General features: G+C 64.4%; 57 protein-coding genes (1 of these 57 running past the window's edge). 34 read left to right on the top strand and 23 right to left on the bottom strand.

Annotated features, from left to right (window positions below):
• The 8 genes from NCS28_RS18700 to NCS28_RS18665 all read left to right on the top strand — a co-directional run.
• Window positions 1-767, top strand: the 3' portion of a protein-coding gene (locus NCS28_RS18700; protein ID WP_250515250.1) for a calcium:cation antiporter. The gene continues 328 nt to the left of window position 1, outside the view; the window shows 767 of its 1,095 coding nt (coding positions 329-1,095); its start codon lies beyond the left edge, outside the window; its stop codon occupies window positions 765-767.
• Between the two features lie 115 nt (window positions 768-882).
• Complete coding sequence (locus tag NCS28_RS18695) at window positions 883-1,671, top strand: ABC transporter substrate-binding protein (RefSeq protein WP_250515249.1); 789 nt, start codon at window positions 883-885, stop codon at window positions 1,669-1,671.
• A 72-nt stretch (window positions 1,672-1,743) separates the two neighbouring features.
• Window positions 1,744-2,865: a succinylglutamate desuccinylase/aspartoacylase family protein gene (locus NCS28_RS18690; protein WP_250515248.1), complete on the top strand. Its 1,122-nt coding sequence runs from the start codon at window positions 1,744-1,746 to the stop codon at window positions 2,863-2,865.
• A gap of 54 nt (window positions 2,866-2,919) precedes the next feature.
• Entirely contained in the window at window positions 2,920-3,387 is a 468-nt protein-coding gene (locus tag NCS28_RS18685; RefSeq protein WP_250515247.1) for an RbsD/FucU family protein, read from the top strand.
• Between the two features lie 108 nt (window positions 3,388-3,495).
• Window positions 3,496-3,645: a hypothetical protein gene (locus tag NCS28_RS18680; RefSeq protein ID WP_160147434.1), complete on the top strand. Its 150-nt coding sequence runs from the start codon at window positions 3,496-3,498 to the stop codon at window positions 3,643-3,645.
• Window positions 3,646-3,785: 140 nt separating this feature from the next.
• The gene (locus NCS28_RS18675) at window positions 3,786-4,109 is read left to right on the top strand and encodes an ArsR/SmtB family transcription factor (protein ID WP_250515246.1); all 324 of its coding nucleotides are present in this window, start codon (window positions 3,786-3,788) and stop codon (window positions 4,107-4,109) included.
• The gene (locus NCS28_RS18670) at window positions 4,102-4,539 is read left to right on the top strand and encodes an SRPBCC family protein (RefSeq protein WP_250515245.1); all 438 of its coding nucleotides are present in this window, start codon (window positions 4,102-4,104) and stop codon (window positions 4,537-4,539) included. The genes NCS28_RS18675 and NCS28_RS18670 overlap by 8 nt, the downstream gene beginning before the upstream one ends.
• 273 nt (window positions 4,540-4,812) lie before the next feature.
• Window positions 4,813-5,457, top strand: a complete 645-nt coding sequence (locus NCS28_RS18665; protein ID WP_250515244.1) for a hypothetical protein — start codon at window positions 4,813-4,815, stop codon at window positions 5,455-5,457.
• An 84-nt stretch (window positions 5,458-5,541) separates the two neighbouring features.
• On the opposite strand, the gene NCS28_RS18660 is transcribed toward NCS28_RS18665, so the two are convergent.
• The 3 genes from NCS28_RS18660 to NCS28_RS18650 all read right to left on the bottom strand — a co-directional run bounded on the left by NCS28_RS18660 (window position 5,542) and on the right by NCS28_RS18650 (window position 9,850).
• On the bottom strand, window positions 5,542-6,948 hold the full coding sequence (locus NCS28_RS18660) for an NCS2 family permease (RefSeq protein WP_250515243.1): 1,407 nt from the start codon (window positions 6,946-6,948) through the stop codon (window positions 5,542-5,544).
• 332 nt (window positions 6,949-7,280) lie between these two features.
• Window positions 7,281-8,948, bottom strand: coding sequence for a gamma-glutamyltransferase (gene ggt / locus NCS28_RS18655; protein ID WP_502801220.1), 1,668 nt, complete (start codon window positions 8,946-8,948; stop codon window positions 7,281-7,283).
• A 140-nt stretch (window positions 8,949-9,088) separates the two neighbouring features.
• Complete coding sequence (locus tag NCS28_RS18650; RefSeq protein ID WP_250515241.1) at window positions 9,089-9,850, bottom strand: SDR family NAD(P)-dependent oxidoreductase; 762 nt, start codon at window positions 9,848-9,850, stop codon at window positions 9,089-9,091.
• Window positions 9,851-10,052: 202 nt separating this feature from the next.
• Here NCS28_RS18650 and NCS28_RS18645 point away from each other — a divergent pair, with 202 nt between their 5' ends.
• Window positions 10,053-10,520, top strand: a complete 468-nt coding sequence (locus NCS28_RS18645; RefSeq protein WP_250515240.1) for a VOC family protein — start codon at window positions 10,053-10,055, stop codon at window positions 10,518-10,520.
• Between the two features lie 15 nt (window positions 10,521-10,535).
• Here the strand turns inward: NCS28_RS18645 and NCS28_RS18640 are convergent, their stop codons facing one another.
• Window positions 10,536-11,477 carry a LysR substrate-binding domain-containing protein gene (locus NCS28_RS18640; protein ID WP_250515239.1) on the bottom strand — a complete coding sequence of 314 codons (942 nt, stop codon included), beginning with the start codon at window positions 11,475-11,477 and terminating at the stop codon, window positions 10,536-10,538.
• A gap of 433 nt (window positions 11,478-11,910) precedes the next feature.
• On the opposite strand from NCS28_RS18640, the gene NCS28_RS18635 reads away from it, so the two are divergent.
• The 7 genes from NCS28_RS18635 to oxlT all read left to right on the top strand — a co-directional run bounded on the left by NCS28_RS18635 (window position 11,911) and on the right by oxlT (window position 20,664).
• On the top strand, window positions 11,911-13,557 hold the full coding sequence (locus NCS28_RS18635) for a peptide ABC transporter substrate-binding protein (RefSeq protein ID WP_250515238.1): 1,647 nt from the start codon (window positions 11,911-11,913) through the stop codon (window positions 13,555-13,557).
• A gap of 40 nt (window positions 13,558-13,597) precedes the next feature.
• On the top strand, window positions 13,598-14,518 hold the full coding sequence (gene oppB, locus NCS28_RS18630) for an oligopeptide ABC transporter permease OppB (protein ID WP_250515237.1): 921 nt from the start codon (window positions 13,598-13,600) through the stop codon (window positions 14,516-14,518).
• A gap of 10 nt (window positions 14,519-14,528) precedes the next feature.
• Entirely contained in the window at window positions 14,529-15,419 is an 891-nt protein-coding gene (locus NCS28_RS18625) for an ABC transporter permease subunit (protein WP_502801210.1), read from the top strand.
• A 3-nt stretch (window positions 15,420-15,422) separates the two neighbouring features.
• Window positions 15,423-16,409 (top strand): ABC transporter ATP-binding protein, encoded by a 987-nt coding sequence (locus tag NCS28_RS18620; RefSeq protein WP_250515236.1) that lies wholly within the window; start codon window positions 15,423-15,425, stop codon window positions 16,407-16,409.
• On the top strand, window positions 16,402-17,385 hold the full coding sequence (gene oppF / locus NCS28_RS18615; RefSeq protein ID WP_250515235.1) for a murein tripeptide/oligopeptide ABC transporter ATP binding protein OppF: 984 nt from the start codon (window positions 16,402-16,404) through the stop codon (window positions 17,383-17,385). Before NCS28_RS18620 ends, oppF begins: the two co-directional genes overlap by 8 nt.
• 219 nt (window positions 17,386-17,604) lie before the next feature.
• A complete protein-coding gene (locus NCS28_RS18610; RefSeq protein ID WP_250515234.1) occupies window positions 17,605-19,005 on the top strand; it encodes an OprD family outer membrane porin in 1,401 nt (466 codons plus the stop codon).
• A gap of 345 nt (window positions 19,006-19,350) precedes the next feature.
• Entirely contained in the window at window positions 19,351-20,664 is a 1,314-nt protein-coding gene (gene oxlT, locus NCS28_RS18605; RefSeq protein ID WP_250515233.1) for an oxalate/formate MFS antiporter, read from the top strand.
• 556 nt (window positions 20,665-21,220) lie between these two features.
• On the opposite strand, the gene NCS28_RS18600 is transcribed toward oxlT, so the two are convergent.
• The 6 genes from NCS28_RS18600 to hmpA all read right to left on the bottom strand — a co-directional run bounded on the left by NCS28_RS18600 (window position 21,221) and on the right by hmpA (window position 25,320).
• The gene (locus tag NCS28_RS18600; RefSeq protein WP_250515232.1) at window positions 21,221-21,364 is read right to left on the bottom strand and encodes a hypothetical protein; all 144 of its coding nucleotides are present in this window, start codon (window positions 21,362-21,364) and stop codon (window positions 21,221-21,223) included.
• A gap of 74 nt (window positions 21,365-21,438) precedes the next feature.
• Complete coding sequence (locus tag NCS28_RS18595; RefSeq protein ID WP_250515231.1) at window positions 21,439-22,668, bottom strand: NnrS family protein; 1,230 nt, start codon at window positions 22,666-22,668, stop codon at window positions 21,439-21,441.
• Window positions 22,665-23,060, bottom strand: coding sequence for a hypothetical protein (locus tag NCS28_RS18590; protein WP_250515230.1), 396 nt, complete (start codon window positions 23,058-23,060; stop codon window positions 22,665-22,667). The genes NCS28_RS18595 and NCS28_RS18590 overlap by 4 nt, the downstream gene beginning before the upstream one ends.
• Window positions 23,061-23,075: 15 nt before the next feature.
• A complete protein-coding gene (locus NCS28_RS18585; protein WP_250515229.1) occupies window positions 23,076-23,486 on the bottom strand; it encodes a cupin domain-containing protein in 411 nt (136 codons plus the stop codon).
• Between the two features lie 10 nt (window positions 23,487-23,496).
• Window positions 23,497-23,934, bottom strand: coding sequence for a carboxymuconolactone decarboxylase family protein (locus tag NCS28_RS18580; RefSeq protein ID WP_250515228.1), 438 nt, complete (start codon window positions 23,932-23,934; stop codon window positions 23,497-23,499).
• 204 nt (window positions 23,935-24,138) lie between these two features.
• The gene (hmpA, locus tag NCS28_RS18575) at window positions 24,139-25,320 is read right to left on the bottom strand and encodes an NO-inducible flavohemoprotein (protein WP_250515227.1); all 1,182 of its coding nucleotides are present in this window, start codon (window positions 25,318-25,320) and stop codon (window positions 24,139-24,141) included.
• A gap of 123 nt (window positions 25,321-25,443) precedes the next feature.
• On the opposite strand from hmpA, the gene norR reads away from it, so the two are divergent.
• From norR to NCS28_RS18530, 9 genes are all read left to right on the top strand, one after another.
• Window positions 25,444-27,045: a nitric oxide reductase transcriptional regulator NorR gene (norR, locus tag NCS28_RS18570; RefSeq protein ID WP_250515226.1), complete on the top strand. Its 1,602-nt coding sequence runs from the start codon at window positions 25,444-25,446 to the stop codon at window positions 27,043-27,045.
• Window positions 27,046-27,380: 335 nt separating this feature from the next.
• Window positions 27,381-28,118 carry a c-type cytochrome gene (locus NCS28_RS18565; RefSeq protein ID WP_502801209.1) on the top strand — a complete coding sequence of 246 codons (738 nt, stop codon included), beginning with the start codon at window positions 27,381-27,383 and terminating at the stop codon, window positions 28,116-28,118.
• 58 nt (window positions 28,119-28,176) lie between these two features.
• The gene (locus NCS28_RS18560; protein ID WP_250515535.1) at window positions 28,177-29,394 is read left to right on the top strand and encodes a c-type cytochrome; all 1,218 of its coding nucleotides are present in this window, start codon (window positions 28,177-28,179) and stop codon (window positions 29,392-29,394) included.
• A gap of 14 nt (window positions 29,395-29,408) precedes the next feature.
• Window positions 29,409-29,579 (top strand): hypothetical protein, encoded by a 171-nt coding sequence (locus tag NCS28_RS18555; RefSeq protein ID WP_250515225.1) that lies wholly within the window; start codon window positions 29,409-29,411, stop codon window positions 29,577-29,579.
• A gap of 36 nt (window positions 29,580-29,615) precedes the next feature.
• Window positions 29,616-30,182 carry a cupredoxin domain-containing protein gene (locus NCS28_RS18550; protein ID WP_250515224.1) on the top strand — a complete coding sequence of 189 codons (567 nt, stop codon included), beginning with the start codon at window positions 29,616-29,618 and terminating at the stop codon, window positions 30,180-30,182.
• Entirely contained in the window at window positions 30,172-31,797 is a 1,626-nt protein-coding gene (locus tag NCS28_RS18545) for a b(o/a)3-type cytochrome-c oxidase subunit 1 (RefSeq protein ID WP_250515223.1), read from the top strand. Before NCS28_RS18550 ends, NCS28_RS18545 begins: the two co-directional genes overlap by 11 nt.
• Window positions 31,794-32,603, top strand: coding sequence for a c-type cytochrome (locus tag NCS28_RS18540; protein ID WP_250515222.1), 810 nt, complete (start codon window positions 31,794-31,796; stop codon window positions 32,601-32,603). The genes NCS28_RS18545 and NCS28_RS18540 overlap by 4 nt, the downstream gene beginning before the upstream one ends.
• 232 nt (window positions 32,604-32,835) lie before the next feature.
• Entirely contained in the window at window positions 32,836-33,891 is a 1,056-nt protein-coding gene (locus NCS28_RS18535) for an NAD(P)/FAD-dependent oxidoreductase (RefSeq protein WP_250515221.1), read from the top strand.
• Window positions 33,888-34,598 carry an extensin-like domain-containing protein gene (locus NCS28_RS18530; RefSeq protein WP_250515220.1) on the top strand — a complete coding sequence of 237 codons (711 nt, stop codon included), beginning with the start codon at window positions 33,888-33,890 and terminating at the stop codon, window positions 34,596-34,598. The genes NCS28_RS18535 and NCS28_RS18530 overlap by 4 nt, the downstream gene beginning before the upstream one ends.
• 1 nt (window position 34,599) lies before the next feature.
• Here the strand turns inward: NCS28_RS18530 and NCS28_RS18525 are convergent, their stop codons facing one another.
• Entirely contained in the window at window positions 34,600-35,289 is a 690-nt protein-coding gene (locus NCS28_RS18525; protein ID WP_250515219.1) for an HD domain-containing protein, read from the bottom strand.
• A 186-nt stretch (window positions 35,290-35,475) separates the two neighbouring features.
• Here NCS28_RS18525 and NCS28_RS18520 point away from each other — a divergent pair, with 186 nt between their 5' ends.
• Both NCS28_RS18520 and NCS28_RS18515 read left to right on the top strand, forming a co-directional pair.
• Window positions 35,476-36,435 carry a GlxA family transcriptional regulator gene (locus tag NCS28_RS18520; RefSeq protein ID WP_250515218.1) on the top strand — a complete coding sequence of 320 codons (960 nt, stop codon included), beginning with the start codon at window positions 35,476-35,478 and terminating at the stop codon, window positions 36,433-36,435.
• A gap of 124 nt (window positions 36,436-36,559) precedes the next feature.
• A complete protein-coding gene (locus NCS28_RS18515; protein WP_250515217.1) occupies window positions 36,560-37,063 on the top strand; it encodes a hypothetical protein in 504 nt (167 codons plus the stop codon).
• A 7-nt stretch (window positions 37,064-37,070) separates the two neighbouring features.
• On the opposite strand, the gene NCS28_RS18510 is transcribed toward NCS28_RS18515, so the two are convergent.
• Window positions 37,071-37,364 carry a hypothetical protein gene (locus NCS28_RS18510; RefSeq protein WP_250515216.1) on the bottom strand — a complete coding sequence of 98 codons (294 nt, stop codon included), beginning with the start codon at window positions 37,362-37,364 and terminating at the stop codon, window positions 37,071-37,073.
• 231 nt (window positions 37,365-37,595) lie between these two features.
• Here NCS28_RS18510 and NCS28_RS18505 point away from each other — a divergent pair, with 231 nt between their 5' ends.
• The 3 genes from NCS28_RS18505 to NCS28_RS18495 all read left to right on the top strand — a co-directional run bounded on the left by NCS28_RS18505 (window position 37,596) and on the right by NCS28_RS18495 (window position 39,393).
• Window positions 37,596-38,213, top strand: coding sequence for an OmpW/AlkL family protein (locus tag NCS28_RS18505; RefSeq protein ID WP_250515534.1), 618 nt, complete (start codon window positions 37,596-37,598; stop codon window positions 38,211-38,213).
• Window positions 38,214-38,420: 207 nt separating this feature from the next.
• Complete coding sequence (locus NCS28_RS18500) at window positions 38,421-38,981, top strand: hypothetical protein (protein WP_250515215.1); 561 nt, start codon at window positions 38,421-38,423, stop codon at window positions 38,979-38,981.
• Window positions 38,982-38,994: 13 nt separating this feature from the next.
• Window positions 38,995-39,393, top strand: a complete 399-nt coding sequence (locus tag NCS28_RS18495; protein ID WP_250515214.1) for a GFA family protein — start codon at window positions 38,995-38,997, stop codon at window positions 39,391-39,393.
• 16 nt (window positions 39,394-39,409) lie between these two features.
• Here NCS28_RS18495 and NCS28_RS18490 read toward each other — a convergent pair whose 3' ends face one another.
• Window positions 39,410-40,420, bottom strand: coding sequence for a zinc-binding alcohol dehydrogenase family protein (locus tag NCS28_RS18490; RefSeq protein WP_250515213.1), 1,011 nt, complete (start codon window positions 40,418-40,420; stop codon window positions 39,410-39,412).
• Window positions 40,421-40,593: 173 nt separating this feature from the next.
• Between NCS28_RS18490 and NCS28_RS18485 the strand changes: the two genes are divergently transcribed.
• Entirely contained in the window at window positions 40,594-41,424 is an 831-nt protein-coding gene (locus tag NCS28_RS18485) for an NAD-dependent protein deacetylase (protein ID WP_250515212.1), read from the top strand.
• Between the two features lie 8 nt (window positions 41,425-41,432).
• Here the strand turns inward: NCS28_RS18485 and NCS28_RS18480 are convergent, their stop codons facing one another.
• Window positions 41,433-42,692 (bottom strand): aminotransferase class V-fold PLP-dependent enzyme, encoded by a 1,260-nt coding sequence (locus tag NCS28_RS18480; RefSeq protein WP_250515211.1) that lies wholly within the window; start codon window positions 42,690-42,692, stop codon window positions 41,433-41,435.
• A gap of 258 nt (window positions 42,693-42,950) precedes the next feature.
• Between NCS28_RS18480 and NCS28_RS18475 the strand changes: the two genes are divergently transcribed.
• Complete coding sequence (locus NCS28_RS18475) at window positions 42,951-44,618, top strand: methyl-accepting chemotaxis protein (protein WP_250515210.1); 1,668 nt, start codon at window positions 42,951-42,953, stop codon at window positions 44,616-44,618.
• Window positions 44,619-44,625: 7 nt separating this feature from the next.
• Here NCS28_RS18475 and acuI read toward each other — a convergent pair whose 3' ends face one another.
• The 5 genes from acuI to NCS28_RS18450 all read right to left on the bottom strand — a co-directional run bounded on the left by acuI (window position 44,626) and on the right by NCS28_RS18450 (window position 47,904).
• Entirely contained in the window at window positions 44,626-45,624 is a 999-nt protein-coding gene (gene acuI / locus NCS28_RS18470) for an acrylyl-CoA reductase (NADPH) (protein WP_250515209.1), read from the bottom strand.
• Window positions 45,625-45,683: 59 nt separating this feature from the next.
• Window positions 45,684-46,121 (bottom strand): PRC-barrel domain-containing protein, encoded by a 438-nt coding sequence (locus NCS28_RS18465; protein WP_250515208.1) that lies wholly within the window; start codon window positions 46,119-46,121, stop codon window positions 45,684-45,686.
• A 169-nt stretch (window positions 46,122-46,290) separates the two neighbouring features.
• Window positions 46,291-46,506, bottom strand: coding sequence for a hypervirulence associated TUDOR domain-containing protein (locus NCS28_RS18460; protein ID WP_250515207.1), 216 nt, complete (start codon window positions 46,504-46,506; stop codon window positions 46,291-46,293).
• 56 nt (window positions 46,507-46,562) lie between these two features.
• Window positions 46,563-46,985: a DUF1810 domain-containing protein gene (locus tag NCS28_RS18455; protein WP_250515206.1), complete on the bottom strand. Its 423-nt coding sequence runs from the start codon at window positions 46,983-46,985 to the stop codon at window positions 46,563-46,565.
• Window positions 46,986-46,995: 10 nt separating this feature from the next.
• Window positions 46,996-47,904 carry an aldo/keto reductase gene (locus tag NCS28_RS18450; protein WP_250515205.1) on the bottom strand — a complete coding sequence of 303 codons (909 nt, stop codon included), beginning with the start codon at window positions 47,902-47,904 and terminating at the stop codon, window positions 46,996-46,998.
• Between the two features lie 230 nt (window positions 47,905-48,134).
• Between NCS28_RS18450 and NCS28_RS18445 the strand changes: the two genes are divergently transcribed.
• Window positions 48,135-49,391, top strand: coding sequence for a glycosyltransferase family 9 protein (locus NCS28_RS18445; protein ID WP_250515204.1), 1,257 nt, complete (start codon window positions 48,135-48,137; stop codon window positions 49,389-49,391).
• Here the strand turns inward: NCS28_RS18445 and NCS28_RS18440 are convergent.
• From NCS28_RS18440 to NCS28_RS18430, 3 genes are read right to left on the bottom strand one after another with little or no spacing between them, the layout of a single operon-like run.
• Window positions 49,351-51,120: a chloride channel protein gene (locus NCS28_RS18440; protein ID WP_250515533.1), complete on the bottom strand. Its 1,770-nt coding sequence runs from the start codon at window positions 51,118-51,120 to the stop codon at window positions 49,351-49,353. The two genes, NCS28_RS18445 and NCS28_RS18440, sit on opposite strands and share 41 nt — an antisense overlap.
• Before the next feature lie 13 nt (window positions 51,121-51,133).
• Window positions 51,134-51,544: a MarR family winged helix-turn-helix transcriptional regulator gene (locus tag NCS28_RS18435; protein ID WP_250515532.1), complete on the bottom strand. Its 411-nt coding sequence runs from the start codon at window positions 51,542-51,544 to the stop codon at window positions 51,134-51,136.
• 23 nt (window positions 51,545-51,567) lie between these two features.
• A complete protein-coding gene (locus NCS28_RS18430; RefSeq protein WP_250515203.1) occupies window positions 51,568-52,722 on the bottom strand; it encodes an HPP family protein in 1,155 nt (384 codons plus the stop codon).
• 199 nt (window positions 52,723-52,921) lie between these two features.
• Here NCS28_RS18430 and NCS28_RS18425 point away from each other — a divergent pair, with 199 nt between their 5' ends.
• Entirely contained in the window at window positions 52,922-54,793 is a 1,872-nt protein-coding gene (locus NCS28_RS18425; RefSeq protein WP_250515202.1) for a DUF3857 domain-containing transglutaminase family protein, read from the top strand.
• Window positions 54,794-54,796: 3 nt separating this feature from the next.
• On the opposite strand, the gene NCS28_RS18420 is transcribed toward NCS28_RS18425, so the two are convergent.
• Window positions 54,797-55,643, bottom strand: an 847-nt coding sequence (locus NCS28_RS18420; protein WP_250515201.1) for a formylglycine-generating enzyme family protein, incomplete at its 5' end; no start/stop codon positions are given.

Raw genomic sequence — 55,643 nt, 5'->3', positions numbered from 1 at the left:
TGTGTCTGTTGATCGGCGGCTTGCGGCATCACGTGCAGGACTTTCAGTTGCAAGGCGCGGCCGCCGCGCTCGCGATTCTCTGCGCGCTGTCCGTGCTCACGCTCGTTCTGCCGAATTTCACGAGCACGGTCGTCGGTCCGGCGCTTTCTACATCGCAACTGATTTTCGTCGGCGTGATCTCGCTCGTGCTGTACGTGACGTTCGTGTTCGTGCAGACGATTCGTCATCGCGATTACTTCCTGCCTTTCACGCCGCCCGTCGTCGCCGGGGCGCACGACGAAGACGACGCGCCGCACGCGCCGCCGCCGAGCAACGGCGAGGCGTGGCTTGCGCTCGGGTTCCTGATGTTGTCGCTCGTGTCGGTGGTCGGGCTTGCGAAGCTTTTGTCGCCGGCGGTCGAGGCGGGCGTCGCGGCGGCGGGCGCGCCCGAAGCCGTGGTCGGCGTCGTGATCGCCGCGCTCGTGCTCCTGCCCGAAGGCCTGGCCGCCGTGCGCGCCGCGCGCCTGAACCGGTTGCAGACGAGCCTGAATCTCGCGCTCGGCTCGGCGCTCGCGAGCATCGGCCTGACGATTCCTACGGTCGCGGTGGTGTCGATCTTCATCGGCCAGCCGATATCGCTCGGGCTCGCGCCCAAGGAAATCGTGATGCTGGCGCTCACGCTGATCGTGTCCGTCATCACCCTCGGCACGGGGCGCTCGACGGTCCTGCAAGGCGTCGTGCATCTCGTGATCTTCGCGGCTTTCCTGTTTCTTTCGGTCGTGCCTTGACGGGCGTCGTGCGGCGAATCGTGTGCTTTTGTTACCATTCACGGTTTTTCGCGCGATGTTTTGCACATGCTCGCGCGATGGTTCGCCGTCTCATCGAAAGTCCCGAAGGAAAAGCATGTCATTCAAGAAGTCCGCATCATTGGCCGTGCTGGCCGCACTCGCCGCCGTTTCGTTCTCCGCGCACGCCAAGGAGATCGCGCAAATCCGCTTCGCCGTCGATCCGTCCTATCCGCCGTTCGAATCCAAGCAGGCCGACGGCAAGCTCGCCGGTTTCGACATCGACCTCGGCAATGCGCTTTGCGCGCAGATGAAGGTCAAGTGCGTGTGGGTCGAAAACAATTTCGACGGCATGATTCCGGGCCTGAAGGCCCGCAAGTTCGACGCCGTGCTGTCCGACATGGGCATCACCGAAGAGCGCCTGAAGCAGATCGATTTCACCGAACCGCTCTACGACACCCACGCGCAACTCGTCGCGCGTGCGGGCTCGGGCATCCTGCCGACGCCTCAGTCGCTCAAGGGCAAGCGCGTCGGCGTGGAGCAGGGCACGGTGCAGGAGCGTTACGCGAAGGTGAAGTGGGAGCCGCAGGGCGTCACGGTCGTGCCTTACGCCGATGAGGAACAGGTCGAGGCGGACCTCGTCGCGGGCCGCGTCGACGCGATGTTCACCGACGCCGCGCAAGCCGCCATCGGCTTTCTGAAGAAGCCGCAGGGCAAGCCGTTCGCGCTCGTCGGCCCGATCGTGGAAGACAAGGCGATCATCGGTCCGGGCACGGCCATCGGCCTGCGCAAAGGCGACGCCGATCTGAAGAACGGCCTGAACAACGCGTTCGTCGAAATCAAGAAGAACGGCACGTTCAAGCGCATCATGGCGAAGTACTTCGAGACCGATATCTCGATCCAGTAATCGCCGTTCGGCGCATCCGACCGGAAAGGCATCGCTCGCGGTGCCTTTTCTTTTCGACGAGAGATTTCGAAGATGCAGGTTCATCACCATCCGCTCGTCGGCGCGTCGCTCGGCACCGGGCGCGCGATCACGAGCTATCGGTTCGGTCCGCGGGACGGCAATTCGCCCAAGGTGTACATCCAGGCCTCGCTGCATGCGGACGAATTGCCCGGCATGGTCGTCGCATGGCATCTGAAACGGCACTTCGCCGAATTGGAAGCGGCGGGGCGTCTCGCCGCGCGCGTCGTGCTCGTGCCGGTCGCGAATCCGGCGGGCCTGAATCAGCACTGGTTCGGCACGCAGATGGGCCGCTTCGAGATGCGCTCCGGGCAGGACTTCAACCGGCGCTTTCCCGAGATCGGTCCCGAACTGGCGCTGCAACTGAAAGACCGTCTCGGCGATGACGAAGCGCACAACGCGCGCCTCATCCGCGCGGCGCTTTCCGATACGCTCGCCGCGCGCCGGCCCGCGACCGAACTGGAGTCGCAACGGCTCGAACTGATGAAGCTCGCATGCGATGCCGATCTCGTCGTCGACCTTCATTGCGATTGGGAAGCCGTCGCGCATCTTTACACGACGCCCGGCGCCTGGCCCGCGATGGAGCCGCTCGCGCGCTATCTCGGCAGCGACGCGCAATTGCTCTCGGACGTGTCGGGCGGCGAGCCGTTCGACGAGGCGTGCACCTCGGCGTGGCGCTATCTGCGCGGCGCGTTCGAGGATCGCTATCCGATTCCGCTGGCCGCGCGCTCCGTCACGCTCGAACTGCGCGGCGTGCGCGACGTGTCGCACGACATGGCTGCGCGCGATGCTCAGGCGATCGTCGACTATCTGACGCTTATCGGCATGATCGCGGGCGAGGCGCCGGAACCGCCGCCGCTGCGCCATCCCGCGACGCCGCTCGCCGGATGCGAATACGTGCACGCGCCGGTGTCGGGCGTGATTCTGCATCGGCGGGAGATCGGCGAGACGGTGCGTGCGGGCGAAGTCATCGCCGACGTGCTCGATCCGCTCGATGACCGGCTCGTGCCGCTCGTGGCGCAGACGGACGGCGTGCTGTACGCGCGGCACTGGACGCGATTCGCGACGGCGGGAATGCTGGTCGTGCGCATCGCGGGCGAAGACGCGGCGCGGCAGGGCGACTTGCTCGTGCCCTAGCGGCGCCGCGGCAGTACCATGAATCTCGCGTTACATCATGGAGAACAAGAAAACATGCTGAAGAACATCGATCCGCTGCTCAACGCCGACATCCTGCACGCACTCTGCGCGATGGGCCATGGCGACGAAGTCGTGATCTGCGACGCCAACTTTCCCGCCGTTTCCGTCGCGCGTCAGACTGTGCTCGGCCGCGTGCTGCGGCTCGACGGCGTCGGCGCGCCGCGCGCGGTGCAGGCGGTGTTGTCGGTGCTGCCGCTCGATACGTTCGTCGATCACCCCGCCGAGCGCATGGAAGTCGTCGGCGACGCGGCCGCGCTGCCCGCCGTGCAACGCGAGGCCCAGCGCGAGATCGAGGCGGCCGAAGGCCGCGCCGTGCCGTTCGCATCGGTCGAGCGTTTCGCATTCTACGAGCGTGCGAAGAAGGCGTACTGCGTGATCGCGACCGGCGAGACGCGCGGCTACGGCTGCTTCATTTTCAAGAAAGGCGTGCAGTTGGCACCGGACGCGCCGCAGCAAGCGTGACCGGCTAGGTAGGGAATACCCTGTTTCAAATTTGAAAATTTGTTGCAATGCAGCGTAAACGGCGTATACTTAGGGTTATTCCCTAGCTACTTACCCTGAGAGCCGCTCATGAAAACCACTGCTCAACAATCCCTGCTCGTTTCGTTCGGTTCCTGGCTGCGCGCGTCGAAGGCTGCGGTGCGTCGCGAGTGGAATCGTGCGCTGCAACTGCATCTGCAAAACTGCGAGATTCTCGTCGAATCGTATCGCCGCAAGTAAGCCGCGCTCGACAGCATCCCGGTCAGGGCATCGAACAACGCCCCGGAAGCGCAAGGCTTCCGGGGCGTTGTTGCATTCGGGCCGCTGCTTTATCGAACGAAGCCGCTTGACATGCAACCATATGGTTGCATAATGCGCTCATGGATGACGATTCGGTTTTTCGCGCGCTCGCGGATGCGAGCCGCAGGCAACTGCTCGACCGGCTTCGTGAAGCGAACGGGCAGACGCTCGGCGAACTATGCGACGGCCTTCGCATGACGCGTCAGGCCGTGTCGAAACATCTGGCGATACTCGAGGCCGCGAATCTCGTGTCGACGCAGCGTCACGGCCGCGAGAAACGTCATTTCCTCAATCCGGTGCCGATCCACGGGATCGCGCAACGCTGGATCGGCAAGTTCGAGCGTCCGCGCCTGGACGCTTTGTCCGACTTGAAACGCACGCTTGAAGGAGACGATCATGAGTAGCGACACGTTTGTCTATGTCACGTACATTCGCACGACGCCCGAGAAGCTATGGGAAGCGTTGACGACGCCGGAATTTATTAAAAGTTATTGGTTCGGCATGCATCAGGAGTCCGACTGGACGGCGGGCTCGTCGTGGAAGATGCTGTTTCCGGACGGGCGCGTCGCGGACGCGGGCGAAGTGCTCGAAGCCGAGCCGGGCAAACGCCTCGTGCTCAAATGGCGCAACGAGTTTCGCGAGGATCTGAAGGACGCAGGATATTCCCGCTGCGCTTACGAACTGGAGCAGCAGGGCGATGCGGTCAAACTCACCATTACGCACGTGAGCGACAGCAAACCGTTCATCGAGGCCGTGTCGGGCGGGTGGCCGAAGATTCTGTCGAATCTCAAGTCGTTGCTGGAGACGGGGCAAGTGGCGCTCGTCGACAAGTAGAAGCGCCCGAGCAACGCGTGCTGGCGGCCCGTGTCGCCAGCGCGCAGGTAATTCGAAAATTTACAGAAAGCCTGGATCGTGAGGATTCCTCTCAGAGATAATCGTACCGGTTCGCGCGAGCGGACGGTCTCGACTCCATGCCGCCGCGCCACGTGGTCGGCATGACAAAAAATCTCGAATAAGAGGGCGCACACGATGTACTTCATAAGCAAGCTGGAGAACGGCTATTTGCAACTGGTCAGAATCATTTTTCTGGTGCTCGCGACACTGGCGTTGATCGTCGCGGTCGTGGCTGGCGTGCCGGCCGCGATGAATTACAAAGCGAAGGCGGTGGCCGTACCTTCGGATATCTCAGTCAGCGCGTCGGCGTTCCATCTGGAAAACGCTGAGCCAGCCGCCGACCAGCATGAAACCGACGCCGCGCCGACAGACCCGGCGGAAAAGGAAAGAGCCGCGCTCGTCGACGGCGTGCATACCGTCCTGCTCAAGCATGGAAAGCGTCTCGTGGGGACCGGATTCGCCTTGGAGAAGAGCGACCTGCAAGGACTCGTCGGTTCATGGATGGACAATCCCGATCGCGGCGCAAACTTCGGGAAAGCGGAAACGAAGTATCTGGACGATGTGCTGTCACGGGCCGACGTGGGCAAGAAAGTCAACGGCTCGCAAGACCAATTCTTCTCGGTGGTCAGTTCGGCCATCACGCAGTTCACTTCCGAGTGGGAGACGCAACACGCCGCCATCGCGTTGAAAAAGACCGCGGCGGAGGAAGAGGCTTCCGAAAAGCGTATTTCGGCGCTTCAGTCGCTCAGCGTAGTCGCCGGTGCGACAGCCCTGTTCATTACGCTGGTGCTTTCGCTGATCATGTTCCGTGTCGATCGCAGCATTCGCAAGATGGCCAGCACGCGCGTCGCTGGCTGACGGGCCCGCGGGCTTCAAAGCAGAAACGGCGCGCTGTCCTTTCGGACAGCGCGCCGTTTGCGTTTCAAACGATGCAGCCAGCGTTCAGATCGCCCAACCGCCGAGATAGAACACCGCGAGCACAACCGCAATCGCCACCGTGCCGACATTCAGCTTGCGCCATTCACCCGCGACGATGCGCCCGATCACGAGCGTGGTGAAGCCCAGCATGATGCCCGTCACGATATTCGCCGACAGCACGATGTATACCGCGCAGACGAGGCCCGACATCGTGTCGACGGTATCGTCGAAATGCAGCTTGCTGACATTGCCGAGCATCAGCAGGCCGACGTACATCAGCGCGGGCGCCGTCGCGTAGGCAGGCACGAGCGCGGCGAGCGGCGAGAGGAACATCACCACGAGGAACAACACGCCGACGACCGTGGCCGCGAGGCCCGTCTTCGCGCCCGCCGCGACGCCCACCGACGATTCGATATACGCCGCAGCCGGCGCGCCGCCGAAGCACGCGGAGAAAATCGAGCTCAGCGAATCCGCGGTCAGCGCGCGGCCGCCGTTGACGATGCGGCCGTTCTTGTCGATCTGGCCCGCCTGTCCGGCCACGGCGCGGATCGTGCCGGTCGCGTCGAACACGGCGGTCATCACGAGCGCCAGCACGCTCGGCAACACGGCCATCGACAGCGCGCCCTTGATGTCCATTGCGCCGATCAGCGACGCATGGCCCGGTGCCGACAGCGACGGCAGCGCGAAGATGCCGTGAAAGCGCACGGACGGATCGAACATCAGGCCGATCGCGGACAGACCCACCACGACGAACAGGATTCCGCCCGGCACGCGCCGGCGCTCCAGACCGAAGATCGCGGCGAGCCCGGCGACCGACATCAGCACCGGGAACGCCGTGATATGCCCGAGCGAAACCGGCATGCCCGGCGCGGGATTCTTGACGATCAGGCCGACATCGTTCGACGCGATCAGCAGCAGAAACAGGCCGATGCCGATGCCCGTGCCGTGCGCGACGCCCGTCGGCAGATTGCGCAGGATCCAGGAACGCACGCCGGTGACGGAGATCGCCGTGAACACGACACCCATGAGGAACACCGCGCCGAGCGCGATGGCTGGCGTCAGGCCCTTGCCGAGCACGAGGCCGAAGGCCGTGAACGCAGTCAGCGAAATCGCGCAGCCGATCGCGATCGGCAAGCGCGCCCAGACGCCCATCAAGAGCGAGCCGAACGCCGTGGTCAGACACACGGCGACGAACACCGCGCTCGTGTCGAAGCCCGCCTTGCCGAGCATGCCCGGCACGACGAACACGGAATAGACCATCGCGAGGAAGGTCGTCACGCCCGCGACGATCTCGCGCTTTTCCGTGCTGCCGGTTTGCGAAATGCCGAAGTAGCGATCGAGAAATCCGCCGCTCGCGGCCTTGTCGCTTTCGTCTCGTTCCGTGGAATTGATATCGATGTCGCCAAGCTGCTGGGCGGGGGATTCCATCATGAGCTGCTCCTTTATCAGCACGCTGAAATGGCAACCGTGCGCCGCGCTCGTTGTGCGCGGGCACTGCGGGGCCATCGTCAGGGTCGTCTCGTATGTAGTTCTGGATGATGCCGAGTGACATGCGTTTGAGGCTTCACTCGGTCAGGACAGAGACTAGGGGAACAGAACGCGCGGTCCAATCCCATGGAAAACATGCCGGTCATGCCGAGGGGCTTATATGCCGGGAATCCCGCATGGGGCGGGGCTTCGGCAAGACCGGCAAGGAGCCGGACTAGGGCAAACGCTAGTCCGTTCCGGGCCGCTATTTTACGTGCTCGCCGTGGTGCGGCGCATTACTGGATGACGCGCGACACACCGCGTCCGCGCGGGTCGGACATGGGCTCTGGCTTGTCGCCGTCGATGCGGATCGCCTGAATGTCGCCATTGAAGCCCTGCATCGTGAACTTGTAGCCCTTCTCCTCGAGCTGCTTGATCACGTCCGGATCGAGTTGATGGAACGGCTCCTGGAAGATCGTGTTCGGCGGCAGCAACTGATGATGAAAGCGCGTCGCGCCCACGGCTTCGGCGAGCGGCATGTTGAAGTCGTACACGTTGGTGATGACCTGAAAGATCGACGTGAAGATCCGCGATCCGCCCGGCGTGCCGATCACCATCGCGACCTTGTCGTCCTTCGTGAGGATGGTCGGCGTCATCGACGAGAGCGGGCGCTTCTTCGGCGCGATCGAGTTCGCATCGCTGCCGACGACGCCGAACATGTTCGGCACGCCCGGCTTCGATGCGAAGTCATCCATTTCGTCGTTGAGTACGACGCCCGTGCCTTCCGCGATCACGCCCGAGCCGAAGTAGCCGTTGATCGTGTACGTGTTCGATACCGCATTGCCCCACTTGTCGACCACGGAGAAGTGCGTCGTCTCCGCTTTCTCGGGCATCGACGTGCCGAGTCCCGGCTGCACGCTCTTCGTGTCCGAAGGCGTATCGGGATTCACTTCCTGCGCGCGCTTCAGGATGTAGTCGTCATTGATGAGCTGCGCGACCGGCACCTTGTAGAAATCGGGATCGCCGAGATATTGCGCGCGGTCCGCGAAGACGCGCTTCTCGATTTCGGACACGAGGTGGATGTACTGCGCGGAATCGAGCGGCACGTCCTGGAACTTGTCCTTGATGTCGGCCTTCATCTTCAGCAACTGTACGAGGCCGACGCCGCCCGAGCTCGGCGGCGGTGCGGTGATCACGCGATAGCCGTTCCAGCTCGCGGTGATCGGCTGACGCCACACGGCCTTGTAGTCCTTCAGGTCGCGCGTGGTGATGAGACCGTGGCCTTCCATCGACCTGGCGATCAGATCGGCGGTTTCGCCTTGGTAGAAGCCTTTGGCGCCTTTGTCGGAGATGCGCTGCAGCGTCTTCGCGAGATCGGGCTGCTTGAACACCTGGCCCGCCTTCATGCCGCCGAAGTAGAGATCGAAGTTGGTCTTGCCGGCGAAGTCCTTCGAGGCGTCGTCGCGGCGCTTGATGAGTTGATCGTCGACTTCGAAGCCGTCCTGCGCGTACTTGATGGCGGGCGCGAGCACCTGCTTCCACTTCAGCTTGCCGAAGCGCTTTTGCGCTTCCCACATGCCGTCTACCGTGCCGGGCACGCCGACCGCGCGATGCCCGTAGAGACTCATGCCCTTGATGACTTCGCCCTTGTCGTCGAGGTACATGTTGCGCGTGGCGGACAGCGGCGCGCGTTCGCGATAGTCGAGAAAGTACGGACGATGATCGACGTAGAGCGTCATGAAGCCGCCGCCGCCGATGTTGCCCGCCTCCGGATACGTCACGGCGAGCGTGAACGCGATCGCGACGGCCGCGTCGACGGCATTGCCGCCTTGCTTGAAGATCTGCTCGGCAGTATCGGCGGCGTATTTGTCCGCGACGGCCACCGCCGACGCGCTCAGAACGGCCGGCTGGCTGTCAGAGGTTTTCGCGTAGGCCGGCGCGGTCTCGACGAAGCCCGCCGTCATGAGCGCCGACGCGACGATGGCGCTAAGCGCGAGCGAGCGGATGCGCGGTTCTTTTTTCAAAAGCATCTCCGGTACTCTCCTTTGTTACGTGCGACGAAAGATCAGACGCTTTATATACTACGAGCGCCGCGCTGCAACGATCACGGCATCAGTTGGCCGCCGTTCACGTCGATGATCTGCCCCGTCACATAGCGCGACATTGCCTCGGACGCGAGATAGAGGAACGCGCCGCTGCAATCGTCGGGTTCGCCGATGAAGCCCATCGGAATCGACTTGCGGAACGATTCGAGCTGCTCGGGCGTCGTGAAGCGTTCCTGGAACGGCGTCTGGATCACGCCGGGCGCCACGGCGTTCACGCGGATGCGGTCGGCCATGAGTTCCTTCGCCATGCCCTTCGTGATCGTGCTGACGAAGCCTTTCGACGCCGCATAGAGCAGCGCGCCCGGGCCGCCGCCGTTGCGCGCCGCCACCGACGTCACGTTGATGATCGAGCCGCCGCCGCCCGAGCGCAGCGACGGCAGCGCCGCGCGCGTGAACGCGACCACCGAGCGCGCGTTGATATGCATGATCTCGTCGAAGAGTTCGTCGCTCGCCGATGCGATCGGCTCGCGCTTCACGAGGCTGCCCGCGTTGTTGACGAGCACGTCGATCTTGCCGAAACCCTCGACGACCTCTGCGACGGCGGCGTCGATCGCCTTCGAGTCGCGCACGTCCGCGGCGACCGTGATCGCCGAGACGCCGAGCGCGCGCACGTCCTTCGCGACTTCCTCGGCCTTGTCCTTCGAACTGTTGTAGTGCACCGCGACATTCGCGCCGTATTGCGCGAAAGCCCTTGCCGCCGCCGCGCCGATGCCGGTGCTCGCGCCGGTGATGAGGATCGATTTGCCTTTCAGATCGTGCATGAGTGCTCCGTGTGGATGAGGTGTGAAGCGACTGCGACAAGCGAGAGTATGAAGCGAAGCGCGAATGCGCGTCCGCGGCGAGAGCGCCGAAGTGGCCGACAGGATGCCCGAGACGCGCGGCTGGATCAAGGCCGGGCACCATCGGCCAGGCATGCGTGTCGAAAGAGACGCGGGCGGGTGCCCGCTACCTTAGGAGACTGACATGACCTCGCAAGTCGATCCGATTCCGCATGACCGTCGTGGCGTGATTCCGTACATGGCGGTGGCTGGCTGTGCCAGCGCCATCGACTTCTACAAGAAAGTGTTCGGCGCGACCGAAACGTTCAGGATCGAGCAGCCGGACGGACGCATCGGTCACGCGGAGTTGTCGATCGGCGGCAACGTCGTTTACCTGTGCGACGAGTTTCCCGATTACGGCGCGGTCGGGCCGCTTTCGGTCGGCGGCACGCCCGTGATGCTGCATCTCTACGTGACTGACGTCGATGCGGTCGCGCAAAGCGCCGCCGACGAAGGCGCGACGGTCCTGCGCCCGGTCGAAGACCAGTTCTACGGCGATCGCGGCGGCAAGCTGCGCGATCCGTTCGGGCATGTGTGGTGGATCGCGACTCACATCGAGGATGTTTCCGCCGAAGAGATGCGCGAGCGCGCGAGAAAACTGTTCGGCGGCTGAACTGCGCGGGGCGCGTCAGTCCCCGTTCTGCGCATCCGCTAAGGCGACTTCCTGCGGCGCATCGAACGAATAAGTCTCGACGACGCGCTTCACCGAATTCCTGAACGACGCGACGAGATCCGAGCGGATGCCGCTGCTCGGATACGACAGCACATATTCGTACTCGATGTCGGTCTCGAACGGCCGCACGACGACACCGTGCGCGCGCCAGACCTTCGCCGCGAAAGGCTCGACGATCGAAATACCAAGCCCGCCCGCGACCATCGCATAGCGGGTGTGGGCCGTGTCGGTGAAGACCGTATAACGCGGCCGGTCCTCGGTCGATGAAATGAGCGATTGCTCCGCCTCGTAAGGCTGGCGCGAATTCGGCAGCCAGCCGATCAGCTTCTCGCCGCGCAAGTCGGACGGCCGCACGGTCTTCTTTTTCGCGAGCTTGTGCGTGGCGGGCATCGCGCAGGACGCGCGCGCCTTGAGCAGCGTCTCCACCTCGATGCCCGCGACCGCCGGAAATGCGAGGCTCAGCGCGATATCGGCCTTGTGATTTTGCAGGTTCACGAGCACTTCCGGCACCTTCACCGAGTCGACCTTGATCGGCACGCCGGGGTGCCGCTCGGTGAAATCGGCGAGCACGGGCGGCAGGAGCGTCGTCGCGAGCACGGGCATGCACGCGACCGTGAGGCCATCGGACGCTTCCTCGCGAATCATGGCCGCGACCTGCTTCAGACGCTCCAGCCCGAGAAAGTTTTCTTCGACGGACTTGTAGAAGCGCAGGCCGGCGGTCGTCGGATTCAGACGGCCGCCGACCCGCGAAAACAGGCTGAAACCGAGATCGGCTTCGAGATCGGCGATCAGTCGGCTGATCGCGGGTTGCGTCACATGGAGTTTTTTTGCTGCACCGACACTGGTGCCGGTCATGATGAGGCTGCGAAAAGCCTCGATCTGGCGAAAACGGATCATCTTTCGGACGGCATTGAAGCGGCAGTTATACGGCGACGCAATCTTATAGGAAACAAACACTTGCTGCCTTAACCCCGTTCGTGATGGCATAGCCGCAGAGTGCGTCGATCCGACAAATTGAACGACTATTCGAAAAATTTAGTGACTATAAGCACATGTGAGTGGCATCCGCCTTATTGATGCGAAATACTCGCCGCCAGCCTGAAGCGCGAATGAAAGCGTCCGCGTAAGAATTGTTCGCCAGATGCGTGTCTCCATGCAATGACCGCAGCGGCGCGAGCGTAACAAGAAAGCTTTTCGTTAGATTTGCTAAGTTCGATGTCGGTTTGTTTAGCGTGCTTGCGATAAACAATCCGATACATCAAGGACTGCGAATCGCCGCAAGTAAAACGAAAGGCAATAACCGATAACCGAGACAAAAAGAGGATTCCCCATGACGTTTTTTGCTGTTCCCCACGTATCGGTTCAACGCACGAAGCTCGCCGCCGCGGCGGCGCTGCTCGCTCTCTCCGCACTTTCCGCAATCGATGCGACGGCCGCCATCGTGCCGTCCGGCGTCGCGCTGGCCGCGAAGCAGGAACTCGTGCGCAACAACGGCTCCGAAGTCGAGACGCTCGATCCCGCGCTCGTCGAAACCGTGGTCGCGGCGAACGTGTCGCGCGACCTGTTCGAGAGCCTGACCGCGACGGATCCGGACGGAAAGGTGGTGCCGGGCGTCGCGGAAAAGTGGGAACAGAAGGACTCGACGACCTGGATCTTCCACTTGCGCAAGAACGCCCGCTGGTCCAATGGCGATCTCGTCACCGCAAACGATTTCGTCTACGGCTGCCAGCGCTTCGTCGATCCGAAAACGGCGTCGTCGTATGCGAGCGTGTTCGGTCCGTTCGTGCAAAACGGCGCGGACATCGTCGCGGGCAAGAAGCCGGCGAGCGCGCTCGGCGTGCGCGCCATCGACGCGAACACGATCGAAGTCAAGACCGACGGACTCGTGCCGTTCCTGCCCGAACTGATGTCGAATCCGAACTTCGGACCGGTGCATCGCGCGACCGTCGAAAAATTCGGCAAGGACTGGACGAAGCCGGGCAATCTCGTCAGCAACGGTCCGTTTCAGCTCAAGGACTGGCAGGTCAACAGCAAAATCGTGCTGACGAAGAACGCGAACTACTGGGACAAGACGAACGTTCAATTGACGCAGGTCACCTATCTGCCGGTCGAGGACGAGAACACGGACGTCAAGCTGTTCCAGTCGGGCGAGAACGACATGACGTATCAGTTGCCCACGGGAACGTACACGAAGTACAGCCAGCAGTTCCCGAAGGACATCCGCAACTCGCTGATTCTCGGCACGCGCTATTACAGCTTCAATAATCGCGATCCGCTGCTGAAGGACGTGCGCGTGCGCAAGGCGCTTTCTATGGTCATCGACCGCGATCTGCTCGCGCAGCGCGTGACCGCCGACGGCCAGACGCCGCTGTACGGGCTGCTGCCGAAGGGCGTGGGCGGCGCGGACGTATCGAACTACGAATGGTCGACGTGGCCGATGGCGAAGCGCGTCGAGGAAGCCAAGAAGCTGCTGGAACAGGCGGGCGTGAAGCCGGGCACGAAGCTGCGTTTCGCGATGAACACGAGCGACTACAACAAGAAGATGGCGATCTTCGTCGCGTCGGAATGGAAGACGAAGCTCGGCCTCACGATGGACATCGAGTCGATGGAGTTCAAGGTGCTGCTGAAGAAGCGCCATGAAGGCGACTATCAGATCGCGCGCAACGGCTGGGTGGCCGACTACAACGACGCGACGACCTTTCTCACGCTCGTGCAATGCAAGTCGGAGCAGAACGACAACTTCAACTGCAATCCGAAGGCCGACGCGCTCGTCAAGGAAGCGGCCGGAACCACGGATCTCGCGAAGCGCACGCAGTTGCAGACCCAGGCGGCGAAGATCGTGATGGACAACTACCCGATGCTGCCGCTCTTGCAATACGGCTTGCCGCGTCTCGTGAAGAGTTATGTCGGCGGCTATTCGCTCAAGAACCCGATGGATCACTACGGCAGCAAGGATCTCTACATCGTCAAGCACTGACCCACGTTGAATTCACTGCCATAGGCGAAGGGGAACGCTCATGTGGTCCTACACGTTGCGGCGCGTGCTGCTCACGCTGCCGACGCTTCTGATCGTCGTGACGATCTGCTATCTGCTGTTGCATGCGACGCCGGGCGGACCGTTCGACGGCGAGCGCAAGGTGTCCGCCGAAGTGCTTGCGAATCTGCAGGCGAAGTATCACCTCGGCGAACCGCTGTGGAAGCAGTATCTGTACTATCTCGACGGTCTCCTGCACGGCGATCTCGGCGCGTCGTTCCGCTATGCCGACTGGAGCGTGAACGACCTCGTGCTGCGGGCGCTGCCGGTGTCGCTCACGATCGGCGGCGTGTCGATGCTGCTCGCCATCGTGCTCGGCGTCGCGCTGGGCGTCGTGGCGGCGCTCTATCGCAACAGCATCGCGGACTACGCGCTCATGCTCGTGAGCAATGCGGGCAATACGTTCCCGTCGTTCGTGCTCGGCCCGGTGCTGATCCTCGTCTTCGCGATCCTGCTCAAGTGGCTGCCCGCGGGCGGCTGGAACGACTTCCAGCTGCGCTACATGGCGCTGCCGGTCGCGCTGCTCGTGATGATCAACGTCGCGACGGTCGGCCGCGTGACGCGCGCGAGTCTGATCGAAGTGCTGAACACGAACTACATCCGCACTGCCCGCGCGAAAGGCCTGCCGATGCGCACCGTCGTGCTGCGTCATGCGTTGAAGCCGACGCTGATTCCGGTCGTATCGGTGATCGGGCCGCTCGCCATTTCGTCGATCACGGCGGCGGTCGTCACGGAATCGGTGTTCTCGCTGCCGGGCATCGGCAAGCTGATCGTGAACGGCGCGGCCAATCGCGATTACACGCTCGTGCTCGGCCTCGTCGTGCTCGTCACGGTCGTGGCGGTGGTGCTCAACCTGCTGGTCGATCTCGCGTATGCGTGGCTCGATCCGAAGATCCGTTATTGAAGGGCGCGCGATGAAATCTGCTTCTCTTGCACCCATGCTCGAAAAGGCGGTCGCGGGCCGCAGCCCGTGGCAGGACGCGCGGGCGCGTTTCCTGCGCAACAAGGCCGCCGTCGTGAGCCTGATCCTGCTCGTTCTGATCACGCTCGCGTGCATCGTCGGGCCGTGGCTCCTGCCGAACGAATTCGACTCCACCGACTGGAACGCGACGAGCGCACCGCCTATGCTCGCGAACTGGCACCTCTTCGGCACCGACGACACCGGCCGCGATCTGCTCGTGCGCTGCCTGATCGGCGGCCGCGTCTCGCTGATGATCGGCGCGCTCGCCACGCTCACCTCGGTCGCGCTCGGCATCGTGTGGGGCGCGATCGCCGGCTTCGTCGGCGGCCGCGTCGACAACGCGATGATGCGCATCGTCGACATGATGTACGCCATCCCGTATCTCCTCATCGCGATCCTGATGGTGACGCTGCTGGGCCGCGAGTTCTATCTCGTCGTCATCACCATCACGATCTTTTCGTGGATGGACATGGCGCGCGTCGTGCGCGGCCAGACGCTCTCCATCCGCTCGAAGGAGTATGTCGAGGCGGCGCGCGCGATCGGCGTGCCGACGCGGCGCATCATCGCGCGGCATGTGGTGCCGAATCTGCTCGGCATCGTCGCGATCTACACGACCGTCACCGTGCCCGCCGTCATCCTCACGGAATCGGTGCTGTCGTTCCTCGGACTCGGCGTGCAGGAGCCGATGACGAGCTGGGGCGTGCTGATCCAGGACGGCGTCGGCGTGATGGAATCGTCGCCGTGGATCTTGCTGTTTCCGGCGGCGTTGTTGTCGATCACGCTTTACTGCATCAATTTTGTCGGCGACGGGCTGCGCGACGCGCTCGATCCGAAGGACAGGTGAGCCATGCCGCTACTCGAAGTCAATGATCTGCAGGTCGAGTTCAAGACGCACGATGCCACCGTGCGCGCCGTGAACGGCGTGAACTTCACGCTGGAAGAGGGCGAAACGCTCGGCATCGTCGGCGAATCGGGCTCGGGCAAGAGCCAGAGCGTGCTCGCCATGCTGGGCCTCATCGCATCGAACGGGCGCGCGCGCGGACGTGCGATGTATCGCGGCGAGAATCTCATCGGCATGCCGGATCGCGCGATGAACCGCATTCGTGGCAATCGTCTCTCGATGATCTTCCAGGATCCGATGAGCTCGCTCAATCCGTATCTGACGATCGAGCGGCAGATGACCGAAGTGCTGGAACTGCACAAGAACGTCACGCGCCGTGAAGCGAAGAAGCGCGCGATTTCGATGCTCGAAGCCGTGCGCATTCCGGAGGCGGCGCATCGCATCGGGCAGTATCCGCATGAGCTTTCGGGCGGCATGCGCCAGCGCGTGATGATCGCGATGGCCTTGCTGTGCGAACCCGAAGTGCTGTTCGCCGACGAGCCCACCACCGCGCTCGACGTCACCGTGCAGGCGCAGATCCTGCAATTGCTGCGCAACCTGCAACGCGATTTCGGCACGTCGATCGTGTTGATCACGCACGATCTCGGCGTCGTCGCCGGGCTGTGCGAAAAGGTGATGGTCATGTACGGCGGCCGCGTGATGGAGCAGTGCGATGCGACTACGCTGTTCGCGAAACCTTCGCATCCGTACACCATCGGCTTGTTGCGCGCGCTGCCGCGGCTGGATCACGACGGCGGCGAACTGACCGGCATTCCGGGCAATCCGCCGAACATGGCGCATCCGCCGGCGGGCTGTCCGTTCCACGAACGCTGCGCCGATGCCAGCGGCGAATGCGCCGTCGATGCGCCCACGCTGAAGGCCGCCGGACCGGGTTGGCTTCGGGCCTGTCATCGTCCGGTTCATCAAGTCACGAAGGAAACGAGCCATGTCTGACGCGACGATTCTCTCCGTGCGCGACATGCGCGTGCATTTTCGGGTGAAGTCGAAGAACCGCCTTCCGTGGGCGCCGCGCCGCACGCTGAAGGCCGTCGACGGCGTGAGCTTCGATCTGAAGGCGGGCGAGACACTCGGCGTCGTCGGCGAATCGGGCTGTGGCAAGTCCACCTTGTCGCGCGCGATCCTCAACCTCATTCCCGCTACGGCCGGCGACATCGTATGGATGGGCGCAACGCTCTCGGGCGCATCGGCACGCGAATGGCATCGCGTGCGCGGCGACGTGCAGATGATCTTTCAGGACCCGCTCGCGTCGCTCGATCCGCGCATGACGATCGGACAGATCATCGCCGAGCCGCTCGTCGAGCATCGGCCCGGCATTTCGAAGCGGGACATCGACGAACGCGTGCGCGCGATGATGGCGAAGGTCGGCCTGCGCGAGCAGATGATCAACCGCTATCCGCACGAGTTCTCCGGCGGGCAGTGCCAGCGCATCGGCATTGCGCGCGCGCTGATCGTCGAGCCGAAGCTCGTCATCTGCGACGAACCGGTGTCGGCGCTCGATGTGTCGATTCAGGCGCAGATCGTGAATCTGCTCAAGTCGCTGCAAAAGGAGATGAAGCTCGCGCTCATCTTCATTGCGCACGATCTCGCCGTGGTGCATCACATTTCCGATCGCGTGATGGTGATGTATCTCGGCCGCGTGATGGAGCTCGCGGAGAAGCACGCGCTCTATGACACGCCGCGCCATCCGTACACGCGCGCGCTGTTGTCGGCGGTGCCGGTGCCCGATCCGTCGGTCGAGCGCGCCAAGACCGTGCAGATTCTGTCGGGCGACATTCCCAGTCCGATCGATCCGCCTTCCGGCTGCGTGTTCCATACGCGCTGCCCGATGGCGCAGGGGCGCTGCTCGCGTGAAGTGCCGGCGCTGCGCACGCTCGGGGACGATTCATCGGCGGCGTGCCTGTTTGCCTGAATCGCGATTTACGCCAATCCGCGCCAATCAGAAAATCAACGATATTCGAGGAAGACACACCCGCAATAAATAAAGTCCACGCGTCGCCCGTCCTTTGCTCCGTTTGCTCATCCGCCTGTACGCCTCGACGCTTCTAGCGTCGCCGGGCGAGGTGTTTCGCAATCCTTCGTTTCGATCAAGCCGTCAGCAGTTGAATCAAAATAAGTGGAGATCTTTTTCGTGACAAAACAAAAACGTTCACTCGCGCTATCGATTTTGTTGTTCAGCGGTTTCATGGCCGCGACAGTCGCCGCGCACGCCGATGAAACCGAGACTCAGCCGGTCTCGCGTCACACCGAAGCGCCGCCGGATTCGCCGCCCAACACCGAGGCCGATGCGCCGGTGAGCAGTCAGGCGAAGTCGAAGGGCTTCATCGAGGATTCGCATCTGAATATTCTGGCGCGCTCCTTCACCGAGCACGACGACTTCAAGGGCGCGGGCAAGCGGGACGCATGGGTGCTCGGCGCGCAGGCCGTATTCGAATCGGGCTATACGAAAGGGCTGATCGGGCTGGGCGGCGACGTGTCGCTGTTCGGCGCGTTCAAGCTCAACGGCGGCAACGGGGCGGGTAATCGCGTGCACGTCGGCACGGACGGCGGCGGATCCAATCAGCTTGCATGGGCCTATCCGGGCGTGTGGGACGTCAAGGCGCGCGTGTCGAACACCGTGCTCAAGTACGGTCAGCAACTCTTCGACAACCCGTTCCTCGTGCCGCACGACAACCGCGCGTTGCCGCCGACGTACCGCGGCTTCTCGCTCGCCAGCGACGAGATCAAGAACCTCACGCTGAAGGCCGGAACCGTGGACGGCGTGCTCGCGCGCGGCATGACGACCGTCACCGGTCTGACGACGGAATACGGCGGCACGCACGTCTCGCGATTCACGTACTTCGGCGGCGACTGGACGCACGGCGACGATACGTCGGTCTCGCTGTACGGCAGCGTCGCGAACGACGTGTGGCAGCAGTACTACCTGACGGCGACGCAGAGCATCGGCGATCCGAAGAGCATCCGCTGGACCGGCTCGTTGAACTACTACTACACGGGCGCGATCGGCGACAAGCGGCAAGGTTCGATCAACAACAACGCCTACTCTCTGGCGCTTGCCGGCACGCACGGCGCGCATACGGTGCAGCTCGCGTTCCAGCAGATCGTGAGCGATCAGACCTTCGACTACATGGGCCAGTCGGCGGGCGATTATCTGTCGAATTCGCTCGATGTGGACTACAACCAGCCGCATGAAAAGTCCCTGAGCCTCTCGTACACGCTCAACATGAAGGAGTACGGCGTACCTGGCCTCAAGTTCACGATGTGGGGCGCGTATGGCTGGGACGCCGATGGCAGTGCGATGGCCAATAGCGGCACGGCGCAGGCGGCCAACTATCTCGTCAACGGGCAGCCGCTCCACGGTACGCACTACGAAATTGGCGTGATCCCGAGCTACACGATTCCGGACGGCAAGCTGAAGAACACGTCGGTCAAGTTCTACTACATGCATCATCACAGCAATGGCGCCTACTACCCGGACGGAACCAGCGATGTGTACCGCCTGATGGTCAACGTGCCCGTGAACGTCTTCTAAAGCTCTCAAGCGCGCGAGAACGTAAACCCTACAAAAATAACGCTTTACATTACGTTTAACTTTCATTTATAAAGAGAGTGCGTGTTGCGGATTGCCATGTCTCGCCACGCACATCGCCCGGCAGGCCTGTCTCTGCCGGGCTTTTTTTTGTCTGCCGAGTGCGGCGCGTTACAGCTTTCATGCGCTTACGAGACGGGATTTCCTAAGTGAAAACCCCGTCATTTCTTTCGCTTGACTTACTTGATATATCACATACTGTGTATATGCGACGCAGCACGAAAATGCGTCGCGGGAGGCGTCGTTCGGCGTCCGCATACACAAGGCAATTTGCCAAGGAGACAGGCAATGGGAATGAACCAGATGGACCGCGACGACAAGGCGTCGCGTCTGGCGTCGCCGTGGGTGCAGTTGGTTTTCGGCGTGATTTGCATGGCAATGATCGCGAACATGCAGTATGGCTGGACGCTTTTCGTCAATCCGATCGACGAGAAGTATCACTGGGGCCGGGCGGCCATTCAGGTGGCGTTCACGATTTTCGTCGTGACGGAGACATGGCTCGTGCCGGTGGAAGGCTATCTCGTCGACAAGTACGGGCCGCGCCCCGTCGTGGTCGGCGGCGGTCTCCTGTGCGCGATCGCGTGGGCGATCAACTCGGTGGCGTCGTCGTTGCCGCTGCTGTACTTCGCTGCGGCTGTCGGCGGCGTGGGCGCGGGTGCGGTGTACGGCACGTGCGTCGGCAATGCGCTCAAGTGGTTCCCGGCGCGGCGCGGACTGGCGGCGGGCATCACGGCGGCGGGCTTCGGCATGGGCTCGGCTGCGACCGTCGTGCCGATCGCGCACATGATCAAGTCGAGCGGCTATGAAGCGACGTTCCTCTGGTTCGGTCTCGGGCAGGGCCTGGTGGTGTTCCTGCTCGGCATGGCGCTCTATGCGCCGCCCGCGCAAATGATCGCGTCTGTGAAAAGCGCGGTCAAGGCGGCCGTCTACAACGCGAGCCCGAAACAGGTGCTGGCATCGCCGATCTTCTGGGTCATGTACCTGATGTTCGTGATGATGGCCGCGGGCGGGCTGATGGCGACGGCGCAACTCGGCCCGATCGCGAAGGACTTCGGGCTGCACGATTCACCCGTGTCGATACTCGGTCTGACGCTGCCCGCATTGACCTTCGCGCTCACCATCGACCGCGTGCTCAACGGCTTGACGCGACCGTTCTTCGGTTGGGTATCGGATCGCATCGGGCGGGAAAACACGATGTTCGTCGCGTTCGCGATCGAAGCGGTGGGCATCGTCGCGCTGTCGAAGTACGGGCACAATCCGGTGGCGTTCGTCGTGCTGACCGGGATCGTGTTCTTCGCGTGGGGCGAGATCTACAGCCTCTTCCCGGCGACGTGCGGCGACACCTTCGGCCCGAAGTTCGCGGCGACCAACGCGGGTCTGCTCTATACGGCGAAGGGCACGGCGGCGTTGCTCGTCCCGTTCTCGAGCGTCATCACGACGATGACCGGAAGCTGGCACGCGGTGTTCATGCTCGCGTCGGGCATGGCGGCGATATCGGCGCTGCTCGCGCTCTTCGTGCTTAAACCGATGCGTAATGCGCATACGCAGAAGCATGCGCGCGCGGCGTCGCTGGACATGTCCTACACGACCGTGAAGGAATGATGCGTACGCCGTAATCGGCTGGGCGGGCGACCCGGCGTGTCGCCCGTTTCTAGTTATCGAGCTCGCGCTCTCCGCGATTTTGCGACTGATGGCGCGGCGCTTGACGCCGCGTTGCGGATGCGCGTTTCGTCGTGTCGCCGGCAGGTGGTCTCCTCGCTCTCTTATCCCCGTGATTCGAGCGATCCTGCGGCGGCAGGATGGGCGTTCAGCGCCGTCGCGTACTACGGCGACGCGCGAAACGAAAGCAGGTGACGCCGCGGATTCGACACGCCGCGAAGCGCGGCCCAATACGCCAGGCGGGGCGCACGTGTGTCGGTGCTGGCAACCAACGCCCGGAATGCCAGCGCGCACGCCGGCGAAACGAGAGCGAGAAGAACCAGACTTACGTGAGCGTTCATGCTGCCTCCGGTCGATGTCGGCTTCGTATCTCGCCGACGGTTGCCCAATGAACGTAGTGTCGGCGCGAAGGGCGGTCGGGCAAACCCGGCTCGCGCAGGGAGCGCGCGATTATTCAGGAGAGTGACGAAGCGAGCCCCGCATGTGGAGGGAAGGCGAATCAGAAGCGCGTGCCGACGCTGCAGCCGCCGAAGCCGCCGCCATTCGTGGCGAAGGCGCTGCAACCGAAGAGTCCGCAGCCGGAAAGCGCGAGAGACGCGGCGACGAGCGCCGCTGCGGCGCACAGAAAACGAAGGGGCTTCATGGTGACATCGAAATCGGAATGCGGGATGCGATTCTCGCGGAACCCGCATATCCCGATGTCAAAAGATGTCGCTCTCAGCCCGGCTTGCCGTCCGCACGCGGCTTGGAAAGCGGCACCACGTAAGCCGCGACATACAGCGCGAATGCGAGCACCCAGCAGATGCCTGCGGCAAAGATCCACGTCGAATGCCATGCGGGCGCGGCGAGCGGCCCAAGCACGCGCAGTGCGCCCGCTCCCGTCACGAGCGCATAGCACGCGACATCGCGCTTGTCCGCGACGAGCGGACGTCCCGTATGCCCGCGCGCGGTGCGCGTGATCATCGCGATGATCGCGCCGCCGATCGCCCCGGCCGCGAACGCGTGCATCGCAAGGCTGTGCGGCACGCGCGTCCAGCCGAACGCGGCCAGCGCGAGCAGCGCGAAGCCGAGCGGCAGCCATGCATAGGCGAGATGCAGAATCGCGAGAATCGGCCGTCCGCGCACGGCGTACGAGCGCCAGCCGATCATCCGCGCGAGATGCATGCCGCAGGCCAGCAACGCGAGCGGCGCGACGATCGCGCCATCGAGCGCGAAGGCGTCGGCTAAGAACGCGGCGAGCGTGAGCGGCGCGACCGTCGACTCGACGATGCGCCAGCGCCGCGCGACGAAGCCGGGAATCGCGTTGGCGGTGAACATCGGGATCACACGTCCGCCGATCACGCTGACGAGCAATACGACGATGCCCGCGGACGCATACACGGCGCGCATCGAGAGATCGGCGCGCACGTCGATCGCAAAGGCATGAAACACGGCGTTCAGCGCGCCGAACGCGAGCAGTACGACGGCGAGAAAATAGTTGCGCCGGTTGCCCGTCTTCACGAGCACGCGCAGCAACAAGAGCGCGGCGAGGGGCAGGAACGCGCTATCGACGATCGCAGCGGGCAGCGCGGGGCCGCTCCACACGAGCACGCGCCCGGCGAGCCACAAGAGCGCGAGCGATGCGAGCGTCGCGCCCTGGGCCGTATCGCGTCCCGTCCATGCCCGCACGGCCGTCAGCAGAAAACCGACGATGATCGCCGCCGCGAAGCCGAACACCATTTCGTGCGCGTGCCAGCCGATCGGATCCACGCGCAGCAGATAGCCGCCGTAAAGCGGCACGCCCGAGAGCACGAGCAGCCACACCGACAACGCGAGCGCGCCGAACGCTGCGCCGCACAGATAGAACGGCCGAAAGCCGAGATCGAACAGCGCAATGCGCCGCCGATGTCCGGGTTCGCGCCTCTTCGGCGCGTCGATGAAACCGCTGTTGGGTTCTGCGATCTTCATGGCGTCCTCACGTTGAAACTGTCGTGCGCGCGAACGCAAGGCACGCGAGCGAGCACACGCACAAGTAACCGATGAAAAGATTCGCGCCGGCGAACATCGGCAATGCGAGCGCATGCGTGCGTTCCCGAGGCCGCGCCGACGCCGCACGCGCACCACGAATGCGTCGCGCTGCCGACCGGAGGCGCGGATTCATCGGCGAGGCGCGCCGGATCGCGCAGCGCATGCGCGCCGTAGGCAAGCACGAGCGCGCCCCAGACCAGCGTCGTGGCGGCGAGCACCGCTTCGCTCGCGACCGCCGGCGCGTGCCACAGCCGTACCGCGCCACGATTGACCGAGCCCGGACAGACCGAGCACGAAGCTAAGAGCGAAGCGGGGTCGCGGGAGCGGTTCACGATGTCGTCACCCGGTCAGTGCGCAATCGGCTGCTTGACCGGATCGTTTTCGCCGACGATCGCGAACACGAGGAGCTTCGCAGGCTTCGTCGCGCTCGCATTCTTCGACACGATGTGATGCGCGCCCGGCGGCTCGTACCACGATTCGCCAGGACCGTACGTCTTCGCGGCGGAGCCTTCGAGTTGCGATGTCACGTGACCTTCGAGCACGTAAGCGAAGATCGACCCCGGATGCATATGCGGCTCCGACGCCTGTCCCGGCTTGTAGGAGACGGTCGCCATCAGCACGTTCTTGCCGGCGGCCTCGGGAATTGCCTGCTTCATCACCGGCGCGACGACCTCCGCGCCCGTCGTGTCGTGCGCGCCGGCATGCGCCGCGCCGAACATCAGCGCTGCTGCCAGCAAAAGAGACTTGCGCATGCTCATGTCGATGTCCTCACGCGGGCGTCTTGCGGAACGCGATGGCGAAGCGGTTCCAGCTGTTGATCGCGGAAATGAGCAGCGTCAGGTCGACGATTTCCTCGTCGCTGAAATGCGGCTTCACGGCTTCCCACACGCTGTCGGGCACGTGGTCGTGCGAGACCAGCGTCAGCGCTTCGGTCCACGCGAGCGCGGCGCGTTCGCGGTCGGTGAAGAAGGGCGTCTCGCGCCACACGACCACCGTCGCGAGACGCCGGTCCGTTTCGCCGCCCTTGCGCGCATCGGTCGTGTGCATGTCGACGCAGAACGCGCAGCCGTTGATCTGCGATGCGCGCAGGCGCACCAGTTCGGTCAGCGATTTTTTGAGCGCCGACTTGGCGATGCGCTCTTCGACTCCGACGAGCGCCTTGATCGCGGCGGGGCTGGCCTTGTAGAAGTCGAGACGGGGTTCCATGACATATCCTCTTTGCTTGGTTCAGAAAGTGCGCCGGGAGCGGCGCGGCAAGAGAAGATTAGGCTGCACGGTGGCTTTTTGAAATGACCGGTTTTATGGAATTTCAGGTGACCACTACACGCCTGCTTTTCAGTTGATGCGAGGGCGCGAAATAACCCGCGGACAATGCGCCGCGGGTCGATGGAAGCAAGCTCAGGCAAGGAATCAGTCGAGCGCCGCGGCAGGGCCGAAGAACTCGTAACGGCTCTGCGCCTCGGGCACGCCGAGCACCTTCAGATGCTTCTTGATCGCCTTCATGAATGCCTTCGGGCCGAGAAAGTACGCATCGACATCGCGGTTCTTCGGCAGCCACGCGTCGAGCAGCTTTTCGTCGACGAAACCGATGCCGTGCGCTTCATGATCGCCGTCGCGCTCGTGCTCGTAGCAGTAGAAGCGCTTCAACTGCGGATGACGCGCCGCCAGTTCTTCGACGGCCGCGCGGAACGCATGAACGCCGCCGTGCCGCGCCGAGTGTATGAAGTGCACCGGGCGCTGCGTTTCGAGCGCGGCTTGCAGCATCGCGAGCGTCGGCGTGATGCCGACACCGCCGCTGATCAGCACGAGCGGCTTCTCGCTTCGTTCGAGCCTGAAGTCGCCTGCGGGCGGATATAGCTCGAGCACGTCGTTCTCGCGCACGTTCGCATGCAGGAAGTTCGACACCTTGCCGTTCGCCTCGCGCTTCACGCTGATGCGATAGTCGCGGCCGTTGGGTGCGGCCGAGAGCGAGTAGTTACGGCGCAGTTCCTCGCCGTCGATAACCAGACGCAGTCCGATGTACTGACCCGGATGGAAGTCGAGCAGCGCGCCGCCATCCTCGGGCACGAGATAGAACGACGTGATCTCCTCGCTTTCCTGTTCCCTGCGGGCGACGACGAAGCGTCGCGTGCCGCGCCATCCGCCCGGCGCGTTTTCGCGCTCGCTGTAGATGCCTTCTTCGAGCCCGATCAGCAGATCGGCGAGTTGCCCGTACGCGGCGGCCCATGCCTCGATGACGGCGTCGGTGGCGATGTCCTCGCCGAGCACTTCGCGAATCGACGCGAGCAGGCACTTTCCGACGATCGGATAATGCTCCGGCAGGATGTTCAGCGCGACGTGCTTGTTGATGATCTGGCCGACGAGGCCGCCCAGCTTCTCCAGTTCGTCGATATGACGTGCGTACATCAGCACGCCGTTGGCGAGCGCGCGCTGTTGCGCGCCGCTTGCCTGATGCGCCTGATTGAACATCGGGCGAACTTCGGGGTACTCGGTGAGCATCTTGTTGTAGAAGTGCCTGGTGAGCGCCTCGCCGCCGCTTTCAAGAAGTGGGACGGTTGCCTTGACGATGGCACGGTGTTCGGCTGACAGCATTCTTCGGTTCCTCCTGTGTGAAAGTCGGAAGCGGGCGCTTCCGCGTCGAATCCTTCGGCTGACTTTCATACAGGAACCGTGCCAGAGTAGAATCGTAGACAAATCAAACCTTTGTAGAAATTAATGGTCGATTCGACTCTAGTCCAAAGGACTACGGATGTAGTCGCAATGACTTCTCGTGTGTTGCTTGACGCACTCGTGCCGCTGATCGAGGACTTGTCGAGCGAGATGCCCGAGACGGAGCGCTACCGTCGCCTGCTGCACACCCTGCGCGCGCTCTTTCCCGGCGACGCCACCGCGCTCTTGCGGCTCGACGGCGACACGCTCGTGCCGCTCGCCATCGACGGTCTGTCGAGCGATACGCTCGGCCGGCGTTTTCGCGTCAGCGAGCATCCGCGATTCGCGCGCATCCTCGCGCGTGAATCGCCGACGCGCTTCGCCGCAAGTTCCGATCTGCCCGATCCCTACGATGGCCTCGTCAAAGGCGTGAGCGGCCATCTCGAAGTGCACGACTGCCTCGGTTGCCCGCTCTTCATCAACGGGCGCGCGTGGGGTTTGCTCACGCTCGACGCGCTCGATCCGGCGCGCTTCGACGGCATCGACATGGCCTCGCTACAGGCGTTTCTCAGCCTCGCGGCGGCGACCGTGAGCGTGGCCGAGCGCATCGATACGCTCGCGAGACGAGGCGAGGCCGAGCGTCAGCGCGCGGAGGTGTATCGGCAGGCGAGCGGGCCGCGCCGGCGAGAAATGATCGGCAGCAGCGGGCCGCATAACCGCTTGCTGGAGGAAATCGCGATCGTCGCGTCGAGCGAACTGACCGTGTTGGTCACCGGCGAGACGGGGGTCGGCAAGGAGCTCGTCGCGAGCGAGATCCACGCGCTGTCGCCGCGCGCCGACAAGCCGCTCGTCAGCCTGAATTGCGCGGCGCTGCCGGATACGCTCGTCGAGAGCGAGCTCTTCGGGCACGTGCGCGGCGCTTTTTCGGGGGCGTCGTCGGACCGGCGCGGCAAGTTCGAACTCGCCGACGGCGGCACGCTTTTTCTCGACGAAGTGGGCGAACTGCCGCTGCCCGTTCAGGCGAAACTGCTGCGCGTGCTGCAGAACGGGCAGTTGCAGCGTATCGGTTCGGACAACGAGCACAAGGTCGATGTGCGGCTCATTGCCGCGACCAATCGCGATCTCGCCGAGGAGGTGCGCGAAGGGCGCTTTCGGGCGGATTTCTATCATCGGTTGTCGGTTTATCCGCTCGTGGTGCCGCCGCTGCGCGAGCGCGGCCGCGACGTATTGCTGCTCGCCGGCTACTTTCTCGAAGAGAACCGCTCGCGCCTCGGCCTCTTGAGCCTGCGCCTTTCCGCCGATGCGCAGGCCGCGCTGCTCGCCTATCGCTGGCCCGGCAACGTGCGCGAGCTGGAGCATCTGATCGGGCGCAGCGCGTTGAAGGCGCTGGCGGCGCATCGGGAACGTCCGCGCATCCTCACGCTCACCGCCGCCGACTTGGCGCTCAACGGCAATGGCGCAACAGCCGCCGATAGCACGCCGCCGGCACAGGCGTCACCGTTGCCCGCGCCGGGCACGGACTTCCGCGACGCGGTGACGGCCTACGAGCGCACGCTCGTCCTCGACGCGCTCAAGCGGCACAACCAGAACTGGGCGTCGGCGGCGCGTGAACTCGGTCTGGATCGCGCGAATCTCAATCGGCTCGCGAGGCGTCTCGGCCTCAAGTGAGATTCATCACTTATCTTGAAATAATCCTCTCGATCGTTCAAACCCACTCTGCGCCAGCCACAAGCGGATGGCTCGAAGCAAGTAACAATCTCAAAAATATGCGGTTCGTTGTTCGAGCGCAAAGAACGATGCGTTGTGTCATGTGCATCGACGTGTTGCATTGAGACAATCTCCAAGCTGGGAAAAACGGTCGGTCTCTTCTAAGATCAGAAAAGCCAAGCGCAACCCATCGGCGCCAAGAACATCGCAGCGCCTTGAAGAACCGCGTCGGACGCATGCCTCAAGCGCCGGCAAATCGAACACGGCAAATCGACAACGGGGGTTACGTGCGAAACGTGGCAAAGCTCTGCGCTTTCTTTTTGTCCGCGCTTTTCGCGTTTTTCAGCTTCGGCGCGCTCGCGGCGGACGCTTCGAAGGCCGTCGCCGCGCCAGGCGCGGCGCTCGAGCGCGCCCCCGATACGATGCAGGCCCGCGTGATGGGCTGTGCGGCGTGTCACGGCGCGCACGGCGAGGGCACCGACAACGACTATTTCCCCCGCCTGTCCGGCAAGCCCGCCGGCTATCTGTACAACCAGCTTCTCGCGTTCCGCGACGGCCGGCGCAAGTATCCGCCGATGAACTACCTGCTCGCGTATCTGCCCGACGCGTATCTGAAGCAGATCGCCGATTACTTCGCGGGCGAGCGCCCGCCGTTCGCGCCGCCCGCGGCCGTCAGAGTCGACACGAAGACGCTCGATTTCGGCAAGACGCTCGTCACGAGGGGCGATGCATCGCGCAACGTGCCCGCCTGCGTGAGTTGCCACGGCGCATCGATGACGGGCATGGAGCCCGCGATTCCCGGCCTCCTCGGCCTGCACGCCGACTACCTCAGCGCGCAACTCGGCGCGTGGCGCTACGGCACGCGCTCGACCGTCGCGCCGGATTGCATGGGGCAGGTCGCGAAGCTGTTGAACGACCGCGACATCACCGCGATCGCGGCCTATCTCGCGTCGCTGCCCGCGCCGGCCGACCCCGTTCCGGTCGCCGCCGGTTCGCTCAAGATGCCGCTCGCCTGCGGCAGCGTCCATAACTAACCGAGGACCCGACGTGCTCCGTTTTCGACACTTCCGAGCGCTGACCGTCGCGGTCTTCATGGCGGCGTGCGCCGCGCCGATCGAACACGCCGTGGCGCAAAACGCGGACGCCGCCACCGTCAAGCGCGGCGAATACCTCGCGCGCGCGGGCGATTGCATCGCGTGTCACACGCTGCCCGCGGGCAAGACGTTCGGCGGCGGCCGCCCGATGGACACGCCTTTCGGCACGCTCTACACGCCCAATATCTCGTCGGACAAGGACACGGGCATCGGCAAATGGACTGCCGATGAGTTCTTCACGATGATGCACACGGGCAAGTCGCGGGACGGCTCGCTGCTCTATCCCGCGATGCCGTACACCTCATACACGAAGGTCACGCGCGCCGACTCCGATGCGATCTATGCATTCCTGATGTCCACGCCGCCGGTGCATCAGCCGAACCGTGCGCACGAGTTGCGTTTCCCGTTCAATCATCGTGAGCTGCTGCTCGGGTGGCGTTCGCTGTTCTTTCGGGAAGGCGTGTATCAGCCGGATGCGTCGCAATCGGTCGAATGGAATCGCGGCGCGTATCTGGTGGAAGGGCTCGGACACTGCTCGATGTGCCACACGGCCATCAACGCGCTCGGCGGCAACGTGAAGTCGAAGGCGTTCGAAGGCGGCCTGATCCCGATTCAGAACTGGTACGCGCCTTCGCTCACGTCGAACAAGGAAGCGGGTTTGGGCGACTGGAGCCTCGACGACATCGTCGGTCTTCTGCATGCGGGCGTATCCAATCGCGGCGCGGTCTACGGGCCGATGGCCGAAGTCGTCTACGACAGCCTGCAATATCTGTCCGAGGAAGACGTGCGCGCGATGGCCGTCTATCTGAAGGCGCTGCCCGCGCGTTCCGGCGACAAATCCGCGCCGCCGACTCAGGCGGTCGTCGAAGAAAAGACGAGCCTCTCGCCGCTCGGCAAGAAGATCTACGACGCGCAATGCGCCGAATGCCATGCCGCGCAGGGCCAGGGCAAACCGCCCGATTTTCCGCCGCTCGCGAACAATCAGTCGATCGTGATGAGCTCGGCCGTGAACCCGATCCGCATGGTGCTGAACGGCGGCTATCCGCCCGGCACCTTCAAGAATCCGAAGCCCTACGGCATGCCGCCGTTCGCGCAGTCGCTCTCGGATGTCGAGGTCGCGGCGGTGGTCACGTATATCCGCACCGCGTGGGGCAACCACGGCGCGCCGGTCAGCGTGAAGGAAGTGAACGAGCTGCGTTCGGCGCCCCTTTATTGAGCATCGACGACACCATGAACGAAGACCCGAATGAACTCGCGAAGCAGGACGCGAAGCTCGACGAGATCGTGAAGAGCGGCCCGTCGGGGGCGATTGCGCTCGCGGGCATCTCGACCGCGATCGTGATCGGCATGTGGTTCATCTTCTACTTCGCGGTGTTCCTGCCGCGCGGCGTGATTCAGTGACTTCAACGATTCGCAAGCTTCATTAAGGCATCGCATATGGCCATCAATCCAAGCTCGCACGACGTCGCCGAACGGGTCGAACGGCGCTGGGCGATCCTCGTTCTCGCGATCGTCGTCGTGCTGGTCGGCATGGTCGTCTACACCGGCGTGCACTGGGCGATGATGCCGCCGTCGCGCGTCGAGACGATTCGCCCGGAAACGCTGCACGTATCGGGTGAGTTCGTCGAAAGCAATCTCGGCACGGCGCCCGAGGCGGACGGCTCGGTGACGGTGCGCATCGTCGCGCAGCAGTATTCGTTCACGCCGCAATGCCTCGTCGTGCCGGCGGGCGTGCCGGTGACTTTTCGCGCGACGAGCTCGGATGTCGTGCATGGCTTTCTGATCACCGACACGAACATTAATTCGATGCTCGAGCCGGGCTATGTGTCGACGTTCAAGACGACGTTCGAGAAGCCCGGCGAGCATCTGATGCCTTGCCACGAGTATTGCGGCACCGGGCATCAGAACATGTGGGCGCATGTGAAGGTGGTGGATCGCGCCGAATTCATGCAGATGGCCGACAAGATGCCGGCCAATTCGCGGAGAGTGTCCTGTGTTCAATAGCAAGCGCCTCGTACTCGCGCATTTCTGGCTGGCTTTCATTGCCTTCGGCGTCGCGCTGCTGCTCGGTGCATGGCAGATGCTCGTGCGCAGCCCGCTGCATCCGTGGCTGCAGAATCCGGAGCTTTACTATCGCTCGGTGACGGAGCACGGCACCGTGATGGGCTATGCGTTCCCGACGCTCGTCGCGATGGGCTTCGGCTACGCGGTCAGCGAACTCGCGCTGAAGCGCCCGCTCGTCGGCCTGCGCTGGGCGTGGCTCGGCTTCTGGCTGGTCGCGATTGGCTCGGTCACGGCGACGGTGCCCGTCGCGATGGGCCTGGCCTCCGTGCTCTACACCTTCTATCCGCCGATGATCGGCAACGTGTTCTATTACGTCGGCGTCGTGTTCGTGGTGGTCGGCTCGTGGGTGTGGGTCGCGCTGATGTCGGTGAACCTTGCGTCGTGGAAGCGCGAAAACCGTGGCAAGCCGGTGCCGCTCGCGATGTTCGCGACCGTGGCCGGCGCGTATCTGTGGGGCTGGACGGCGGTGGGCGCGGCGATCGAAGTGCTGTTCATGATTCTGCCCGTCGCGATCGGCTGGAAGTCGACCATCGACGCGGGTTTGGCGCGCGTGTTCTTCTCGTGGACGCTGCACGCGATCGTCTACTTCTGGCTGATGCCCGCGTACATCGCGTACTACACGATCATTCCGCGCGCGATCGGCGGGCGTCTCTACAGCGATTCGATGGCGCGCATCTCGTTCATCCTGTTTCTCGTCGTGTCGATGCCTATCGGCATTCACCATCTTTTCGCCGATCCGCAAGTGGGCTCGGGCTTCAAGTTCATGCACTCGGTGTTCACCGCGCTCGTCGCCGTGCCGACGCTGCTCACCGTGTTCACGATCTGCGCGTCGGTGGAAATCGCGGCGCGGCTGCGCGGCGGACGCGGGCCGCTCGGCTGGATCAGGGCGTTGCCCTGGGATAACCCGATGATGCTGGCCGTCGCGTTCTCCTTCGTGATGCTCGGTTTCGGCGGCGCGGGCGGGCTCATCAACATGAGCTATCAGCTCGACTCGACGGTCCACAACACGCAATGGGTGACGGGACACTTTCATCTGATCTTCGGCGGCGCGATCGTGATCATGTATTTCGTGATCGCCTACGATCTGTGGCCGCATCTGACCGGCCGCGCGCTGCAGAGCGTGAAGCTGATGCGCTGGCAGTTGTGGCTGTGGTTCATCGGCATGATCGTGCTGACGTTCCCGTGGCATTTCGTGGGCATACTCGGGATGCCGCGGCGCATGGCGTTCTACGACTACAGCGATCCGGCGATCGCCGCGCAAGCGGTCTATGTGGCGATCTCGGTGTTGGGCGGGCTGATACTGGTCGTGTCGGCGGTGCTGTTTTTCATCGTGCTGATCAAGGCGCATCGCGCGCCGCGCACGGCGATCGAGGAGTTCCGCTTCAGCCGCGCCGTGCATGAGCCGCGCACGATTCCCGTGGCGTTGAACGGTTTCGCGCTCTGGCTCGTGCTGATGATCGGGCTGACGCTCGTGAACTACGGCTATCCGATCGCGCAGTTGCTCGCGCGTTCGGACACGTCGGTGCCCGCGGTGCCGATCGGAGCGCAGCGATGAGCGACGAACGCCTCTTCACATTCCGCAACCGCTGGTTTGCCGTCAGCGTGTTGGGGACGATCGGCATCGCGGTGGTGTCGGCGCTGATCGGCTTCGTATGGCTGCCTTCCGTGCAGCGCGACGCGCCGTTCACCGGCATCTGGAATGCGATCTGCAGCGCGGCGGGCGTGCCGCGCGACTGGTACGCGGGCGGTGCGGCGGTCGAGCCGAAGGTGAAGCTCACGAGCGTCGAGGTCACGCCGCAGTTGCTCGTCAACGTGAGCGCGAGTTCGATCGGACGCGGCGCGACGCTCGCCTTGCGCTGCACGATGTGCCACGGCGAACGCGGCATGAGCGACGCGAATTCGCCTAATCTGGCGGGGCAGTATGCGTCGGTGATTTATAAGCAGCTGATCGATTTTCAGAAGGGCGCGCGGACCAATGCGGTGATGTCGCCGATGGCGATGAACCTGAGCGATCAGGATATGCGCGATCTAGCGGCGTACTACGCGAATCTGCCGCGGCCGCCGGCGCAGCGCAAGGTAAGCGATGCGCTCGCGCCGGGAATCGTCGCGCATGGTTCGCCGATGCGTAATATCGCGCCTTGCGCGGCGTGTCATGGTGGGATCGATAGCAAGGCGGGGAGTCCGTGGCTCGATGGCTTGCCGGCGGCTTATACGAAGTCGCAGTTGGTCGCGTTTGCCAACGGTACGAGGACGAATGATATCGATGGGGTCATGCGCAATGTCGCGCGCAACATGACGCCGGAGGAGATCGATGCGGCGGCGATGTATTACGCGAGGGAGTTGAATGCGAATGTGAAGTGAGCTTTTCGTGTTGGTTGTTGTTGCTTCTATGGAATCCTGATTTCACGTCGGTCTATTAGCACTGCTCCTACCCGGGCCGGGGTGCCCTGCACAGGGCAGAGCAAATAAACCGCCGAAAACATGATTCCACGAAAAAAATCGCCGCTAAGCAAACAGGGACTTCATTGCCCCAAAGAAACGCTTTCTGTATCGTGACCTGAAGAATGCAGCAGCCACAGGAAGCGAGCAGAAAATGAAACCCCAAAGCGAAGCAACCAAAACCGACGTGTTGATCATAGGCGCCGGCCCCGTAGGCTTATTCGCCGCCTTCGAGGCAAACGTAATCGGGCTCACATGCCAGATCGTCGACACGCTCGGCCGCATCGGCGGGCAATGCATCGAGCTTTATCCCGACAAGCCCATCTACGACATCCCCGCGATCCCTTCATGCACCGCGCGCGAGCTCGTCGATCGCCTGCTCGAGCAGATTCGCCCCTTCGACGTCCCGATCCATCTCGATCAACGCGTGCAATCCGTCACGCAACGCGAAAACGATCATCGCTGGACCGTGACGACCGAACACGGCATGACGTTCGACTGCGCCGCGATCCTCATCGCAGCCGGCAACGGCGCGTTCGTGCCGCAGCGGCTCCAACTGCCCGAAGCCGCGGCGCTCGAAGGCCGGGACGTGCACTACAGCGTCTCGCGCGTGGCGGATTTCGCGGACAAGGAAGTCATCGTCGCGGGCGGCGGCGATTCGGCGCTCGACTGGGCGCTCGCGTTGAAGGACATCGCGAAGAAGCTCACGCTCGTGCATCGGCGCAACGGTTTCTCGGCGGCCGCGAACTCGGTCGCGACGATGAAACGCGCCGTCGATGCAGGCGAGATGGCATTCGTCATCGGCATGATCGAATCGCTCGACGCGCCCGATAACACGCTGCGCGGCGTGCGCATCAAGCAAGTAGAAGGCTCGACTGACATCGCCGTGGACAAGATCGTCGCGCTCTACGGTCTCGTCTCCGAGCTCGGGCCGATCGCCACTTGGAATCTCGATGTGCGCGGCGGGCGCATCGAAGTGGATACGTCGAACTATGAATCTTCGCGGCCGGGCATTTTCGCGGCCGGCGATATCGCCAACTATCCGAACAAGCAGAAGCTCATTCTTTCGGGCTTCCACGAAGCGTCGCTCGCATTGCGCAAGGCCTATTCGTATGCATATCCCGAGAAGAAGCGCGTGCACGTGCATTCGAGCTATGACGCGAAGCTCGCCGAGCGCGTGAACGCCGCGCACACAACCGACGACGCGTGATCGCGCGCATCGTCGCGTGGCTGCTGCTGGCGTCGCTCGTCGGCGCGGCTGCATTCGGCTACGCGGTGTACTCGAAGCGCGTCACGCTGCCCGAGCGCTACAACCCCTTCGCCCCGCTCGACGTGCGTGCGCCGCAAGGTCCGCTCACGCGCTTCAAGTTATGGCGCACGATGCACGACGCGCAACTCTGCGACGCCGCGCTCGCGCGCTCGGGTCTCGTGTATCGCGAGATGGCCGATGCGACGGGACAGGGCGGTTGCGCGCTCAAGGACGTGGTGCGCGTCACGCAGGCCGAAGACCTGCGCGTCAGTTCGCCGTTTCTCGCGACGTGTCCGCTCGCGCTCGGCATCGCCTATTTCGAGCATCAGTATCTTCAGCCCGCCGCGCTCGATATATACGGCGAGCGCGTCGCGCGCATCGAGCATGTCGGCAGCTATGCGTGCCGCAACGTGAACCATCAGCAGGACGCCGCGCTGAGTCAGCACGCGAGCGCGAACGCCATCGACCTGACAGGATTCGTGCTCGATGACGGACGCCGCATCACGCTCGCGCGCTGGGACGATACGGCCTCGCCCGATGGACAGTTCCTGCGCCGCGTTCACGAAGGCGCGTGCCGTTCATTCGCGACCACGCTCGGCCCCGATTACAACGCGCTGCACGCAACGCACTTTCACGTCGACATGGGCCCGTACCGCATGTGCCGATGATCTACGCGTGACGATGCGCCGGATCGCGGCACGTCGCATGATCGTGAGGCTGATCGTTCCACGCCGAACCGAGAATGATGCTGCAGAAGTTGAGCCGCCTGTAGTTCGGGTCTTTCAACGCGAGCACGTCGGCCTTGACGTTGCCGAACGTCGATTCGGGTTTTCCGATCGTGCCTTTGGCGAATGCATCGATGATGCCTTCCTTGAAGTTCGCCTCGCGCGGATGCGCCGCGACCACGAGGCGCCGCTGATCCGCGCTGAACTCGTCGTACTCGAGACCGAGCACGTCCATCTCGACGCCCGCCGTGACCAGCGCGACCACCGGCTTCTTGTGCTGCGGAATGCCGGGCGTCGTATGCAGCGCGATCGCGTCCCACACCTGCTCGATCTCGTATTCGCCGATGCCATGCTGACGCAGGAAATCGCGCGCCGCGTTCGCGCCATCGACCTCGAAGCGGTCGTGCGCGCTGCTGTACGCATCGGTGAGTCCCATGTCATGGAACATCGCGCCCATATACAGCAGTTCGGCATCGTATTTCAGTTGCTTGCGTTCGCCCGCGAGCGCGCCGAACAGGAACACGCGGCGCGAATGGTGATAGAGCAGATCGGGCTCGGTATCGCGCACGAGTTGCGTGGCTTCGCGCGCCATCTGGCTGTCGGGAATCCTGATGCCTGCGATGATTTCGCTCATGAGTATTGGCTCCGTGATGTAGGTCGATCGAAGACGTGGATGCGGTGCGTTGCTAAAATCGCGCAGCGCGCCGGATACCTTTAGTCTCGGCAAAACGCCTTCACGTCTCAATCGAAACGGCGCGTCGAACCCTGCCAAGTGCACGCCGTCTTCTGCCATGCGCGCTCATCACGGACCTTCCATTCGATGCGTACAGTTGCAATCGCGATCTTCCAGGGCGTGCAGGCGCTCGATGTGGCCGGTCCCGTCGACGTATTCGCGGAAGCGAACGGCTTCATTCCTTCATCGAGCGCGTATGAAATCACGCTCGTCGGTCCCGAAGAGCGCATCGTGCGCGCGTCGAACGGCACGCGGCTCGTCGCGGATCTGTCGTTCGATGAAGCGGACCGGCGCTACGGTACCGCGCTCGTCGCGGGCGGACCGGCGCTTCCCGTCGATGATCCCGATCCCCGGCTGACGGCCTGGCTCGCCGGTGTCGCCTCGCACTGCGAGCGCTACGGCTCGATTTGCACGGGCGCATTCGCGCTCGGCCACGCGGGCCTGCTCGACGGCCGCAACGTGACCACGCACTGGCAGAACGCACCGCGCCTCGCGGAGCGTTTTCCGCGCGCACGCGTCGAGCTGGATCGCATCTACATGCGCGATGGCAGGCTCGTCACGTCGGCGGGCGTGACGGCGGGTATCGATGTCGCGCTCGCGCTCGTCGCCGAAGATCACGGCGCGCAGGTCGCGCTCGCGGTGGCGAAGCGCCTCGTCGTGTTCGCGCAGCGGCGCGGCGGCCAGTCGCAATTCAGCCCGTATCTGAGCGCACCTGCCGACGAAACGTCGCCGGTCGCAAAAGTGCAGGCGTACGTGATGGAACATATCGGCGAGCGGCTGTCGGTCGCGCAACTGGCGAGCGTCGCCGGCATGAGCGGGCGCAACTTCGCGCGCGCCTTCGTGCAGCTCGCGCAGATGACGCCGCATGACTTCGTCGAACGCGCGCGCGTCGACGCGGCCCGCAACATGCTCGAAAGCAGTGACACGCCGCTGAAAACCGTCGCATACGACTGCGGTTTCGGCACGGCGGATCGCATGCGGCTCGTCTTCACGCGGCGGCTCGGTGTATCGCCGAACGACTATCGCCTGAGCTTTCGCACGCGCTAGACGAAGTGACCGGCTTGCTCGCGCGCCGACGCGTCACGCCGAGTTCGTTAAAATTCATGATGAACGCGGCATGTGCGGCAGTGCGCGCATCGCCGAATCCACCCTCGACATATCGGAACAGCGAATGACGAAACAAGAGACCGCCACGCAAGATCCCTACGAACGCCGCGCGTTGCTGCTGCATCTCGGCGACGTGCTGGAGTCGGTGTTTTGCCTGAGCCAATGCGCCGACGAATACGCGAGCATCGGCGAAGCGGTGAAGGGCAACGATGCGCTTGCAGGCTTCACGCTGCTCGGCTTCATCGACGCGAAGATGTCGCCGCGCGATTTCATCCGCCGCGCGTCGGGCGCGTTCTTCGTGTGGCCGAAAGCGCTTCTCGACGAAACGCTGAATCGGCCGCTGCTGGCCAATACTGTGAGACACGATCTCTTCGCCGACAACGCGAAGGGCTGGGACGCTTACGTGGAAGAGCGGCGTAAGGAAGTGCCGTGGTTCGGCGAGGAATTGCCGGACACGGTCGAAAGCGCGGCCCCGGCGCATGCGGCTTCTAACTCGGAGAAACAGAAGGACGAACAGCCATCGCGCTATGCGACATGGCCGTGGCCCGGCAAGCCCGCCGACGCGTAACCCGAGCCTAGGGCTTCTTGCTCATGCCGCTCGCGCCCGCATCGAAGCCGAGTCCGTTCGGCCGGTCGGGCGCGGCGCCCTTGCCCGACGACGTCTTGCCCGGCCGCGTTTTCAGTGCATCGCTGGCGTTCGCGGCGGCCGCGGCGGGCGGCGTGACGTTTTTCTCCTGATACGCGGGCGTGCTGTCGTATTCGAGTTTGTTCGGTTTTTGCTGCGCCTGCTGAGCGCTCGCCACGACGGCCAGCGTGCCGCCGAGCAGAACCCCCGTCATGCGCCCGAGTGTGCCGAGTGTGGGTCTCATCTGCTGCCTCCCTTTGTACTTTCCGACCTTTCCCTTCTTCTAGCAAAGTGCGGACCCGCCGATTGCGGCGTTCGATCGCACGCTTGTCGTTGCGCAAGCCTTGTCGCCGCTGGCGTCGCGCCCACCGTCATGCATTGAGCGCGATCAAAGGCGCGCGTGCGCCCGCCCCGGAAAATCCCCACTTTTAACGTGGGAAAGATAGAAATGAAAAAGGTCTTCGGGGCAGTGGTGATGGCATGCGCGTCCTTGTTTGCGGGCGTGGCAAACGCGGCGGGAGATGCACCTTCCAGCGATTCGATGGGCGGCATCCACGCCGGCGACGTGCTCGTGCGCCTGCGCGCGATCAGCATCCAGCCGGACGTGAGAGCGGGCGGCGCGCTCGGCACGCTCGGCGTCGACGTGAACAACGCGATCGTGCCGGAGCTCGACTTCACCTACATGATTCGCGATGAGATCGGCGTCGAGCTGATTCTCGGCACGTCGCGGCATCAGGTGACGTCGAACATCGGCGGACTGGGCGGCGTGGGCGTGCTGCCGCCGACGCTCTTGCTGCAATACCACTTCAATCATGCGGGCCGTGTGCGTCCGTACGTCGGCGCGGGCGTGAACTACACGTATTTCTACAACGACAAGCTGAAAGCGGGCGACACGCCGGTGTCGATCAAGCACAGCAGCTTCGGCCCGGCACTCCAAGCAGGCGTCGACGTGCAGGTCGCGAAGAATCTCTTCGTCAACGCGGACCTGAAGAAGATCTGGATGCGAACGAGCGCGTCGGCGGGCGGCGCCGATCTCGGCTCGCTCAAGATCGATCCGTGGGTCATCGGGCTTGGCGTCGGCATGAAGTTCTGACGCGCGGGATTCCCCGGCGAGCGTGAGTGTGCGCCGCCCCGCGTTGCGTCTGAATATTGGCGGAAGAAACCAGTGCTTCTGGCGTGGACGGTTTCGCGGTCGCGGTATCCTTGGCAACAGGCCCGGCGCAGACTCGCGCCGCTCGCGCATGCGCGCACGGCGCGGCCTGCAACGACTAATAAAACCGCATCGGGGAACTGCAAGCCAATGAGACCTTCCACTTACGCGGGAATCGCCTTGCTCGCGGCGTGCGGCGCCGCCTTCGCGCAACAGCCGCTCGCCTTGCCCGGACGCAGCCAGAGCGCGTGGCAGCAATCGGTCGATAACGCCGCCTGCTACGGCTACGCCAATCAGACAACGAAAGTGAACGTGGCGCGTGAACCGCAAACGCCGCCGCGCGATGCGCAGCGTGAAACGCGCGTCCTCACGCCGCCGCGTCCGCTCGAGCCGCCCTTGCCAGCGGGCGCGTCGGGCGCGCTCGCCGCTTCCGCTGCCGCGCCGGCATCGGGTGCATCGGCGGCGATCGCGGCGTCGAACTTGCCGCCGGGACGGGTCTCGGGTGCTTCCGGGCTGCCCGGCGCATCCGGCCCGATGCCCGGCATGCCGGCCATGCCGGCATCCATGGCGGCTGGCGCATCCGGCGCATCGGACGCAATCTATGGCGGCGACATGAAGATGCCGCCGCTGCCGCCGCCCGAGCCGCCGATGACGCGTTACTGGCGCGCCTACAGCGAGTGCATGCAGAACCGAGGCTACTTCACGCGATGAACGGAAGCGCCGCATGAACGCCCAGCCGATTCACGAAGGCGGATGCGCATGCGGCGCGGTGCGCGTGCGTGTCGCGGGCGAGCCGAAGGAAGTCAATCTCTGCCACTGCATGACGTGCCGGCGCATTCACGGCGCACCGTTCGGCGTCTATGCGATTTTTCCGCGCGACGCGTTTCACGTCTCGGGCGACACGATTGCGTGGAAAAGTTCGGCGACAGGCGAGCGGCACCATTGCCCGACGTGCGGCTCGCCGGTCTATCTGGCGTTCGACGGTATCGACGAGATCGAAGTGCCGACCGGCATCTTCGATGAAACCGGTCTTTATCCGCCGCAATACGAAATCTGGTGCAAGAGCGCCGAGCCCTGGCACGACGCGCAAGGACGGCCGCGCTTTGCACGCGGCACGCCCTGATCGAACCATCGAATCGTCAGCACTCGACGATCGCCTTCACGACGCCGGCCTTCGGATCGAGCAGCGACGCGAATCGCTCGGGCACGTCGCTCAACGTCAGGCGATGCGTGTTGAGCGCATCGGTCGGCACTTCTCCGTTGCGCATCGCCGCGAGCACGGTCTCGAAGTCCTCGGGCGTCGCGTTGCGGCTCGCGAGCAGCGTCGCTTCGCGCTTGTGGAATTCGGGATCGGCGAACGAGATGCGATCCGGCACGATCGATACCAGCACGTACTTCCCGCCATGCGCGATGAACTCGAAGCCGCGTTCCATCGCGCGTGAGTTGCCGGTCGCGTCGAAGACGACATCGAAGAATTCACCGTTCGTCAGCGCCGACAACGTCTGCTTGTCGTGCTCGCCGATCTGCACGGTGGCGTCTACTTTCAGTTCGCGCTTGCAGAACCCGAGGCGGTCCTCGCGCGTGTCGAGCGCGGTGACGTTCGCGCCGCGCAGACGCGAGAACGTGATGGCCGCCATGCCGATCGGCCCCGCGCCGACGACCAGTACGCGCTGACCCGGCTTCACGTCCGCGCGGCGCACGGCGTGCGCGCCGATCGCGAGGAATTCCACCATCGCGGCCTGATCGAGCGTGACGCCTTCGGCCTTATGGACGAATTGCGCGGGCAGATTCAAATACTCGGTGAACGCGCCGTCGCGATGCACGCCCAGCACTTGGATATTCACGCAGCAGTTGGTCTTGCCCTGACGGCACGCGATACATTCGCCGCACGAGAGATAGGGCATCACGTAGACGGTGTCGCCCGCTGTCAGGCCGCTCGCCGGGTCCGCTTCCTCGATCACGCCGGACAACTCGTGGCCCATCACGCGCGGATACGATAGATACGGCTGATTGCCGGTGAAGATGTGCAGGTCCGTGCCGCACACGCCGACGCGCTTCACGCGCAACAGCACTTCGTTCTCGCCGCGCCGCGGCTTATCGCGCTGTTCGGCTTTCAGGGTTCCGGGCGTTTCGCAGATGACGGTCAGCATGCTTTGTCTCGTGGTGTCTTTTGGATTAGGGCGTTCGACAATCTAACGATGCCCGCCGATTTGGTCAAGCCAATTTCTTTAATGTGAAAGTGGTAAGGCCAGAATCGTGGCCAGCGGCACGCGCGGTTTCGCCTTATATTGCACAAAGCAAACCCCGCAAGAAAGGATGACACGTGCAGCAGCTTCATGAATTCGTCGAGCGTCATCCGCGGCTTTTCGTGCTGTCGGGGGCGGGCATCAGCACCGAGTCGGGCATTCCCTGTTATCGCGATCGCGAAGGCCAGCGTACGGGCCGCGCGCCGATATTGCTGAAGGATTTCCTCGGCTCGGACTATGCGCGCCGCCGCTATTGGGCGCGTAGTCTCATCGGCTGGCCGGTCGTGCAGAACGCGCAGCCGAACGCCGCGCATCACGCGTTACGGGCCCTCGCGGCGCGCTCGCGGGTGCATCGGCTCGTCACGCAGAACGTCGATGGACTGCACACGCGCGCGGGCAATCCCGATGTGATCGAGCTGCACGGCAATATCGGACGGGTGCGCTGCATCGGATGCGGCGAGCGGCATACGCGCGCGGCAGTGCAGCGCATGCTCGAAACGGCGAATCCGGCGTTCGTCGGCTATACGGCGCCCGCGGTGCCCGATGGCGACGCGCATATCGAGGATCTCGACTTCGCATCGTTCGATGTGCCGGGCTGCACGCGCTGCGGCGGCGTGCTCAAGCCCGACGTGGTGTTTTTCGGGGAGAGCGTGCCGCGCACGCTCGTCGAGGACGCGGCGCGCTCGCTCGAAGCCGCCGACGCGATGCTGGTCGTCGGCTCGTCGTTGATGGTGTATTCGGGCTATCGATTTTGCGAGTGGGCCGCGAAGAGCGGCAAGCCCATCGCGGCGATCAACATCGGCAAGACGCGCGCCGATGCGCTTCTCGCGCTGAAAGTCGAAGCGCCGTGTTCGGAGGCGCTCGAACGGTTGATCGAGCGCCTCGACGCGCGGCCGGTGGCGGGCTAGCGGCCACTTCAGTTCTTAAGCTCGCGCGCGAGCGTTTCGATCCCTTCGAGCAGGCGCTGCACGTCCGACATGCGCGAGAAGAGCGCGGGCGTCACGCGCACGACTTCACCCGCATCGGGACCGGGACGCGTCACCGTGAACACGCCGAAGCGCTCGCGCAGCGCGGCGACGATCGCGTCGCAGCCGTCCTTCGTCGCGCGTCCGTGCAGCCGGAACGCGGTGATGCCGGCGGTCATCGCGGGATCGTCCGGCGTCATGATCTGCACGCCGGCAAGCGCGCCCGCCGGCTTCGCCCAGGCATCGCGCAAAGCCCGCAGGCGCGCTTCCTTCGCGTTGGCCCCGATCGACCGATGCACGTCCAGCGCCGCCGGCAGCGTGAACCACGCGGCGAAGTTCGGCGAGCCCGTATGCACGCGCGCGCGGATATCATCGGCGGGCCAGGTGCGATCGCCCAGATACGGATCGATCGACGCGACGTGTCCCTTACGGATATAGATCGCGCCGCAGCCAAGCGGCGCGCCGATCCACTTGTGCAGATTCAGCGCGGCGAACGGCGCGTTCAGATCGGGCACGTCGAAATCGAGTTGCCCCCATGAATGCGCTGCATCGACGATCACGTCCGCGCCCGCTTCCTTCGCCATCGCCGATATGTCCGCGACCGGCAGCACGAGACCCGTCGCGAAGCACACGTGCGAGAGCAGCACGAGCCGCGTGCGCGGGTGCGCGCTCAAGGCCTTGGCGTAGGTTTCGAGGACCGCTTCGCGCGTCGCCGGCTCGGGCATCGTGATGCGCACGGGCGTGACGCCGCGCCGCTCGCGCAGCCATTCCATCGCGTCCTTGCCGCACGGATAGTCGAGATCGCTGTAGAGCACGGTGTCGCCGGGCGCGAGCCGGTTGTAGCCGCCGATGAGCGCGAGCAGCGCTTCGGTCGCGTTGCGCGTCAGTTCGATTTCCTCGACCGCGCAACCCATTTCCTTCGCGACGCGCTCGCGCAAGCCCTGATACAGCGTCATCAGATGCGGGCGGATCAGCAGTGTCGTCTCGCGATTCACGCGCTCGGTCCAGTGATGGAACATCGCCTTTACCGGCTCGGTCATCGCACCCCAGAAGCCGTTCTCCAGATTGATCAGCGCGTCCGACTGGCGCCACAGGCCGCGCACCGCGTCCCAGTAACGTTCGTCGGTGGCGAGGCCGGCCGCCGGCGTAGGCGGGAGCGCCGCGAGCGCGGCTTCGAATTCGGGTATGCGGTAGTCGAGGAGATCGGGCATCGGCATCGGAAATTGATTTAGGTCGGAAATAATTACTCGAAAGCGAGGTTGTGAATGGTAACGGCATTACCGTCGGCATGGACAAAATGCGGACTAATTACATGTGTCGCCCTTCAGACCAAAAAAGGTGGGCCGTAATCAGCAGGAAGAGCGTCGCGCACACCCGGTGCGTTGAAACGCTCGCTCGCGGCGCAGGCCACGCGAAGCGGGCGCGCGACGCCGTATGTCCCTCGAACGGACCCTGAGAGAACTTAAAACATGAACCTCAAGAACGTGACGATCAAGAACAAGCTGATCGCTGGATTCGGTATTCTCGCCGTGCTGGTCGTGCTTGTGGCAGGCATGTCGCTGCGCGCGCTGTCGATTGCGACGGACGGTTTCGCGCACTATGTCAACGGTATCAACGCGCGGGCCGACGTAGCCAGTCAGATTCGCACGGCCGTCGATCGGCGGGCCATCGCCGCGCGCAATCTCGTGCTCGTCACGAAGCAGTCCGATCTCGACCTCGAAAAAGCCGACGTTTTGCGTGCGCACGAAGACGTGCAGGCGCGCTTGAAGCAACTGAACGACATGATCGCCGCCGCGACCGATACGAGCGAAAAGGCGAAGAGCCTCGTCGCCGAGATGGGGCGCGTGGAAGGCTTGTACGGGCCGGTCGCGACGAATATCGTGGGACTCGCGCTCGCGGGCAAGCGCGACGAGGCGATCCAGAAGATGGACGACGATTGCCGTCCGCTGCTCGCGCAACTGGTCAAGGCCACCGACGACTACGCGACCTACACCGCCGCGCGCCGCGACGACATCGTGCGCGAGGACGCCGCCAGCTATCAGACGCAGCGCAACGTGCTGATCGCGCTGTGCGCGGCGGCGGCGCTCTTCGCGATCGGCGCGGGCATCGCGATCACGCGTTCGATCACGACGCCCATCGGCGAAGCGGTCGGCATCGCGCAGACGGTGGCGCGCGGCGATCTGACGAGCCGCATCGTCGCGCAAACGAAGGACGAAACCGGCGACCTGCTGCGCGCGCTTGCGGCGATGAACGCGCGTCTCACCGAAACCGTGGGCCGCGTGCGCGAAAGCAGCGGCGCGGTCGGCGGCGCGGCGAAGGAGCTCGCGACCGGCAACACCGACCTGAGCCAGCGCACCGAAGAACAGGCCGCTTCCTTGCAGGAAACGGCGGCGAGCATGGAAGAACTCACGTCGACCGTGCGTCAGAACGCGGAGAACGCGCAGCAGGCGAGTTCGCTCGCGTCGAATGCATCGGATATCGCGAAGAAAGGCAGCGATGTCGTCGGCCGCGTGGTCGATACCATGAACGGCATCAGCAGCAGCTCGGACAAGATCGCGGAAATCACGGGGATCATCGAAGGCATCGCGTTCCAGACGAACATTCTCGCGCTCAACGCGGCCGTGGAAGCGGCGCGAGCGGGCGAGCAGGGCCGCGGCTTCGCGGTCGTCGCGAGCGAGGTGCGCAGCCTGGCGCAGCGTTCGTCGACGGCGGCCAAAGAGATCAAGGAGCTGATCGCGGATTCGGTAGACAAGGTGCGCGACGGTTCCGTGCTGGCGGGCGAAGCGGGCACGACGATGGCCGAAGTGACGCAGGCCGTCGCGCGCGTGACGGACATCATGCAGGAGATCGCGTCGGCGTCGGCGGAACAGGGACGCGGCATCGAGCAGGTGAATCTCGCGATCACGCAGATGGACGAAGTCACGCAGCAGAACGCGGCGCTCGTGGAAGAAGCGGCGGCGGCTGCATCGTCGCTCGAAGAGCAGGGACGCCGGCTCAACGAAGCGGTGGCGTTCTTCACGGTGGACGCGCCGGCATCGACGTTCAGGCGGGCCGTGACGAGCGTGGCGCGCGCGCCGGTTGCGAAGCAGGTCGCAGTGGCGAAGCCCGCGACCGCCGACGGCTGGAACGCGTGCTGACGCCGGATCAGGCGTTCACATCGACGATCACACGGCCCTTCACTTCGCCGCGCAGCAAGCGCGCGGCGGCCTCGGGCGCGTCGGCGAGCGCAACGGTGGTCGCGACGCTTTCGATGGTCGCGACGGGCACTTCATCGGCGATCGCCTTCCATGCCGCGATGCGCCGCTCGCGCGGCACGTAGACGCTGTCCACGCCGAGCAAAGCGACGCCGCGCAGGATGAACGGCGCGACGGACGCCGGCAGATCCATGCCTTGTGCGAGGCCGCACGCCGCGACCGCGCCGCCATAGCGCAGGCTCGCGCAGACGTTCGCGAGCGTATGACTGCCGACGCAATCGACGGCCGCCGCCCAGCGTTCCTTCTGCAGCGGCTTTCCCGGCTCCGAAAGCGTCGCGCGCTCGACGATATCCGCCGCGCCCAGCTCCCGCAGCCGCGCGGCTTCCTCGGGACGGCCCGTCGATGCGATCACGCGAAAGCCGCGCTTCGCCAGAATCGCGACGGCAAAGCTGCCGACGCCGCCGTTCGCGCCCGTCACGAGCACGTCGCCGTCCTTCGCGCTAACGCCGTGCTTTTCCAGCGCCTGCACGCACAACATCGCGGTGTAGCCCGCGGTGCCGATGGCCATCGCCTGGCGCGTCGTGATATTCGCCGGCAGCGCGATCAGATGATCGCCCGGCACGCGCGCCTTCTGCGCGAGCCCGCCCCAATGTGTTTCGCCCGCGCCCCAGCCGTTTAGCACGACCTTGTCGCCGGGCTTGTAATCCGGATTCGAACTCGTCTCGACGACGCCCGCGAAGTCGATGCCCGGCACCATCGGCCAGGTGCGCACGACCGGCGCCTTGCCGGTGATCGCGAGGCCGTCCTTGTAGTTGAGCGTGGAGAATTCGATGCGCACGAGCACGTCGCCGCCGCCGTCGCCGGATGAAGGCAGGCGCGCTTCGTCGATCGACTGAATGGACGCGACGGTGCGGTCGTCCTGTTTGTCGAGCATGAGGGCTTTGAACATCGGCGGGATCCGGTCGAGGTCAAAAGAAAGAGGCGGCGCGCGGCCGCCTCCGGCCAGGTTTAATGATGCTCGAATTCCGCGCGCGGCTTCGGCGTCGCCTTCACCTTGTTGTACTGAAACTCGGGCAGCGCCTTGATCGCGTCCTTGGTCGCGCCCGCGAGCACGAACTGGCCGTTTTTCACGTCGAGCTGATCGATGGGAATTGCGACGTCGTGACGCGCCACGCCGAGAAACTTGTTCGCCGCGATGATCGCGAACGAAACGGATTTGTCCGGCGCGACGATGATGTCGTTGATCACGCCGACGCGCTGTCCCTGATCGTTCACGACGGGCTTGTTGAGGATGGATTTTTTGATGCTCCAGCCATCGATGATGGCCGTCGATACTTCGACCGATACGCCGAGTGGCTGTGCGCCCGCGACTTGGGCGAGGGATGCCGTGGAAGTCAGGCCGAGTGCCGACGATGCAACGAGCAGTGCCACGAGTTTCGATTTCATTGGTTCGATTCCTCAAAGGATTGGGCAAACCGGTTCAATGGAAATGCGCGATTCAAGCTTCCAGCGCGGTAGAAGTTTGAACGTTAATCGTGGTTTCTGCAGGAACGGTGTCGGGTTGCGCCGCGCGCACTGCAATAGTGCGAACGTGCGGCGCTTCGCGTTGACGGATTCAGTGCGTCAGACGCGTGAGCGCGGCGCCCTTGTGGACGGCGCGCTTGCCGCTCTTGTCGCTTTCGACTTCGAAGTGGGGATCGTCGCGCGACGCATTGACGGTATGGCCGTCGAGCGTCGTGCGCTCGGTGAGGATGCGCACGATATGCCCCGTCGTCTCGCCTTGCGGCGTGTTCCAGCGGACGTGATCGTGCAGCTTGAAGGACTTGCTCATGGCGCTTCGCTCCTGAAGGATGTGGACGTTTCAGGGACGTGCAACCACCATGCCCGTCATTGCAGGCGCGCGAGCGTGGCATCGTCGGCGTGGCCGTCGAAATAGCGGCGCAGCGCTTCCTGGAAGACTTCGGCGTCGTCGGCGGTGTGCGCGAAAAGGGTCATCGACGAATGAAATTTCATGTCGTCCGGATAGCCGAAGATCTCCCCGGCGCCGCGCCCCTTTACGCCGTTGACGATGCGCGTCAGCTCGACGAGCCGCGCGCCCAGCACGGCATGCGCGAGATAGGCACGGGCCTCGTCGCGCGACGAAATCGCGTAGTGCTGCGCCATCGCGCTGTGCCCGAGGCCGGCGATCTGCGGGAACACGAACCACATCCAGTGCGTGCGCTTGCGGCCGGCGGAGAGTTCGGCGCGCACATCGTCGATGACGCTCGCCTGTGCATCGACGAAACGCTGCAGGTTGTAGGGATCGTTCATGGTTTGCTCCTTATGCGACCGCGACAGCGATGCGCTGTCTCAGCGCCTCGTCGGGAAAGATACCGACGCCCGCGCGCGCGTTGTCGATCATGTATTCGGGCCGTCCCGTGCCGGGAATCACGCAGGTCACGGCGGCGTTGCCCAGGACGAATTTCAGCAGAAGCTGTGCCCACGACGCGCAGCCGAGTTCCTGCGCGAACGCGGGCAGGGGCCGGTCGCGCAGACTCGCGAGCAGCGATCCTCCGCCGAACGGCTGATTCACGATCACCGCGACGCCCCGTTCGGCGGCGAGCGGCAGGAGGCGCGCTTCGGCGTCGCGGTCGTTGGCAGCGTAGTTGATCTGCACGAAATCGACGCGTTCGGAACGCAGCACCGCCTCGACCTGGGCAAACGCGCTCGACGTGTAGTGCGTGACGCCGATATAGCGGATCTTGCCGGCGGCTTTCCACTCGCGCAGGGTGGCGAGATGCGTGCGCCAGTCGAGCAGATTGTGAATCTGCATGAGGTCGATGCGACCGGTCCGCCACAGGCGCATCGACTGCTCCATCTGCGCGATGCCGGCCGCGCGTCCGTCGGTCCAGACCTTGGTAGCGATGAACGCCTTGTCGCGCGTGTGCGATTGCGCGAGCAGCGCGCCCGCGACGGCTTCGGAGGAACCGTACATCGGCGATGAATCGATCACCGAGCCGCCCGCAGCGAACAGCGCGTGCAGCACGTCGGCGAGTTCGCGGCGGCGGGCTGCGTCGTCGTCCACGTCGAAGGTGCGCCAGGTGCCGCAGCCGACGACGGGCAGAGGCTCGCCCGTCGAGGGGATGGGACGTTTGTGCATGGCTTGGGCGGGCTGCGGTTCGGCGGCTTCGGCTGCGCGGGCGGCGAGCGCGGCGGCGGTGACGCGGAGGAAGTCGCGGCGGGTGGTCATGGTCGGTCGGCGCGAGTCGCGCGATTGGGCTGTTGAAAGGGCATATCGCGATCTCTGCTCGATGGCGCCGGTTCGATTCTTTCGCTCCGGGAAACGGGCGATGACGCAACTTGGTTTCCATCCCCGGGCCGCCGCGCCTACCTTGAAGCTATGTTTTTTTGCGTTTCGGACCTCTTGAACAAGTAGCATACCCGCCCGTCGCCAGCCACTTCTGACAAGAACAGTCTGTCATGACCCACCACAACGATCTGCAAACCATGGAGCCGCTGCAACTGGTCCGCGCGCTCCGACTCGCCGGCCGCGCCGCCGAAGCCCGCGCCCTAGCCGCGCGGTTGTCCGCCTCCGATGATTCCGGCTGCTGGATCGGCCAGTTGGGTATCGACTTGAGCTTTGTCGGCCTGCACGAGGAAGCCGAGAAACACCTGAAGCGCGCGTTAGCGGACGAGTCCATGTCTCAGGTCAATCGCTACATCATCGGCGAAGAGCTCTCGATCGTGCAATTCATCCTCGGCACGTATCACGAAGCGAACGAGCGACACCGCATGATTCGCGGCCCGGCGTACGCCGAAGCCTTCCGTCAACTCATTCTGGAAAGTCATCCCGTTTGGAAGGATGTCGTGGCGGACGATTTTCTCGGCATGGACGAACCCGTCGCGGGCAAGCGGATATTCATCTGTGCGGAAGGCGGGTTCGGCGACTTCGTGCAGTTTTCGCGATACATCGATCTGCTGCTTCGCGAAGGGGCGCGCGCGGTCGTCCTGGAGCAGCTTCCGGGATGGGAAGCGATTTTCCGCCAAAGCGACGAGGTGACGCTAGTGATGGCGACGGTGGAACAGCGCGCCATCGAAATCGAGCGCTGCAATCGCATCACTTTCGGCTTCAGTCTTTACTCGCGATACCAGCGCTCGCCATATTTCCCGGCGGTGAATCCCGCAGCGCGCATCGCCGTCGATCCGGCCAAGGTGTTGTCGGATGAGGCGAGCGCGCATTTGAGCGTCGAAACCACACTCCCGAGAGTGGGCCTGATCTGGAAAAGTTCGAGCGGCGTGCGTCACGAGCCGTATCGGTCGATGCCGCTGGAACGCCTCGAATCCGTGCTGTCCAGCGGCGCCTGCCGTTTTTATTCGCTGCAGGTAGGCGAGATCGGCGAAGCAGAACGCGCCGTCATGAACCGTCACGGCGTGATCGACATGGCGCCGCATCTTTCGACCTTCGGCGACACCGCCCGCGTGCTCGAAAAGCTCGACCTGCTCATCACCGTCGACACGGGCCCGGCGCATCTGGCCGGCGCGCTGAATCGCCCCGTGTGGGTCTTGCTGGCGCAGGCATGCGATTCACGCTGGCTCGACTGTCAGCGCTTCACGCCGTGGTATCCGTCGATGCGTCTTTATCGACAGACCGAGCTGGGCGAGTGGGCGCAGCCGCTTGCCGAAATGACCGCCGATCTCAGTGCTTTCTCAAAGCCGTCGTCCGCCGAAAGCCCCTGAACCGTTCCCTCCGATGTTCCTCGTCGAAGTGCGCGCGCGCGGGCTTGACGAGATCGCTGCGCGACACGATGCCGACGAGCCGCAGCGACTGCTTGTCGGCGACCACGGGCAGGCGCTCCAGTTCGTTCACGGCGAGGCGCGTCGCAGCGAGCCGGCACGGCTCTCCCGGCAGCGCGAAGACCGGCGCGCCGGACTGAAGCCGCTCCAACGCCTCGCCGATGCTCGTCTGCGCTTCGTTGAACGTTCCAAGCGCCCCTCGATCCAGCATCCCGACGAGCACGCCGTCACGCACCACCGGATAAGCGCGATGCGCCTGCCGCGGTCCGAAGTGCTTCACGAGCACGTCGCTCAAGGGCGTGGCGGCGTCGATGGTCTGCACGTCGCGCGTCATGACTTCATCGACGTGATGGCGCTCCAGCGGATCCACGCCGTATTCCCGATAGATGTGATAGCCGCGCCGCGCGATCTTCTCGGTCATGATCGAGCGCTTCATCACGACGGTCGCGAAACCGTGCGCGACGAGCGTCGCGGCGAGCAACGGCAACAGCGCGTTCGCATCGTGCGTGAGGCCGAACGCGAAGACGATCGCGGTGAGCGGTGCGCCCAGCGTCGCGCCGAGCGTCGCGGCCATGCACACGAGCGGCCAGAGCGCGGCGTCGTGGCCCGGCAGGATCGCGCCGAGCACGGTGCCCAGACCCGCGCCCAGCATCAGGAGCGGCGCGAGCACGCCGCCCGAGGTCCCAGAGGCGAGCGCGGCGACCCAGATGATCGCCTTCACGGCAAGGATCGACAGCGCCACCTGAATCGCGATGTGCTGATGCAAGAGATCGCCGATCACGTCATAGCCCACGCCGAGCGCGCGCGGCTCGATATACCCGCCGATGCCGACGAACACCGCGCCGATCGCGGGCCACCACATCCAGTGGATCGGCAGCTTGCCGAACACGTCCTCCAGCTTGTAGAGCGCCGCCGACAGCCCCGACGCCAGCGCGCCCGACAGCAACCCCGCAACGAGGCACGAAAGCAGCGAGATCATCTGCGGCGGCTGGGTTTCGAGCGGAAAGAGCGCGCCCGTACCGAACACCGCCGCGCGCGCGAAACCCGCGACGGCGCACGCGAGCGCGACCGGCAGAAAGCTGCGCGGCCGCCATTCGAAGAGCAGCAGTTCCACCGCGAGCAAAACCGCCGCGACCGGCGTGCCGAACACGGCGGTCATGCCCGCCGCCGCGCCCGCGACGAGCAGCGTCTTGCGCTCGGCGGCCGTCACGTCGACACATTGCGCGATCAGCGAGCCGAGCGCGCCCCCCGTCATGATGATCGGACCTTCCGCGCCGAACGGCCCGCCGCTGCCGATTACGATGCCCGACGACAACGGCTTCAGAATCGCCACCTTCGGCGACATGCGGCTCTTGCCGAACAGGATCGCCTCGATCGCTTCGGGGATGCCGTGGCCGCGAATCTTCTCCGAGCCGAAGCGCGCCATCATCCCGACGATCAGTCCGCCGATCACCGGAATCGCGATCACCCAAGCCCCGAGCGTATTGAGCGCGGGCGAGCGGTCCTCGACCGATAACGTGCCGAAGAAAAACAGATTCGTGAAGAGATGGATGAGCCCGAGCAGCAGCACGGCCGCGAGCGTGGCGATCCCGCCGATGACCGCGGCGAGCCCGCAAATCTTCAGCAGCCGGTCGTTGACCGAAAAGTCGCGTTTGTGATGGTCCAAGGTCAGCGCTCCATGAGATTCAAAGATCGATGCGCGGGACGCGAAACGCGCCTTCGAGCGACTTCAACTCCGCGCGATGCAGCGCGGCGAGCCGTTCGAGCACGTCTTCGCCGCGCGCTTCGAGATGCACTTGCACCTGACGGCGATCCTCGTCGCTCGGCGCGCGGCGCACGAGTCCGGCCGCCTCGCAGCGCGTGACGAGCGCCACCACGCCGTGATGGTGCGATTGCAGCCGTTCGGCGAGTTCACCGACCGTCGCCCAGTCGCGACCCGGATAGCCCTTGATATGCAGAAGCAGCAGATACTGCAGCGGCGTGATGCCTTCGCCCTGCGCGGCGCGCTCGGAGAAGCGTTCGAAGCGGCGCATCTGATAGCGGAATTCGGACAACTGCTCGAAGTCCGGCTTGTGGAGTTTGCGAGAGGTGTTCATCGGATTCCAGTCGGCGTAGCGATTCACGCGCTTTTGCGCTCGCCCGCGGACGCTTGTCGATAGAGGCCGGAGATCAGGTCGGTTTCGGTGATCATGCCCGCAAGCTGATCGTGCGCGCCGACCACCGGAATGTGGTGATGCCCCAAGTGCGCGAACATCGGCACCAGTTCGGCGATGGCGGTGTGCGTCTTCACGGTGCGCACGTCGGTGGTCATCAGCGAGGCGACGAGCGGCGGCGTCGTCGACGGGCCGCGCATCAAGCGCTCGATCCCGCGCTTCATGCCCTCGACGATGCCGCCGCGGCGCACCGGCGCCAGATCCGCGCGGGTGACGATGCCGCACACGCGGCGCGTCGCGTCGAGCACCGGCAGCGCCTTCACCTGATGCCTGTCGATGAGCGCGAGCGCCGCCTGCGCGCTCGTATCGGGCGTCACGGAGACGATTGCGCGCGACATGATGTCCGCGCACGTGAACTCGGTGAAACGGCGCGCATAGGCCTGCAACTGCGTCTCGCGAAGGAGCGCTTCGAGATCGTCCGGATCGACGTCGAGCAATTCGCTGCGCCGCGACAGCACGGCTTCGAGATCGGCGCGCGAAAACGACGCGGCGCCGGGCGGCGCGCTCGCGGGTTGCGGCGCGGCGTGGCCGTGCGGATACCGATGGCCCGTCAGCGCATGAAACACGATCGCCGACGCAAGCAGCGCGACCGACTGGAGCGCCACCGGCGCGATCACGAAGCCGAAGCCGAGCGCATGAATCGACGGTCCCCCGAGCACGGCGGTCAGCGCGACCGCGCCCGAAGGCGGATGCACGCAGCGCAGCGCGAACATCGCGCAGATCGCGAGACAGACGGCGAGCGCGGCGGCGTCGATCGGATCGTGGACGAGCATCGCGCAGGCGACGCCGACCGTCGCCGACACGATGTTCCCGCCGATGATCGACCACGGTTGCGCGAGCGGACTCGCGGGCACGGCGAAGAGCAGCACGGCGGAGGCGCCCATCGGCGCGATGAGAAAGGGCATCGCCGATGCATCGCCGAGCATGAGACGCGCGAGCCCGCCCGTCAGCGCAATGCCGATCAGCGCGCCCAGACCCGCGCGCAGCCGCTCGGCCCAGCGCAGCGTGACCGGAGCGGGAAGAAAGCCATGCAGCCAGCGAAGCAATGCGATACGCGTCACTTTTTCAGCGTTCCGGAAGAGTCAGTGGAGGGTCACACTGGCACGCCGGAGCGATGGCGCGAAAGCAAGCGTGCGACAATCTCGAAATTATATCGCAATATGATACAAATTGTCGCATGCTGCGATCTGTCGCGGCGAAACGGGCGTGCGCGTCCTCCTGTACGATGAGTTTTCTCCCGTGCGGCGCGGACTCTTCCCTATGGCTCGTCGCTTCATTCTCGCTTTGGCGTGCGTCATCGCCGGCGTGTGCGCATGGTCGTGCGCCGTCGCCGCGACGGACGACGATCCCTCGACCATCGTCGGCGACGTTCACGCGTTCGTCGTCGCCGCTGATGGTTCCCTAACCGAAGACGACGCCGTCGTGCTGCGCGCGAATACGTCGGCGGGCGTCGACGAGATCGCGCAGCGCTACGTCTGGTACGACAAGAGCGTGTCGAAGGTGGATATCGTCGAGGCCTATTCGGTCGATGCGAACGGCGCGCGCCACGACGTCTCTCCCGATCAGATCCGCGACATCCAGGAGCCGCGCTCGGCGGGCGCGCCGACGTTTCAGGACGCGAAACTGCGCGCGATCATCTTTCCGGCGGTGGGCGTCGGCTCGACGGTGCATCTGCGCTCGCGCAAAAGCCAGGCGGCGGCGGTGATTCCCGGGCAGTTCAACTATTACGTCGATCCGGGGCAACGGCCCGTGTTGCAGCAGCGGCTTATCTTCGATCTGCCCGCGGACAAGCCGCTTTATGCCGATGCGCGCGGCTACATCGCCGAGCCGCCCGTCACGGAGAACGGCCGCACGCGTTATGCGTTCACCTATCGGCGGGAGCGTATCGCGCGCATCGAAAGCGGCTCGGTGGGTTACGCGCAGTACGGCGACCGTCTGATGGTCACGACCTTTCCCGATTACGCGAGTTTTGCGAAAAGTTATCGTGATGCCGCCGCGGACCCCGGCGCGAGCGATCCCGCCATCCGCGCGCTCGCGCAATCTCTCACGCAGAACGACGCCGACCACCGCGCGAAAGCCCGGACGCTCTACGACTGGGTGCGTCATTCGATCCGCTACGTCGCGATGTTCATCGGTCAGAGTCCCGCCGTGCCGCATCGCGTGACCGACGTGCTCGCGAACCGCTACGGCGATTGCAAGGATCACGTCGCGCTCTACGGCGCGCTGCTCGATGCCGTCGGCATTCGCAACGAGCCCGCGCTGATCGGCCTCGGCTCGGTCTATACGCTGCCGTCGGTTCCGGGATACGGGGCAGGCGCGATCAATCACATCGTCACGTGGCTGCCGGATCTGAACATGTACGCGGACAGCACGGCGTCGAGCGTCGAGTTCGGCTTCCTTCCGCTCGCCGACATGGACCGTCCCGCGCTCCTCGTGAACAGCGGCGTGCTCGCCCGCACGCCCGCGACGCAGCCGCTCGCGCGCACGGCGCGTTTGCAGATCGAGGTCGCGCCGCAAGGCGAGGCGAGCTTCGCCTACTGGGTCGAGGATGCGGGATGGAGCGCCGAGATCGAGCGGATGAACCTGCGGCTCGCGAACGCCCAGCGGCGCGACCAGATCGCGGCGGACCGGCTGCGCTTCACGAACCTGCGCGGCGCGGGCGCACTGACGACGAGCGATGTCGATGCAACCGGCGGCCCCTTCGCGACGACCCTGCGCGGCACGCTCGACGATGTCGTCTGGCCGACCGGCACGACGGCATTGCCCGCGCTTTCGAGCCTCTCGGGCGGCATCGCGACGGCGACGGGCAACTGGCTCGCCGAGCGCACGCGCACACAGCCGTATCTGTGCATCGGCGGCACGTTCGACGAGGTCTCGCAAATCATGCTCCCGAAGACGATGCGCGTGGCCGAGGTGCCCGCCGATCAGGATCTGACGAGCGATTTCTTTCGCTACCGCTCGCGCTATCTCTTCGATCCGTCGACCAACGTCGTGCAGATTTCGCGCACGCTCGACGCGCGCTTCGGCAAGCAGGTCTGCACGCCCGACGAGTTTCGCGCGGCGCTTCCCGCGCTCAAGACGATCGAGCGTGATGCGCAGGCGCAGATCATCGTGAAGGCCGCTGGCCGATGAACTTCATTCCATGTCCCGCGCGACGCGAAAGCCGTTCTGCGATTGCCGCACGCTCGAACTGTATTTGAAGCGCGTCGCCGACTGCATGTAGGCCGCGCCCTCGCGCCACGAGCCGCCGCGAATCACGCGCACGGAGCACGACGGATCGTCCCAGGCGCGGCCATCGACGGGCGCGTTCTTGTACGAGCTATGCCAGCAATCGGCGACCCATTCCCAGACGCTGCCGTTCATGTCGTACAGGCCATAGGGATTCGCCGCGAACGATCCGACGGACGTCGGCGCGTCGGGCTTGTACGGATCGCCGCAATCCTTGCAGTCGGCCGTGCCTTTCTTCATCTGATCGCCCCACCAGTACGTGGACTGCGTGCCGCCGCGCGCGGCGTATTCCCATTCCGCTTCGGTCGGCAGGCGATACGGCTTGCCGCCCACCTTGCTCAGCCATTTGACGTAGACCTGCGCGTCGTCCCAGCTCACGTTGCGCATCGGCGTATTGCCGGGCGACGGTGCGGCCGACTCGCCGTCGGCGGCGACGCGCGTGCACGCGCCCGCATCGGCGCAGGCGTTCCACTGCTCGACGGTGACTTCGTATTTGCCGATGGCGAACGCACGCCCGATCGATACCCGATGCGGCGGCTTCTCGGCGGGATCGTCGTTGTTGCTGCCCATCGTGAAGCTGCCGGACGAGAGCGGAATCAGCACGGGGCACGACGGGCAATCCTTGATCTCGCCGCCGCTCGCCTTCTTCGCGGGGGGGTTGGTGGTGATGGCGGCGGGCGGCGCGGCGGTGACTGCGGCGGGCGCGGCCGGCGGCGGGCTCGGGCGCGCCTTCTCCGGCGCGGCGGCGGTGGCC

It is taken from the genome of Caballeronia sp. INDeC2 (genome assembly GCF_023631325.1).
Classification (GTDB): Bacteria; Pseudomonadota; Gammaproteobacteria; order Burkholderiales; family Burkholderiaceae; genus Caballeronia.
This window is presented reverse-complemented; position numbering and strand designations above follow the sequence as displayed.

Coding starts and splice junctions, on each gene's coding strand:
- NCS28_RS18695 (WP_250515249.1), top strand. CDS start 883: ATGTCATTCAAGAAGTCCGCATCATTGGCCGTGCTGGCCGCACTCGCC.
- NCS28_RS18690 (WP_250515248.1), top strand. CDS start 1,744: ATGCAGGTTCATCACCATCCGCTCGTCGGCGCGTCGCTCGGCACCGGG.
- NCS28_RS18685 (WP_250515247.1), top strand. CDS start 2,920: ATGCTGAAGAACATCGATCCGCTGCTCAACGCCGACATCCTGCACGCA.
- NCS28_RS18680 (WP_160147434.1), top strand. CDS start 3,496: ATGAAAACCACTGCTCAACAATCCCTGCTCGTTTCGTTCGGTTCCTGG.
- NCS28_RS18675 (WP_250515246.1), top strand. CDS start 3,786: ATGGATGACGATTCGGTTTTTCGCGCGCTCGCGGATGCGAGCCGCAGG.
- NCS28_RS18670 (WP_250515245.1), top strand. CDS start 4,102: ATGAGTAGCGACACGTTTGTCTATGTCACGTACATTCGCACGACGCCC.
- NCS28_RS18660 (WP_250515243.1), bottom strand. CDS start 6,948: ATGATGGAATCCCCCGCCCAGCAGCTTGGCGACATCGATATCAATTCC.
- ggt (WP_502801220.1), bottom strand. CDS start 8,948: ATGACGGCGGGCTTCGTCGAGACCGCGCCGGCCTACGCGAAAACCTCT.
- NCS28_RS18650 (WP_250515241.1), bottom strand. CDS start 9,850: ATGCACGATCTGAAAGGCAAATCGATCCTCATCACCGGCGCGAGCACC.
- NCS28_RS18645 (WP_250515240.1), top strand. CDS start 10,053: ATGACCTCGCAAGTCGATCCGATTCCGCATGACCGTCGTGGCGTGATT.
- NCS28_RS18640 (WP_250515239.1), bottom strand. CDS start 11,477: ATGATCCGTTTTCGCCAGATCGAGGCTTTTCGCAGCCTCATCATGACC.
- NCS28_RS18635 (WP_250515238.1), top strand. CDS start 11,911: ATGACGTTTTTTGCTGTTCCCCACGTATCGGTTCAACGCACGAAGCTC.
- oppB (WP_250515237.1), top strand. CDS start 13,598: ATGTGGTCCTACACGTTGCGGCGCGTGCTGCTCACGCTGCCGACGCTT.
- NCS28_RS18625 (WP_502801210.1), top strand. CDS start 14,529: ATGAAATCTGCTTCTCTTGCACCCATGCTCGAAAAGGCGGTCGCGGGC.
- NCS28_RS18620 (WP_250515236.1), top strand. CDS start 15,423: ATGCCGCTACTCGAAGTCAATGATCTGCAGGTCGAGTTCAAGACGCAC.
- oppF (WP_250515235.1), top strand. CDS start 16,402: ATGTCTGACGCGACGATTCTCTCCGTGCGCGACATGCGCGTGCATTTT.
- oxlT (WP_250515233.1), top strand. CDS start 19,351: ATGGGAATGAACCAGATGGACCGCGACGACAAGGCGTCGCGTCTGGCG.
- NCS28_RS18600 (WP_250515232.1), bottom strand. CDS start 21,364: ATGAAGCCCCTTCGTTTTCTGTGCGCCGCAGCGGCGCTCGTCGCCGCG.
- NCS28_RS18595 (WP_250515231.1), bottom strand. CDS start 22,668: ATGAAGATCGCAGAACCCAACAGCGGTTTCATCGACGCGCCGAAGAGG.
- NCS28_RS18585 (WP_250515229.1), bottom strand. CDS start 23,486: ATGAGCATGCGCAAGTCTCTTTTGCTGGCAGCAGCGCTGATGTTCGGC.
- NCS28_RS18580 (WP_250515228.1), bottom strand. CDS start 23,934: ATGGAACCCCGTCTCGACTTCTACAAGGCCAGCCCCGCCGCGATCAAG.
- hmpA (WP_250515227.1), bottom strand. CDS start 25,320: ATGCTGTCAGCCGAACACCGTGCCATCGTCAAGGCAACCGTCCCACTT.
- norR (WP_250515226.1), top strand. CDS start 25,444: ATGGTCGATTCGACTCTAGTCCAAAGGACTACGGATGTAGTCGCAATG.
- NCS28_RS18560 (WP_250515535.1), top strand. CDS start 28,177: ATGGCGGCGTGCGCCGCGCCGATCGAACACGCCGTGGCGCAAAACGCG.
- NCS28_RS18555 (WP_250515225.1), top strand. CDS start 29,409: ATGAACGAAGACCCGAATGAACTCGCGAAGCAGGACGCGAAGCTCGAC.
- NCS28_RS18550 (WP_250515224.1), top strand. CDS start 29,616: ATGGCCATCAATCCAAGCTCGCACGACGTCGCCGAACGGGTCGAACGG.
- NCS28_RS18540 (WP_250515222.1), top strand. CDS start 31,794: ATGAGCGACGAACGCCTCTTCACATTCCGCAACCGCTGGTTTGCCGTC.
- NCS28_RS18535 (WP_250515221.1), top strand. CDS start 32,836: ATGAAACCCCAAAGCGAAGCAACCAAAACCGACGTGTTGATCATAGGC.
- NCS28_RS18525 (WP_250515219.1), bottom strand. CDS start 35,289: ATGAGCGAAATCATCGCAGGCATCAGGATTCCCGACAGCCAGATGGCG.
- NCS28_RS18520 (WP_250515218.1), top strand. CDS start 35,476: ATGCGTACAGTTGCAATCGCGATCTTCCAGGGCGTGCAGGCGCTCGAT.
- NCS28_RS18515 (WP_250515217.1), top strand. CDS start 36,560: ATGACGAAACAAGAGACCGCCACGCAAGATCCCTACGAACGCCGCGCG.
- NCS28_RS18510 (WP_250515216.1), bottom strand. CDS start 37,364: ATGAGACCCACACTCGGCACACTCGGGCGCATGACGGGGGTTCTGCTC.
- NCS28_RS18505 (WP_250515534.1), top strand. CDS start 37,596: ATGGCATGCGCGTCCTTGTTTGCGGGCGTGGCAAACGCGGCGGGAGAT.
- NCS28_RS18500 (WP_250515215.1), top strand. CDS start 38,421: ATGAGACCTTCCACTTACGCGGGAATCGCCTTGCTCGCGGCGTGCGGC.
- NCS28_RS18495 (WP_250515214.1), top strand. CDS start 38,995: ATGAACGCCCAGCCGATTCACGAAGGCGGATGCGCATGCGGCGCGGTG.
- NCS28_RS18490 (WP_250515213.1), bottom strand. CDS start 40,420: ATGCTGACCGTCATCTGCGAAACGCCCGGAACCCTGAAAGCCGAACAG.
- NCS28_RS18480 (WP_250515211.1), bottom strand. CDS start 42,692: ATGCCCGATCTCCTCGACTACCGCATACCCGAATTCGAAGCCGCGCTC.
- NCS28_RS18475 (WP_250515210.1), top strand. CDS start 42,951: ATGAACCTCAAGAACGTGACGATCAAGAACAAGCTGATCGCTGGATTC.
- acuI (WP_250515209.1), bottom strand. CDS start 45,624: ATGTTCAAAGCCCTCATGCTCGACAAACAGGACGACCGCACCGTCGCG.
- NCS28_RS18465 (WP_250515208.1), bottom strand. CDS start 46,121: ATGAAATCGAAACTCGTGGCACTGCTCGTTGCATCGTCGGCACTCGGC.
- NCS28_RS18460 (WP_250515207.1), bottom strand. CDS start 46,506: ATGAGCAAGTCCTTCAAGCTGCACGATCACGTCCGCTGGAACACGCCG.
- NCS28_RS18455 (WP_250515206.1), bottom strand. CDS start 46,985: ATGAACGATCCCTACAACCTGCAGCGTTTCGTCGATGCACAGGCGAGC.
- NCS28_RS18450 (WP_250515205.1), bottom strand. CDS start 47,904: ATGACCACCCGCCGCGACTTCCTCCGCGTCACCGCCGCCGCGCTCGCC.
- NCS28_RS18445 (WP_250515204.1), top strand. CDS start 48,135: ATGACCCACCACAACGATCTGCAAACCATGGAGCCGCTGCAACTGGTC.
- NCS28_RS18435 (WP_250515532.1), bottom strand. CDS start 51,544: ATGAACACCTCTCGCAAACTCCACAAGCCGGACTTCGAGCAGTTGTCC.
- NCS28_RS18425 (WP_250515202.1), top strand. CDS start 52,922: ATGGCTCGTCGCTTCATTCTCGCTTTGGCGTGCGTCATCGCCGGCGTG.